48 protein-coding genes and 1 pseudogene (1 of these 49 running past the window's edge) are annotated in these 57,671 nt (G+C 41.0%); 19 read left to right on the forward strand and 30 right to left on the reverse strand.

Annotation, left to right across the window (positions count from 1 at the left end; all coding sequences use genetic code 11):
• Positions 1-126: 126 nt before the first annotated feature.
• Together H8706_RS08405 and H8706_RS08410 are read right to left on the reverse strand one after the other, a co-directional pair.
• Positions 127-891: a zinc ribbon domain-containing protein gene (locus H8706_RS08405; protein ID WP_262432253.1), complete on the reverse strand. Its 765-nt coding sequence runs from the start codon at positions 889-891 to the stop codon at positions 127-129.
• Between the two features lie 15 nt (positions 892-906).
• A complete protein-coding gene (locus H8706_RS08410) occupies positions 907-1,551 on the reverse strand; it encodes a hypothetical protein (RefSeq protein ID WP_262432254.1) in 645 nt (214 codons plus the stop codon).
• Between the two features lie 214 nt (positions 1,552-1,765).
• Here H8706_RS08410 and H8706_RS08415 point away from each other — a divergent pair, with 214 nt between their 5' ends.
• The 13 genes from H8706_RS08415 (at position 1,766) to H8706_RS08475 (ending at position 12,049) form a co-directional block, all read left to right on the forward strand.
• Complete coding sequence (locus tag H8706_RS08415; protein WP_262432255.1) at positions 1,766-2,683, forward strand: Fic family protein; 918 nt, start codon at positions 1,766-1,768, stop codon at positions 2,681-2,683.
• Between the two features lie 167 nt (positions 2,684-2,850).
• A complete protein-coding gene (locus H8706_RS08420) occupies positions 2,851-3,054 on the forward strand; it encodes a helix-turn-helix domain-containing protein (RefSeq protein ID WP_262432256.1) in 204 nt (67 codons plus the stop codon).
• A gap of 20 nt (positions 3,055-3,074) precedes the next feature.
• On the forward strand, positions 3,075-3,488 hold the full coding sequence (locus H8706_RS08425) for a very short patch repair endonuclease (protein ID WP_262432257.1): 414 nt from the start codon (positions 3,075-3,077) through the stop codon (positions 3,486-3,488).
• The gene (gene dcm / locus H8706_RS08430; RefSeq protein WP_262432258.1) at positions 3,485-4,501 is read left to right on the forward strand and encodes a DNA cytosine methyltransferase; all 1,017 of its coding nucleotides are present in this window, start codon (positions 3,485-3,487) and stop codon (positions 4,499-4,501) included. Before H8706_RS08425 ends, dcm begins: the two co-directional genes overlap by 4 nt.
• Positions 4,491-5,606, forward strand: a complete 1,116-nt coding sequence (locus H8706_RS08435; protein ID WP_262432259.1) for an HpaII family restriction endonuclease — start codon at positions 4,491-4,493, stop codon at positions 5,604-5,606. Before dcm ends, H8706_RS08435 begins: the two co-directional genes overlap by 11 nt.
• The gene (locus H8706_RS08440; protein ID WP_262432260.1) at positions 5,606-6,544 is read left to right on the forward strand and encodes a DNA cytosine methyltransferase; all 939 of its coding nucleotides are present in this window, start codon (positions 5,606-5,608) and stop codon (positions 6,542-6,544) included. The genes H8706_RS08435 and H8706_RS08440 overlap by 1 nt, the downstream gene beginning before the upstream one ends.
• 88 nt (positions 6,545-6,632) lie before the next feature.
• Positions 6,633-8,447, forward strand: coding sequence for a hypothetical protein (locus H8706_RS08445; protein WP_262432261.1), 1,815 nt, complete (start codon positions 6,633-6,635; stop codon positions 8,445-8,447).
• Positions 8,448-8,508: 61 nt separating this feature from the next.
• Positions 8,509-8,856: an arsenate reductase family protein gene (locus H8706_RS08450; protein ID WP_262432301.1), complete on the forward strand. Its 348-nt coding sequence runs from the start codon at positions 8,509-8,511 to the stop codon at positions 8,854-8,856.
• Positions 8,853-9,419, forward strand: a complete 567-nt coding sequence (locus H8706_RS08455; RefSeq protein WP_262432262.1) for a flavin reductase family protein — start codon at positions 8,853-8,855, stop codon at positions 9,417-9,419. The genes H8706_RS08450 and H8706_RS08455 overlap by 4 nt, the downstream gene beginning before the upstream one ends.
• A gap of 360 nt (positions 9,420-9,779) precedes the next feature.
• Entirely contained in the window at positions 9,780-10,055 is a 276-nt protein-coding gene (locus H8706_RS08460) for a DUF6602 domain-containing protein (protein WP_262432263.1), read from the forward strand.
• 109 nt (positions 10,056-10,164) lie between these two features.
• The gene (locus H8706_RS08465) at positions 10,165-10,728 is read left to right on the forward strand and encodes a hypothetical protein (RefSeq protein ID WP_262432264.1); all 564 of its coding nucleotides are present in this window, start codon (positions 10,165-10,167) and stop codon (positions 10,726-10,728) included.
• A gap of 65 nt (positions 10,729-10,793) precedes the next feature.
• Positions 10,794-11,189: a helix-turn-helix transcriptional regulator gene (locus H8706_RS08470; RefSeq protein WP_262432265.1), complete on the forward strand. Its 396-nt coding sequence runs from the start codon at positions 10,794-10,796 to the stop codon at positions 11,187-11,189.
• Entirely contained in the window at positions 11,186-12,049 is an 864-nt protein-coding gene (locus H8706_RS08475) for an AraC family transcriptional regulator (RefSeq protein WP_262432266.1), read from the forward strand. The genes H8706_RS08470 and H8706_RS08475 overlap by 4 nt, the downstream gene beginning before the upstream one ends.
• A 9-nt stretch (positions 12,050-12,058) precedes the next feature.
• Here H8706_RS08475 and H8706_RS08480 read toward each other — a convergent pair whose 3' ends face one another.
• The 6 genes from H8706_RS08480 to H8706_RS08505 all read right to left on the reverse strand — a co-directional run bounded on the left by H8706_RS08480 (position 12,059) and on the right by H8706_RS08505 (position 20,127).
• A complete protein-coding gene (locus tag H8706_RS08480; RefSeq protein WP_262432267.1) occupies positions 12,059-13,207 on the reverse strand; it encodes an FAD-dependent oxidoreductase in 1,149 nt (382 codons plus the stop codon).
• A gap of 61 nt (positions 13,208-13,268) precedes the next feature.
• Positions 13,269-14,312 carry a type I phosphomannose isomerase catalytic subunit gene (locus H8706_RS08485; protein WP_262432268.1) on the reverse strand — a complete coding sequence of 348 codons (1,044 nt, stop codon included), beginning with the start codon at positions 14,310-14,312 and terminating at the stop codon, positions 13,269-13,271.
• Between the two features lie 3 nt (positions 14,313-14,315).
• Complete coding sequence (locus H8706_RS08490; protein ID WP_262432269.1) at positions 14,316-15,089, reverse strand: hypothetical protein; 774 nt, start codon at positions 15,087-15,089, stop codon at positions 14,316-14,318.
• An 18-nt stretch (positions 15,090-15,107) separates the two neighbouring features.
• Positions 15,108-17,300, reverse strand: coding sequence for a pyruvate formate lyase family protein (locus H8706_RS08495; RefSeq protein WP_262432270.1), 2,193 nt, complete (start codon positions 17,298-17,300; stop codon positions 15,108-15,110).
• A gap of 10 nt (positions 17,301-17,310) precedes the next feature.
• Entirely contained in the window at positions 17,311-18,204 is an 894-nt protein-coding gene (locus H8706_RS08500) for a glycyl-radical enzyme activating protein (RefSeq protein ID WP_262432271.1), read from the reverse strand.
• A 9-nt stretch (positions 18,205-18,213) separates the two neighbouring features.
• Positions 18,214-20,127 (reverse strand): Gfo/Idh/MocA family oxidoreductase, encoded by a 1,914-nt coding sequence (locus H8706_RS08505; RefSeq protein WP_262432272.1) that lies wholly within the window; start codon positions 20,125-20,127, stop codon positions 18,214-18,216.
• Positions 20,128-20,625: 498 nt separating this feature from the next.
• On the opposite strand from H8706_RS08505, the gene H8706_RS08510 reads away from it, so the two are divergent.
• The 3 genes and pseudogenes from H8706_RS08510 (at position 20,626) to H8706_RS08520 (ending at position 22,919) form a co-directional block, all read left to right on the forward strand.
• Positions 20,626-21,141, forward strand: a complete 516-nt coding sequence (locus H8706_RS08510) for a Fic family protein (RefSeq protein ID WP_262432273.1) — start codon at positions 20,626-20,628, stop codon at positions 21,139-21,141.
• Positions 21,142-21,212: 71 nt separating this feature from the next.
• The gene (locus tag H8706_RS08515; RefSeq protein WP_262432274.1) at positions 21,213-22,082 is read left to right on the forward strand and encodes a DUF2075 domain-containing protein; all 870 of its coding nucleotides are present in this window, start codon (positions 21,213-21,215) and stop codon (positions 22,080-22,082) included.
• 107 nt (positions 22,083-22,189) lie between these two features.
• Positions 22,190-22,919: pseudogene (locus H8706_RS08520) on the forward strand (transposase).
• A gap of 214 nt (positions 22,920-23,133) precedes the next feature.
• On the opposite strand, the gene H8706_RS08525 reads toward H8706_RS08520, so the two are convergent.
• The 22 genes from H8706_RS08525 to H8706_RS08630 all read right to left on the reverse strand — a co-directional run bounded on the left by H8706_RS08525 (position 23,134) and on the right by H8706_RS08630 (position 56,196).
• Positions 23,134-24,621 (reverse strand): glycosyl hydrolase family 28 protein, encoded by a 1,488-nt coding sequence (locus H8706_RS08525; RefSeq protein ID WP_262432275.1) that lies wholly within the window; start codon positions 24,619-24,621, stop codon positions 23,134-23,136.
• A gap of 12 nt (positions 24,622-24,633) precedes the next feature.
• Positions 24,634-27,660: a stalk domain-containing protein gene (locus tag H8706_RS08530; protein ID WP_262432276.1), complete on the reverse strand. Its 3,027-nt coding sequence runs from the start codon at positions 27,658-27,660 to the stop codon at positions 24,634-24,636.
• A gap of 62 nt (positions 27,661-27,722) precedes the next feature.
• Complete coding sequence (locus tag H8706_RS08535) at positions 27,723-28,370, reverse strand: hypothetical protein (RefSeq protein WP_262432277.1); 648 nt, start codon at positions 28,368-28,370, stop codon at positions 27,723-27,725.
• Positions 28,371-28,374: 4 nt separating this feature from the next.
• Positions 28,375-32,682, reverse strand: a complete 4,308-nt coding sequence (locus H8706_RS08540; protein ID WP_262432278.1) for a discoidin domain-containing protein — start codon at positions 32,680-32,682, stop codon at positions 28,375-28,377.
• A 16-nt stretch (positions 32,683-32,698) separates the two neighbouring features.
• Positions 32,699-35,287, reverse strand: a complete 2,589-nt coding sequence (locus H8706_RS08545; RefSeq protein ID WP_262432279.1) for a hypothetical protein — start codon at positions 35,285-35,287, stop codon at positions 32,699-32,701.
• The gene (locus H8706_RS08550) at positions 35,284-38,412 is read right to left on the reverse strand and encodes an S-layer homology domain-containing protein (RefSeq protein WP_262432280.1); all 3,129 of its coding nucleotides are present in this window, start codon (positions 38,410-38,412) and stop codon (positions 35,284-35,286) included. The genes H8706_RS08545 and H8706_RS08550 overlap by 4 nt, the downstream gene beginning before the upstream one ends.
• Positions 38,413-38,441: 29 nt before the next feature.
• The gene (locus H8706_RS08555; protein WP_262432281.1) at positions 38,442-39,644 is read right to left on the reverse strand and encodes a hypothetical protein; all 1,203 of its coding nucleotides are present in this window, start codon (positions 39,642-39,644) and stop codon (positions 38,442-38,444) included.
• Between the two features lie 51 nt (positions 39,645-39,695).
• The gene (locus H8706_RS08560) at positions 39,696-41,501 is read right to left on the reverse strand and encodes a hypothetical protein (RefSeq protein ID WP_262432282.1); all 1,806 of its coding nucleotides are present in this window, start codon (positions 41,499-41,501) and stop codon (positions 39,696-39,698) included.
• Between the two features lie 3 nt (positions 41,502-41,504).
• Entirely contained in the window at positions 41,505-42,380 is an 876-nt protein-coding gene (locus H8706_RS08565; protein WP_394354549.1) for a carbohydrate ABC transporter permease, read from the reverse strand.
• 12 nt (positions 42,381-42,392) lie between these two features.
• Entirely contained in the window at positions 42,393-43,349 is a 957-nt protein-coding gene (locus H8706_RS08570; RefSeq protein WP_262432284.1) for an ABC transporter permease, read from the reverse strand.
• 14 nt (positions 43,350-43,363) lie between these two features.
• A complete protein-coding gene (locus H8706_RS08575; RefSeq protein WP_262432285.1) occupies positions 43,364-44,938 on the reverse strand; it encodes a type 2 periplasmic-binding domain-containing protein in 1,575 nt (524 codons plus the stop codon).
• Positions 44,939-44,992: 54 nt separating this feature from the next.
• Positions 44,993-45,949 carry a Gfo/Idh/MocA family protein gene (locus H8706_RS08580; RefSeq protein WP_262432286.1) on the reverse strand — a complete coding sequence of 319 codons (957 nt, stop codon included), beginning with the start codon at positions 45,947-45,949 and terminating at the stop codon, positions 44,993-44,995.
• The gene (locus tag H8706_RS08585; protein WP_262432287.1) at positions 45,937-47,016 is read right to left on the reverse strand and encodes a Gfo/Idh/MocA family protein; all 1,080 of its coding nucleotides are present in this window, start codon (positions 47,014-47,016) and stop codon (positions 45,937-45,939) included. Before H8706_RS08585 ends, H8706_RS08580 begins: the two co-directional genes overlap by 13 nt.
• 24 nt (positions 47,017-47,040) lie before the next feature.
• A complete protein-coding gene (locus tag H8706_RS08590; protein WP_262432288.1) occupies positions 47,041-48,978 on the reverse strand; it encodes an FAD-dependent oxidoreductase in 1,938 nt (645 codons plus the stop codon).
• Positions 48,965-49,702, reverse strand: coding sequence for a 3-ketoacyl-ACP reductase (locus tag H8706_RS08595; RefSeq protein ID WP_262432289.1), 738 nt, complete (start codon positions 49,700-49,702; stop codon positions 48,965-48,967). The genes H8706_RS08590 and H8706_RS08595 overlap by 14 nt, the downstream gene beginning before the upstream one ends.
• 14 nt (positions 49,703-49,716) lie before the next feature.
• Positions 49,717-51,021, reverse strand: coding sequence for an oxidoreductase (locus tag H8706_RS08600; RefSeq protein ID WP_262432290.1), 1,305 nt, complete (start codon positions 51,019-51,021; stop codon positions 49,717-49,719).
• Between the two features lie 26 nt (positions 51,022-51,047).
• Complete coding sequence (locus H8706_RS08605) at positions 51,048-52,142, reverse strand: hypothetical protein (RefSeq protein ID WP_262432291.1); 1,095 nt, start codon at positions 52,140-52,142, stop codon at positions 51,048-51,050.
• Positions 52,135-52,953, reverse strand: a complete 819-nt coding sequence (locus H8706_RS08610; protein ID WP_262432292.1) for a hypothetical protein — start codon at positions 52,951-52,953, stop codon at positions 52,135-52,137. Before H8706_RS08610 ends, H8706_RS08605 begins: the two co-directional genes overlap by 8 nt.
• Positions 52,950-53,801, reverse strand: a complete 852-nt coding sequence (locus H8706_RS08615; RefSeq protein WP_262432293.1) for a 4Fe-4S binding protein — start codon at positions 53,799-53,801, stop codon at positions 52,950-52,952. Before H8706_RS08615 ends, H8706_RS08610 begins: the two co-directional genes overlap by 4 nt.
• Positions 53,802-54,045: 244 nt before the next feature.
• Positions 54,046-54,876: an AraC family transcriptional regulator gene (locus H8706_RS08620; protein ID WP_262432294.1), complete on the reverse strand. Its 831-nt coding sequence runs from the start codon at positions 54,874-54,876 to the stop codon at positions 54,046-54,048.
• A gap of 387 nt (positions 54,877-55,263) precedes the next feature.
• Positions 55,264-55,449, reverse strand: coding sequence for a hypothetical protein (locus H8706_RS08625; protein ID WP_262432302.1), 186 nt, complete (start codon positions 55,447-55,449; stop codon positions 55,264-55,266).
• Positions 55,450-55,479: 30 nt separating this feature from the next.
• Positions 55,480-56,196: a DUF6076 domain-containing protein gene (locus H8706_RS08630; RefSeq protein WP_262432295.1), complete on the reverse strand. Its 717-nt coding sequence runs from the start codon at positions 56,194-56,196 to the stop codon at positions 55,480-55,482.
• Positions 56,197-56,388: 192 nt separating this feature from the next.
• On the opposite strand from H8706_RS08630, the gene H8706_RS08635 reads away from it, so the two are divergent.
• The 3 genes in view from H8706_RS08635 to H8706_RS08645 are tightly spaced (each overlapping or abutting the next) and all read left to right on the forward strand, a layout consistent with a single transcriptional unit that may run on beyond the window.
• Complete coding sequence (locus H8706_RS08635; protein ID WP_262432296.1) at positions 56,389-56,661, forward strand: AAA family ATPase; 273 nt, start codon at positions 56,389-56,391, stop codon at positions 56,659-56,661.
• Positions 56,658-56,966 carry a MobC family plasmid mobilization relaxosome protein gene (locus H8706_RS08640; RefSeq protein WP_262432297.1) on the forward strand — a complete coding sequence of 103 codons (309 nt, stop codon included), beginning with the start codon at positions 56,658-56,660 and terminating at the stop codon, positions 56,964-56,966. The genes H8706_RS08635 and H8706_RS08640 overlap by 4 nt, the downstream gene beginning before the upstream one ends.
• On the forward strand, positions 56,967-57,671 hold the 5' portion of the coding sequence (locus tag H8706_RS08645) for a relaxase/mobilization nuclease domain-containing protein (protein WP_262432298.1). Its footprint extends 564 nt past the window's final position; the window shows 705 of its 1,269 coding nt (coding positions 1-705); the start codon lies at positions 56,967-56,969; its stop codon lies off the right edge, out of view.

Consider the following 57,671-nt stretch of genomic DNA (forward strand, 5'->3'; position numbering starts at 1 on the left):
GCCCTTTCTTCGGGACTTAATTTGTACTTAGGCATAACTAAAACCTCCAAAATGATATTTTTATTATATATCATCTTGGAGGTCTTGTATAGACTTTACACAAAATTTGGGATAGTCTCTTATAAGTCAATCTAAATATATTTTCATGTTTTCAAATGCATTTACTGTATCCGTATCATATTGGTTAAACTCTTCAGAGAAGGTTTTAAGACTCCCTGTCGGATTTACCGCCGAATTTGTCAGTTTTACGTAATTGTCATAAAATGTTTTAATTACAGAATATGCTTCTTCATATTTTTTCGGCGGATTTTTTAAAGCCTTCATTAAATTCGCAACATTATTTTGATTATCACGAATTTCAGAAATGCTTTTGTTTAGCTCGTCATCCGCAAACAGATTTCCCAATGCATCATTAAAGTCACCAACGAACCTTCCGTTCTGCATTGTATATTTATCGGTTTTATCATCTCTTTTTTCATAAATGGCATTGCTCCAAACACTTTTGACAAGATTGCCGACATCTTCAGCCTTTGCGGCACCGTCAATCATTGTCTGCGCCGCCTTGGTCATGTTGGCGCTATACTCAGCAAGTGCAGCCTGTTTTACAAAATTGACCCCAATAGCGTATACAACAAGCAACACAATAGCTATAACCGAAATAACCATAATTTTACGTTTTTTCTTGTTTTCTTTCACTCCCGAAATTGATGCCGGGCAACCGCACACAGGGCACGACGCAAGATTATTTTCAAATTCATTGCCGCAGTCCTCACACTTAATTTTATTCTGTGCATCTGCGCTTTGTCCCATACCGGTATAACCGCAATTTGGGCAAACCGTTGCCTTATCGCTTACGGGATTTTTACAATTCGGACAACTGATCAGTGCCATTTTCACTCCCCCTTATTATCTTTTGTAATATCCGTTTTGCTGACATATTTCGTGAATAGTTTCAGCAAATATTGAGCGGGACTTTTTGTCAGTATCATTATTAAAATTCTTTTTGTCTAAATATAAATCCCGCACCTCATTCCATAAATAAGGATCGCTTTTGCAAAACTCAATTTTACTCGGAAGGTCATAAAAACCCTTTGGCTGTTCTTCCCAAGAATATGAGTTTTGCTTTTTATTAAATCTTATGTACTCCTGCCTGTTTTTTCCACAATTATTTACTATTGCAAAATCACAGCTGTGAAGGATTCTGAAATTATCTCTGTCTTTTACCTTAATAGTGAACACTCGTGTGCTATCCTCGCAATGATCATATCTATACCTATAAACATATTTATCAAAAGCCTTCATAAGAATATGCTTTATTTCTTTCGGTGTAAAGTTTACGTCATCATCATTTACTTCAATATTTACATCAAAATCAAAGCCAATGTTGCTTTTGAAATCACACGTTATCATATTTCTTTTTGCACTTCCGATAAAATCAAACCTGAAAGTAAAGTTGTCCCTAATCTCATTCTGAACATGCTTAATCAATTCAATAATATCGTTCTTGATTGGCAGAGCTATTTCTTTCGGTACGTACTCATAGTCATGCATAATTATCCTCCTTTTCACCCAAGCCGCCCATTCGGATTTCATTTCCAAATCATTATAGTATATACTAATTATAATCCAAAGTCAAGCATTTTTCAATGTTTTTTAAAACATTGAAGTTTTGGGAATAATAAATCTTTGTTTCCTTTTATATTTTTATTGATTTTATTCCCGAAATGTGATATACTATACACAACAACCCGAAAGAGGTATGATTATGGAATATATTAAGGTTTCACAAGCAGCAGAAAAGTGGGGACTCTCACCGCGCAGAGTCAGACTTTTATGCGCTCAAAACAGAATAGACGGCGTTGTTCAAAAGGGCAAATTATATATGATTCCCGAAAATGCACCAAAGCCCATTGACGCAAGAACGCTCAAAGGAATAAAAATGTCAAAGGAGCTATCTCCCCTGCTGCTGAAAATCGACGCATTAAAAGCAGAGCTTGACAAAAAGCGTCCGCTTACGCAAGGCGAGGCGGAAAGACTGCGTAACGAATTTATGGTGGACTTTACCTATAATTCAAACGCAATCGAGGGTAACACTCTTACATTAAAAGAAACGGCGTTGGTTTTGGAAGGTATGACAATCGACCAAAAGCCGCTGAAGGATCACCTTGAGGCAGTCGGTCACAGAGACGCATTTTTGTATATCGAGGATATTGCAAAAGATACGAAAATCAGCGAAACGGTTATAAAAAATATTCATTCGCTTGTACTGATGAACAGACCTGAGGATAAAGGCATGTTCCGCAAAATCCCCGTAACCATTATGGGTGCATATACCGAGCCCGTTCAGCCGTATATGATTGAACCTAAAATGACGGAGCTACTCGCCGAGAACGAAAAGCGCAAAAAGAAAATGCACCCTATAGAAAGAATCGCACGGTTCCACCTTGAATTTGAAGGCATTCACCCCTTTATCGACGGTAACGGCAGAACGGGAAGGTTACTGCTTAACCTTGACCTTATCCAAAACGGCTATCCGGCAATCAACGTGAAGTTTGCCGACAGAAAAACATATTACGCCGCATTTGATGAGTTTTACAAAAATAACAATGCCGAACCTATGATAGAACTCGTAGCAAAGTATGTAATCGAGCGAATGAAACAGTATTTGGAAATATTGAAATAATCCGATAATACACAAGCCAAGCAGTTACAAAACGAAACTGCTTGGCTGTTTTCATACTTATCATTTGATGTCGCTATTTCGGTTAAAATATTGACTTATCAACGTTTTTGTAGTATAATATAATTGTATTATTGCAAACAATTATGGCGTTTGAAAGGATGAAATAAATGGCGGTTACTTACACAAAATTATGGCATATTCTGATTGACAGAGATATGAAAAAGAAAGACCTGCAAGCAGCTGCAGGTCTGACAAATCATGTTATGTTGAAACTCCGAAACAATCAGAATATTACGACCGAAACAATCGGCAAGATTTGCAAAGCACTTAACTGTCAGGCAGATGATATTATGGAATTTGTAGAAGAATAAATACAGAGGTAATTAATAAAATGGACAGACATACACCGGAACAAAGAAGAAAGAATATGCAAGCTGTAAAAAACAAAGACAGCCAAATAGAATTACTCCTCAGAAAAGAGCTTTGGAAACGTGGACTGCGATATCAAAAAAACCGAACAGATATTTTCGGGAAGCCCGATATAGTATTTAAGGGTAAAAAGGTAGCCGTATTTTGCGACAGCGAATTTTGGCACGGTTATAATTGGGAGGAAAGAAAAAAGGACTTTAAATCCCATCAAGAATTCTGGATACCTAAAATTGAGAGAAATATGGAAAGAGATATCGAGGTAACCAATATACTTGAATCCGAAGGATGGACGGTGCTTCGATTTTGGGGCAAAGAAATAAAAAAGGAAACTGAAAAATGTGCAAATATAATAGAAAAGGCGGTACAGTCAAAATGAAAACTTATAAGTCCATTGACCTGTTTGCCGGAATTGGCGGAATCAGATTAGGATTTGAAAAAGCGTTCGGCAAACAAATAGAAACCGTATTTGTAAGTGAATGGGATGAATATGCTCAAAAAACTTACAGAGCAAATTTTAAGGACGATTTTGACATAGCCGGAGATATCACCAAGATAGATGAATCAGATGTGCCTGATTTTGACATATGCCTTGCCGGATTTCCGTGTCAAGCATTCAGCATGGCGGGCAAAAGACAGGGATTTAATGATGACTATAAAGGATTATGCAGAGGAACACTGTTCTTGGATGTGGCAAGAATTTGTGAGGAACACAAACCGGATGTTATCTTCTGCGAGAATGTAAAAGGGCTCGTAATTCACGACAGAGGAAGAACATTACAAATTATAAAAAAAACATTTGAAGACCTTGGCTACAAGGTGTTTACCAATAAAGACAAAACTCTTAACAGCAAAGATTTCGGTGTACCTCAAAACAGAGAAAGAATTTATATTGTGGCATTTCGAAACGGTATTGCACCAGAGAAGTTTGACTTCCCGCAGAAAACGGATGATACAAAGAGAATATCAGATATTATAGAGGAGAAACCTGTATCCCCTAAATATTATCTTAGTGATGTATACCTTGAAACTTTAAGACAGCATAAAGCGCGACACGAAGCTAAAGGTAACGGATTCGGATATGAAATAAGATCTTGGAACGATGTTGCCGGTGCAATAGTATGTGGCGGAATGGGTAGAGAAAGAAATCTGATAATTGATAAAAGACAGAAAAATTTAACTCCTGTTACACATATAAAAGGAGAAATCAATAGAGAAGGTGTCAGAAAGATGACTCCTCGTGAATGGGCAAGATTGCAGGGATTTCCCGATACATTCAAACTTGAACTTGCAGATACACACTTGTACAAGCAGTTTGGCAACAGTGTAACGGTTCCCGTAATAGAAGCTATTGCATTGAAGATTAAGGAGGTGCTGGATAATGGCAAATAAAGGTGAATGGAGCGAACCGTATGCGTCAATAAAGATTTTAGGAGATGGAAAATTATATATCGCTGATGAGAACGGGAACAGAAATCCCGGTGAATGGATGACTATCCTTGAATTAATAAGGCATGAAACACGAGAAAGAATAGTTTCATATAAATATCAAGAAAACAATATAGATATAGATATCTTCGTAAACGGCATGCTTATATTGTCAGTACCTGCTGTCGAGTTTTTGCATATGGCGGAACAGCTTGCGCATGAAATTCAAAGCGGACGAGGAAGTTCGTTTAATGTATCGAATACAATTACGGATTTTCTGCACAGAATAGAGATGCAACATATTAAGGCAGCGAGTGTTAATAAGAGTGATGCTTTCTTCACGATACGAGATCCACGAGCCGGTATCGTAAGAGAGCATATCGGCTTTTCTATTAAATCAGAGTTTGGTGAAAATCCAACCTTGTTTAATACTGCAAAAGCGTCCGGATTCATATATGAAGTAAGTAATATGGATGACATGCTGATGAATCAAATTAATTCTATGGTTGATGCGAAGGGGCATGCAGCTGTTTTGGATAGGTGTGACGAACTTATCAGAAACGGATGTGAATTAATATTTGCCGGTTTGCCTATAGCATACAGAGCTCGTTGTAAGGCTTTTGAAGAGAATTTAGATTTAATTGACCCAAGATTGGTTAATGTATTGGAAAAATTGTTGTGGAATCACTTTTTTGAACATGAAACACAAGTTAATTTGTCACCATTAATGGAACGGATTATTGTTGAAAATCCATGTAATATTACTCGGCCGGAAGTAAAATACCCACATATGATTAAGTCGTTTATTTATGCAGCTTATTGTGGAATGACGGCTTCGACATTGTGGGACGGAAAAGCTCAAGTTAACGGAGGATTTATTAAAGTAAATGCAGATGGAGAAGTTTTAGCTCACTATGCATTAGAATCAGATGCCTTTAAATCGTATCTATATAATAACTGTTATCTGGAGTTCCCTGCCACCGATGAAGGCCATGGATTTTACGCTAATGTGTATAAAGAAGATGATAAGTATTATTTTCGTTTGAACTTTCAAATTAGGTACAGATGATGAAAGTAGGAAGTCTGTTTGCAGGCATAGGTGGAATCGAACTCGGATTTGAACAGTCAGGATTTAAAACTATATGGGCAAACGAAATAGATAAAGGTGCATGTACTACATATAGATATAATTTTTCTGATGTAAAATTGTTTGAAGAAGATATTCGCAAATTAGATGTATTAAAGCTTAAATATGTTGATGTGTTAACAGCAGGTTTTCCTTGTCAGCCGTTCTCGGTTTGTGGAAACAAAAAAGGGTTTGCTGATGAGCGCGGTAATTTATTTTTTGAGATAATGCGTATCGTTGATGGAATACATCCTCCAATTATCTTTTTGGAGAATGTTGCTAATCTGACAGATCATGATAATGGAAGAACATTTAATACTATTCATAATGAATTGATTAGCAGAGATTATTTTATAAGATATTTGGTGGCCGATGCATGTGATTACGGAATGCCACAACACAGAACCAGGACATATATTGTCGCGTTTACATCACAAGATATGTGTGATAGATTCAATTTTCCTGAAAAGTGTGAACTTAAAGAGCAAATATTCGATATCATAGATAAATCAAAAAAATCTGATGAAAGATATTATCTAAGACATGGTACATATCAATACGAAAAAATGCTTTCTGCCATAAAAGACGAAAATCAAATATACAGATTTTCGGATTACGGAATACAGGCAAGTAAGAATGGAATTTCTTTTACACTAAAAGCGAATATGGGAACATGGAGAGACAGAATTCCTATCATAAAGGACGATTATGGCATAAGAAAAATAACGCCGTATGAGGCATTAGCTTTGCTGGGATTCCCGAAAGAATTTCGTTTCCCAGATATCCCACTCAATAGTGCATATAAACAGTGCGGTAATAGTGTCGTTGTTCCGGTTATAAGAAGAATTGCAGAAGAAATAAAAACCGTGATGCTAGATTAAAAAATTATCCTGTGGGTAATAACAAAAAATCTTTTGATTTTGAAAGAAAAAGATTAAAAAACAGTATAAGAATTATGAGGAACAATATATGATTAAAATGAATCTAGACCATTGGAATATTGAAGATAAACATAGAATAGGTGGAATTTTATTCGCACAAACTTTTATAGAAAGTGTATTTATGTATTCATTTGATTCTTATAAAGCTCCAGCTTTAAATGCTCATTATTTGTGTTATGATTTGTTGAATACAATTCATCTAACCGAAACAAAAGTAATGAACAAGGGCAACTTATTGCCATTATATGAAGAATTAAACTATACTTTAGAAAATGACATTTCAATGAAGGGATTTTTCATTGATAAAGATATTTTCTATACGTTCAAGGATAAAAATGGAGATTTTTATTCATTGAATTGCTTTGAGAACATCACAAGCAAAAAAATAAAAGATTCGATTTCTTTTTTAAAAACAACATTTGAATCTGATATGAATTACATGAATACTTTGTATATAATGCTAATTAAAAATATTGATTCAGCTGTTTATACATATGAAGTACTATCGAACATTGTGAAATTGTCCAGAAGCATAGTCACAGAACTGATTAATTCGGGATATAGCAAAGCATACTTATACACAGTGGCTAATAATCATTTTTTTGATAATTCTAACCAAATAGATGATGGCATAAGTCATGTGCAAAAATTCTTCGAATTCATAAATTTAAAGGCCAAGAATTATAAGGTTATGCTAGGAATAAATATTAAATCCTATGAGTTTTTCGGAAAATATATAAAAGGCGATTTTAGAAAGCCCAAGGAACAAGAAAAAAAGATATTTAACATTCAAAAGGGTTGTTTATGCGAGTTAGATGATGTGGAAGCATTAGATCCATATTCTGCGCAAGAAAACGCAATGCTAATTTTAAATCCAATAATATCGATACATAAATTAGCTAAACATTCGTACAGATATTCATTTTCTAAAAAAGCCCGTGTTATAGATAAACAAACAGGGGTTCAGCAAATGATGAATAAGCGCATTAGTCCGATGAATGTAAATACCGATGCTAATAATGAGTCTGCACTTTCTAATTTAACATCAGTAATAACGAACTATAATAAAATTCCATATTCATTTTTTAAAATGGTTGAATTACATACATGTGCTTTAAGCAATCAGGAAAAAAGCAATCAATTATTAAATCTTTGGACAATAATTGAGCTATTTGTAGAAACAGACATTAACGACAGTGATAAAATAAATCAAATATGCAATATATTATCAACAGTTATGTGTTCTGATTATATAAATCGAAAATTAATAATTCTTTATAATGAGATTAAACAATGTTGTCCAGAAGTACATAGCCAATATTTAGATGAATTAGATGTTGGTGCCACCGCATATGAAAAATTTTTAGCATTGCTTTCATTAAGGGAATATAATAGTGTTTTTGATGAAACGATTGAAAAACTTGCTAATTATCCACTTCCTAAATACAGAATGATGTATTTTCATGATGAAATCTTTGTAGATTCATTAGGGATATTGCAGTGTATTGAAAGTCATGCAAACAGATTAAGATGGCATATAATGAGAATTTATCGTAATCGTAACATGGTAGTACACGATGGCAATTATATGCCATATATAAATACCATTATCGAAAACTTGCACTTTTATGTCGATACAATTTTTGATAAATTAATTCATTATTATAAGAATGGTATTTTTTCAACTTCGGACATTTTAACTCATATGAAGAATATTGAATATAGATATCAAAAAACACTTGGAAGAGGTAAAAAAAAGAATACTTCTATTGCTTTGACGAAAGAAAACTATTTAGATATGATTTTAGGACATTCATATTATACTGAAAATATATGTGAATAATAAAGTTATGCAAAACGTTATAAAGTCTATTTTGTAATGATAATGTAGGAGAATTGTAATGATTGAATTTATATGTTACCCAAAATGCACAACTTGTCAGAAAGCAAAGAAATGGCTTGATGACAACGACATTGAATACAAACTACGTGACATAAAAGAGGACAACCCTACCTTCGAGGAATTGAGCAAATGGTACAAAATGAGTGGTCTGCCGTTAAAGAAATTCTTTAACACATCCGGACTTTTATATAAATCAATGGGACTAAAGGACAAGCTATCTGCTATGTCAGAAGAAGAACAGTTAAGGTTACTTGCAACAGACGGAATGTTAGTCAAGCGTCCGCTCTTAATCGGCAAAGATTTTGTTTTGGTTGGATTTAAGGAAAAGGAATGGAGTGAAAAATTATGAGAAAGAATTTTGGTGCGCAAGCGTACCTTTACCCTATGCCTGTGCTTATCATTGGTTCGTATGACGAAAACGGAAAACCTGATGCAATGAATGCGGCATGGGGCGGTATCAGCGAAGAAAAAGAAATTTCAATTTGCATAAGCGCAGGACATAAAACAACGAAAAATATCATTGCAAGAGGTGCATTTACGGTGAGCATCGCAGATGCGAAAAATGTTGTTGCCTGCGATTATGTCGGCATTGTTTCAGGCAATAAAGAGCCGGACAAAATAAAAAAAACAGGCTGGCACGCCGCAAAGAGTGAATTTGTAGACGCTCCACTTTTTGATGAGCTGCCTATGGCGCTTGAATGTAAGCTTATCAGCTATGACGAAGAAACTTGCAGACTTGTCGGCGAAATTGTAAATGTTTGTGCTGACGAGAGAATTCTTGGTGAAGATGGCAAAATTGATTTGAACAAATTCTCCCCTATCACCTATGACCCGGTACATTATACTTATCGTAAAATTGGCGATGTGGTGGGTAAGGCATTTAGCGATGGGATGAAATTAAAATGTATATAAATAAAAGGGTGTCTTATATGAAAAAATAACTGGAAAAAACTATATTGCATACTTGGATACAAATCTTTTTTAAGTTCAATATAGATATAACAAGAGATGTTTCGAAAATAAACGAAAATGGATGCTCATAGATTTTGTTGTTAAACTAAAGATGCTTTCAGACAATTATACATTTGGGGTTGAAGTTAATCAAGATACCAACAAGTACCAGATAGTAAACTCTTTGTCATATTTTTGGAGCTTATTACAATTATGTTTTTAGGAGAATACAAAAACATTGTTCGAGAAGTATTTACTAAAAGTGAAATTGAGGAATGAAAAATCTTAAAAATTTATAAAATGCCGAAGGGGTGAAAACAGATGGGCATTAAATCATTAATGAATACCAAACAGGATATATTGCGTAGTAATTTGCAAATATTAATTGATCATCCGGTAACAAAAGGAGATCAATGTGAAAGTGCTTGGATCGAATTTTTTAGAGGATTTTTACCCAATAAATATGCCATAGACAAAGGCTTTATATTTGATTCTAAAGGAAATATAAGTGAACAAATTGATATAATAATTTACGACGCACTATATACACCGCTAGTGTTTTGTACAAATTCTGGCGAAAAAATTTGTTACAGCTGAGAGTGTTTATGCTGTATTTGAATCAAAACCAACAATTGATAAAACAAAGTTGGAATATGCTGACAAGAAAATAAAATCGGTAACATCACTATATAGAACAAGTCGAGAAATGATTTCTAGGGGCAGTACCGACGAGGAAAACACGCTTTTTGACAAAATGTCGGGTGAAGAAATTGCAAGCCTTGCAAGAAAATTTCACTTTACGGCTTATTATTCGTCCAAAACGCGCACTTTGCTCCTTATTTCAAATCAAAATCCGCAAAATACCGCGAATATAAAGAGTTTTTTAAGTGAGTTTGCAAAAAATATGTCAAACAAAACGGATACATATGTTCAGGCAGGGGCAAGCTTTAATTCCGATGACGAAAAAATCGCGGGAAATCTCATATCGCAGTCCGAAACTGCGCTTGAACATTCAAAATTTTACGAACCGTTCGCAAAAATAATACTGTATCAAAATATGCCTCCGTACAATCCACTTTCACGCGAAAAACTTTCACACATAGAAAAACGCCTTTTAAATTCAGCTGAAATTCTGAACGCGGAGAAGACAAAAACCTTTGCGTTTGAGCTGTTCGACTATTTTGAAAACGGCTATATTTCTCCGAGCGATATAAAAAATACGGTGTCGGATTTTATGTACAAACTTGCGTTTTCGAGCGCCGATTTTTAAAATTTTTTGTAAAAAACTTTAAAAGCATTGACATATGCGCACGCGAAATAATCAAAACCGAACCTTTGCCGGCGCTGAAAATCAAATTCAAAAACACCGTTCTTAACGCGGTACGCAGTATTGTGACAATAAAACAGACCGGCAACAAAAAGGTTGTTGAAAAGGCGAAAAAATACATAAACGAAAACTTCCGCGAGAATGTAACTCTTAAAGATGTTGCCGATTTTGTTTCTATGAATTCGTCATATTTCAGCGAGCTTTTCAAAAGCGAAACAGGCACAAATTTTATTGATTTTTTGACCGAAATAAGAATAAATACCGCAAAAGACCTTTTGGAAAACAGCGAGATAAAAGTAAAAGAAATAGGATACCTTATCGGCTACGAAAACAACACATATTTTAACCGCGTATTTAAAAAGCGCGTCGGCGTAACGCCGTCCGAATACGGGAGAATAAAATGAAAAGCGAAACCGTTAACAAAAAAATATGCCTCACCCCCGGTATGCCCGCTATCACTTTTGCATACGCAAAAAATATTGACAAACCGTCAAACCACCATCTGCACATAAACAAATTTTTTGAAATTTACATTTACATCGGCGGTGACGCGGACTACATAGCAGGCGACAAATATTTTTCCTTAAATCACGGCGATATAATTGTGATAAATCAGTACGAACCTCACAATGTCGTGCTGAAAAGCGAGGGGCTTTACGAAAGATTTTACATTCTCGTTCCCACCGAAAGCTTTGATAATTTTTCGTATAACCCTTTTAAAAACATAAACGGAAAGCTTATTTCACTCCCCGAAAAAAGGCGGAAAAAGGCGATTGACATACTGTATGAAATCAAAAATTCGTTTGTAAAAGAACCTGGCGGAAGGACTTCTTTCAAGGCATGCGGGCTTATTTTGGAATTTCTTGCGGAAATAAGCGGAGAATATCCCGACTGTGCAAGCTTTGAAAGAAACACACCGTCCCGTCTACCCAAATATATTGCGGATATTTTGGTTTACATAAACAAAAACATCTCGGCGATAAAATCGGCGGACGAGATAGCGAAAAAATTCGGGCTTTCAATGCCGTATCTTTCCATAACTTTTAAAAACGCAATAGGAACTCCGCTTAAATCATATATTCAGGCAAAAAAAATTTCCTACGCAAAAGAACTTTTGGACAAAGATTTCAGCGTCACCGAGGCGTGCTACGAAAGCGGTTTTAACGATTGCTCTTATTTTATAAAAGTATTTAAACATCACATAGGAACAACGCCGTTTAAATATAAAAATTTAGATGAAAAAATTAGGAATATCTTGCGTTGAACGGCATATTTAACCGGAAAAGCTTTGATGTTTTATGTAATTTGCCGCAGCATTTCCCGCCGCCTCGCCCGTCAAAGCGCAGGTTGGAATTACCCTCGCAACCTCCCAGCCGTCATACATCGGAGCGGAAATGATTCGTCCTGCACAGATAAGGTTTTCAAACTTTTCATTATACATACTCGAAAGCGGAATTTCATAAATGTACCCGATTTTATCGGGACGGAAATCAACGCATTTTCCGATGCTGTCGGAAAAAGTTTTATCTTTCTCGGCGCAAAAATCACTTTTGCCCTTTATATGCCTTATCGTGCGGAACTGAGGCATTGACGGAATGCTCATTATATCAAAAAAATAACGGTCTTTATGCTTTATTTTCTCAAGCATCCTCCTTTTTCCCTCAATTACAAACTCGGTTATCTCATCGGCGCTTGTGCCGTGAAAAAGCTTCATTCCGTTCGGATGACCGTTGCCGTTTATATCACTGCCGGAATTTTGCCATTCGCGGAATTTCCACATATTTTTACTGTTTACAAATTCTTTTGCGGACTCAACATCAAACCCGTGAACGATATACGACATATAGTTTTCGCCCTCAACACACGGCACACCTGCACGGTGCATAATGACCGCGTCACCGCTTGCGTCGACGACGGTTTTGGCAGAGTAAAATGCACGCCCGTCCGCATTTTCTAAGATTACTCCGCGGCATATTTTTCCGTCCATAACGGGATATGTAACGTATGTATCAAACAGAATTTTTACATTGCTACTTAATACATATTCGTCCAGCGCAAGCGCAAAAACGGTCGGTGAATAGCGTGTACAGTACCGCGGTCGGCGCGGAAAACTCAAATCGGTGCCTCCCCACTTTTTTTCAAGACTGTCAAACGAATATTTGACCGAAAGTTTTATAAGCTCCTCCGCAATTCCGCACACGACGCGGTTTCCGTTGCCGTCGCAGAGCGGTTCATACCACGAGATAAGCCCTGTCGTTGCAAGTCCTCCCAAATTAATCTGTTTTTCCGCAATAAGCGTTTTAAGCCCGTTCCGAGCCGACTTAACCGCCGCCGATATGCCTGCAATTCCTCCGCCGACAACAATTACGTCAAACTCAGCGCGCGCATTTATATTTTTTACGTCTTTATAATCGACATACATTTAATTCACCTCTTAAAAAACGCATACGGGACGGCCGACCGTCCCGTACAATAATTTTGTTTTATGCTTTCGGACCGAAAAACCTTGCAATTTTAAGCTTTTTTTCAGCCATAAATTTAACCTCTGTTCCCGACGGCAGAAAATACTGCTCGCCGACGCAGATGTTTGCGCATTCGCCGTCCGACTCTGCTTTTCCCTCTCCGTCAAGCACATACAAACCGCAGAAAATGTCCGACTTTTGCATAACAAATTCGCCGTCAGTTTCAAGCATAACGAGCGCAAAATACGGTGTGTCGTCATAGCTTATAAGACTTGTGACATTGCCGTTCTTTTTCGGAACAAGCCTGTATTTTTCTATTGTTTTTTCCAATCCAAAACCGTCATAATCAAAACAGTCCATCATTTTTTCAAAGCCTATGCCCTGATGGCACATTTCGTCGGCAATTTTAAATCCAGATACCGTTATGCGCTCGGTTCTTATGGTGTAATCCGTCGGCTCCTGAACTTCAAGCAAAAAGCACCCTGCGCCGATTGCGTGAGGCACTCCGCCTTTGATAAGATATGTTTCACCGCTTTTTACATTTATTTTGTTAAGGCAGTCAAGCATTTTTTCTATATCCTGGCGGTCGAAAACCTCCTGCCACATTTTTTTCGTCACGCCCTCTTTAAATCCGAGGTAGATGCAGGGATTATCCTCTTTTCTCCCGCCGAGAATGTGCCAGCTTTCGGTTTTTCCGTAATCGGAATTGAAATATTTTCTCGCCTTTTCCCTGTTTGGGTGTACCTGAATTGAAAGTCTTTCGGCAGAGTCGATAAGCTTTATCAGCACACCTGTATTTGCGCCGTATTTTTCAAAGTGCGCACTGCCGAGCGTTTGCGGATTTTGCTTTATAAAATCCGCAAAAAACTCATCGGTTTTGCATATGCGCGTCATACCCTCGTTTTTTATATTCTCTCTGCCGGCGTTTCTGCATTCTGTAACCGACATTATCCATTCTTCGGGAAAATGCCCGTCCATGCCTTTTTTGCCGTGAAGCTCGTCTATCAGCGCACCGCCGATGTAGGTTCGCCACGCTCTTTCATTTGTAAGCTTTATTATTCCCATTTTTTATTTCTCCGTATCAAACGAACGCATTGTTCCCGTAACCTTGTGGCGCTCGTCCAGACGTTTTAAGCCAAGTTCATTGTCGGGCAGAAAATCAATCCACATATAGTGCATATGCTTGCCCTCAAACACCTCAACTCCATGGTCTGCGCCGAGCGGAATGTGAAGTATAATATTGCCTGCCATATGAATATGCTCGCCGTTTATGATAACGTCCATATCGTTTTCGGGAAAACTGAAAAAGAATTGGTCAAGCATAGGGTGCGCATGCGGTTTTACAATATCGTGACCGTACGACTCAACAGAACCCATTGAAAAACGCGGAATTATTCTTTGCGGAACCATCATTCGGCTGATGGTTTTTTCGCTCTTGTTGGGGTCTACATACTGAATTGACTCGGTGTATTTCTGCACAATGGGGAATTTCGTGCCGTACTCCTTAATAAGCGAAGTGTCGCCGTCAGCAATATCCCACTGTATTTCAAGAATTGCTGTATCGGTATTTGCCGAAACCGAAACGCTTTCGTCGGGCGACGGTATAAACACGGTGCGCTCGCTGAAAGTGTAATTTTTGCCGTTGTTTTCAAAAACCGCCTCACCGCACATAAGAATTAAAATATGATAATATCCTTCGTTTGCCTTAAATTCTGTTTTTCCGCCCTTTAAAACCGTATGGTAAAAAGGACGCGTGCCTGCAATTTCTCCTTTGCAAAGCTCAATTTTGCCGTCTTTTTTAATTTTCAAATCAACCGTTTCCATTATAACTTCAGTATTCATTTTTATTCCTCCAAAATTTTAATCTCCGTTTACGGCGGTAACTCTGTCTACAACAAGCTGACGGAATTCCTCCGAAAGCATTGCAAAATATGCCGTAAATCCAGTTACTCTGACCACCAAATCGGGGTATTTAAACGGATTCTTGTGCGCCTCGAGAATTTTATTTTTGTCTATGATGTTTATATTCAAAAGCGTATTTCCCGTTGACAGAATGCTCTTTATCATACTGCACATTTTGTCAACGCCCTCTTTATCGTTTGCAGTCTGCGGATCGAGTTCAAGCTGAACGGGCGCCGTGTTGCCGTATCCCGGCTGAATTGAGGCAATGCCGTTGCACATAGCCGACACCGCACCGTCGCCGCGGAAACCGCCGTTGGGGTTTGCGCCGTGATTTATCGGTTCCTTTGCCTTTCTGCCGTTCGGCGTTGCGCCTACCGCTTTTCCCAAAAGAATGGTGTTCGACCACGAGAAAAAGCCGGGTATAAAGTTTATTCCCACGTGCTGACGGCACAAATCGCGGACAAGCTCGGTATAAAGCCTGCTTATTTTTACCGCCCACGTATCGCCGAGAGTGTTTCCTCCGCAGTAGCGCTCACTGTGATACATTAGCTGACGTATATATTCGCCGTCTTCATCTTCATAATTGTTTTTGATATGCGTATAAAGTTCATCATAGCTTATGCGTTTTTCGCGCTCAACTCTCTGCTCCAGCGCCGAAAAACTGTCTGCCGCAACCGCAATTCCGCTTCCGTCAACGCACATATTGTAAAAACACGCACCGCCGTCGGTGATGTTTACACCTTTTTCGATAAGTCCGTGCTGGAACAAATTCAAAATAAGTTCGGGCTGTGACTTTGTCTGATATTTCAAATGGTGCATTATGCCGTTTCCCGTTGCGTCCACGGCAATTTTAAGATGTTCTTTGAATATTTTGAAAAGCTCGTCTGTGCTTTTTTCGCCGTTTGACGTCATCATCTGCTCATATGACACCTCAAACACCTTTGCAAGGTTTATCTTAACGGTGTCGTTCATAGTATATTCCATACCAGGTATGCACATCCAGTGACACCCTGCCGCAACGCGTCTGCGCGCAAGTTTTTTTGTATATCCGCACTTCATAAATCCGTTTACAAGCGCGTTGTCCGAAGAATATCTCGGCCAGCCCTGCTTGTTTTTAAAGAGGTATTCAACCGATTTTCTGAAAAAATCCTCGTTGGTTTTGTCGTGCAGACGCACCGTTAGGTTGCACGCAATATTTATCTTGTCCGCCGCCGCAAGCGCAAGATAAGAAAGGTGCGTTGTCATATCGTTTCCGTCCTCGTCGGGACCGCCGAGCTGAAAATATCTGCTGTCCTGCAAAAACATACACGCAAGATAAAACACTGCCTCATCATCAGTTAAAATGCCGTTTTTAACGTCTTTTTCGTAAAACGGATCAAGCATAGACTCAAGCTGACCTCCGGCACTTCCGCGGTTATACGTGCGCGAAAGCATACTGAACCAGCATAGCCACTGAACCGCCTCGCGGAATGTTTCGGGCGCAGAGGACGCAACCTTGTAATTCACCTTTGCCATATTCTTTAAATTTTCTTTAAGGCATATGTTGTTCTCCTTTTCCGCCAACTCTTCTATTATTTTTGCCGCGCGGTTTATAAACGCAATTACCGACTCAACAACCGCAATTTCACTGTCGTAAAACTCATAGTGTGAACTGTCGTGAAGCGCTCTTTGTTCCTTTAATTTTGCCAAAATTCCGCCCCAGCCGAGGTTTAAGCCAATCTGCACATCGGGCGTGAAATGGTGGCAGTTGTCAATACCCGAAATGATGGAATATTTTTCAAATATTTTCTTTAAATCATCATACGGGTAGTCGGGATTCCACTTATATTGGGGCGGTCTTTGACGCTCCAGAAACAAAAATCCCTTTCCGACAAAAGCGTCCAACGGGTCGCAGTATATCGGGTGTTCCGAAAGCAGACGGCAGTAGTTTTCCGTCCACGCTTTATATCCGTATATCGAGCCGTTCGGGTGATTGGGTTTAAGCTTAAACTTATATTCGTCCTGTTCGATTAGTCCGTAATCGTCCTCGTCCGCGCCGCCGTTTTTCGCCTTTTCCTCCGTTTGCCTTATTTTTCTTTCGCGTAAAAGCGCTATTCTTTTGTCATATGTAAATTTTTCATCATCGGAAAACTGATTTATAAACTGTATCATAAAAAATCACCTACCCTATTTTTACGTTATATCCAGAAAGCGCGTTTTTAATTTCGTCAAGCCTGTTTTGCGAAAACGGCTTTGCGGACGCAAAATCGTTGTTTTTATCCATTGCCTTATATTTTGAACCGCCGAGCGGATTGAAATTCAAAAGCTCGTAATATCTCGCATTTTTAAGCGTTTTTACAAACTCTGCAATGTTTTTAAGGTTTTCCGCGCCGTCCGTAACGTCCGGGATTAACGGCGTTCTCACGATAATCGGAATACCGAGCTTATCCGCCTTTTTCGCGTTTTCAAAAATTATTTTATTGTCCGCGTCGGTATATTTTTTGTGCGTTTCGCCGTCAAAAAGCTTTATGTCAAACATAATTAAATCAAGCTTTGCAAGTGTTTTTTCAATTTTGTCAAAATCGTGACAAAGGTTTGTTTCGACGGCGGTTTTTATTTTTCTCAAACGGCATTTTGATATAATTTCATCAGCAAATTCCGTCTGGCAAAACACCTCACCGCCAGAGAGCGTAACACCGCCGTCCGACTGCTCGTAATACGGAATATCCTGCACAATTTGCGCCAAAACCTCGTCGGACGTCATCTTTTTTGCTGAAAATTTCAGCGCCTCGGCATAGCATTTATCGACGCACTCACCGCAGGACACGCATTTTGAATAATCAATTTTGTGAACGCCGTTTTCTGTAATGTGCGCACCTTGGGCGCAAACTTTGAAACACCGTCCGCACCCTATGCAGTTATTCTGATACAAAAGAACGTTGTTTTTAAACTCAATGGTTTCCGGGTTATGACACCAGGTGCAGTGCATATTACAGCCTTTAAAAAACACCGTCGTTCTTATTCCGTCACCGTCGTTTAACGAAAATCTTTGTATATCGGTAATATATCCTTCCATAAATCCACCTTACATTTCAGGGCATTTTCCGCCGTTTTCTATTTCAACCCAGCCTTCGCCGTTTTTCGCGCTTTCATACATTTTGTCGAGAACATAACGCGAAATTCTGCCGTCCTCCGCCGTAACCTTAAGTTTATCGCCCGTGCGCAGACAATATGCAAAATTGTCGCTTCCCTGACGCCACTCTCTTTTGTACGGATAAGGTGCGTTTTCCGTCCATTTTCCGTCCGTCCACCAATATGTATGACCGCCCTCGGGTCCGCCCATACACTGAATGTACGCGCCTTTTTCGCCGATAATTTCAAATTTTGTATACCAGGTCGGCGCAATAAGCGACGTTGTTGACGAAACGCGTGCAACACAGCCGTTGTTGTAAATCCACTCCGACATTCCCATATCTTCAGCCTCAATGTCGAACGTCTGAGTTTTTATAACAGCGCGAACCTTGTCGGGAACGCCGAGAACCGTTATAAGACGGTTTATTTCGTGAATGCCCTGATTGCTCAAAGCACCGCCGCCGTCCAAAGCCCAAGTTCCTCTCCAGCCGCCGTTTTCGTTGTAATATTCCTGTGTTCTGTGCACGTTGAGCACCATATTTGCCGACAGAATTTTGCCGAAATATCCGTTGTCAACCGCCAGTTTCAATTCGGTAAGAGGTCCGCGAAAATGCAGGTCAAAGTCTACTCCGAGCATAAGATTTTTTTCTTTTGCAAGCTTTATTGCCTCGTCGCACGCCTGATATGTTGCGTCCATAGGCTTTGTTGTCAAAACGTGTTTTCCGGCATTAAGACACTGTTTTGCAATCTCGCAGTGCGTGCCTGTGGGTGTTACGATATACATAACCTCAACCTCAGGATTTTCCAAAAATACGTTTATATCCGCGCTGTAAGGAACGCTAAACTGCTCGCCCACTTCTTTTGCCTTCTGCTCGTTGATATCGCATACACCGACAAGCTTTAAGCCATTAGTTTCGGAAATCTGCTTGCACCTTTCTTTTCCCATTCCCAAGCCGACAACCACAAATTTCACGGGATTGTCCGCATACGGGCGCTCAAAGCTTATTTTCGGAGAAAGAGCGGTTGCCATATCCGCAGGAGCGGCAGACGGCCACACCTTTTTAAGATAATCGTAGCATCGTTTTGTAACCTCCTCGCCCGAAAGACCGGTAGACGAGGGAACGTGTGTTTCTATCGAAACGGGCATATTTTTGCCTGTAACCGCCGCACCGGCAAGAACCCTGTCCCACGGAACCTTTTTGCAGTCGATTTCGGGAATGTCGCTGACACCGCGCGATTTAACGTGAATCATATTTGCATATTTCAATGCTTTTGTGAAGTAACCAACGCAGTCGCCCTTTGCCTCGGGCAAAAGCTCGAACATATTCGATACGTCCCACGCCATACCCCAGTCGGGATTGTTCAAAGCGTTAAGCACGCATATTACCTCGTCGGGTGTTGCACCGCAGTTTTCAAATCCTAAAATAAGACCTGCCTCTTTCGCCTTTTTCGCGAACGGGTCAAACATTTCCAAAACCTTTGCAAGCGCGTCGGGACGCATAGCAAGCTCACCGCACGCGGGGTCGTTTTGATTGTGCTGCCAGAAAAAGAACGAGCGCACAAGATTGCAGTCAAGAATTTCGGACGCTCTGATTATTCCGTCAAGCTTTTCCATTTCAGCCTTAACACCGTCAGCATCGGGAAGATGCACTTTGCATAAGGACGACTGAATAACTCCCGTTTTGAGTCCGAGACTGTCCAGCGTCGATTTAAGCTTTTTTAACTCCTCAACGCTCTGTTTTTCAATAGGTTTGCCGTTAATCATAGCGCGGAAGTCAACATATTTCATTCCCCATGCTGCAACTTTCGGCAATACTTCATATACGTCCTGATAAAACTCGTCGGTAAACAGTGATAAATACATCATTAAAGCCTCCTGTTATTGGTTTGATAATGTAATTTTATCACATAAAAACAAACAATAATATCATATATTTATGCAAAAATAGTACTTTTTTAATGTAAATATGAGAAAATGCAGCAATAAAATTATAGAACATTTGCCAATAATCGCAGCAAATAAAATCTGCCGCCGTTTCAAATGGCAAAATAACAGACGAAAGAGCGTATAATCTTGCAAAAATGGTGAATACATCCTTTTATGAATTTTTGGAAATTTAATTTTAATTCATAATAATCGGTTTTGTCGAGAAGAAATCAAATAGAATTGTATATTTGAATTTTGATGAACTTAGTATGTAATATAAGTGAGATTCAAAATCCGACTTATCCGCTTTTTCCCGGCAAATCCCGTCTCCGGGCCGGAATTATTCCATATCCAATCGAAATATGCTCCACTACCTCACTATGCGGGCAGCGCGGAGATAAGATGTAACAGGATATTTTTTGCTTGTGATGAGCCGCCTTGTCAAATCAAATTCACAAAGAAACACTAACACAAACTTACGACCAGAAACCACTGAAAGACCACCTCGAAGCAGTTGGTCACAGAGACGCATTTTTGTATATCGAGGATATTGCAAAGGACACAAAAATCAGCGAGACAGTGATTAAAAACATTCACTCACTTGTGCTGATGAACAGACCGGAGGATAAAGGCGTGTTCCGCAAAAATCCCGTAACCATTATGGGTGCATATACCGAGCCTGTTCAGCCATATATGATTGAGCCGAAAATGACAGAGCTACTTGCCGAAAACGAAAAACGCAAAAAGAAAATGCACCCTATAGAAAGAATTGCACGGTTTCATCTTGAATTCGAGGGCATTCACCCCTTTATCGACGGTAACGGCAAAACGGGAAGATTGCTTTTGAACCTTGACCTTATCCAAAACGGCTATCCGGCAATCAATGTGAAATTTGCCGACATAAAAGCATATTACGCAGCATTTGATGAGTTTTATAGCCGAACCTATGATTGAACTTGTGGCAAAGTATGTGATCGAACGGATAAAACAGTATTTGGAAATATTGAAATAAATGAGTTTTTATTGTGAATGTAAGCCCACGTTGCCTATTTAATAGTGATTTTTCATCATTTTTATATAAAGATATTGATTCTGTTTTTGGAACACTGTGCAATAACTATCACGGTGACGCCTTACTACAAGAGAGTCGTGGAAATCAGAAAATTGTACCGATTTTGGTTGCTACAAATTTTCCAAGCAATTCTACGGATATTCGCATGTCAGTTTACGACGACAGGGTTGTTAATCCTCTCGTTACCGGAAAAAACGGCATACTTGATTTAATAACAAAAGTAATATACAGATTTCCAAATGAGTCACCTGTAAATAGTAACTGGGTTATTAGCCCTTATGCACCTACACCAACAATAATTGAGGCTGATAAAGTCTCCACTGATACAACAATTCAATATATTATAGATGTGATTCAAAAAAGTAAGGCAAATGGAGAGAAAAGCATTTGTTTTGTAACGGGGGTTCCCGGTGCAGGGAAAACACTGGTGGGGTTAGATGTCGCGGTTCGTCAAACGTATCAGGGTAACGATGAGCCGGTGGAAGATGAAGGCGCAGTTTATCTTTCCGGAAACGGGCCCTTGGTAGCAGTGTTAAATGAAGCGCTCGCACAAGATAATTATAAAAAATGCAGAGACAGAAATGAAAGAAAAAATCTATCAGATTCTCGCCGCGAGGTAGGAAAATTTATACAGATTATCCATAGATACCGCGATAACATGTTAGCAAAAATAAAGAATCCTGTTGAAAATGGCGTTTTAGAGATTGATACGGCGAAAGCTGTGGAGCAGGAAAAGGCAGGATACGGCGAAATTGAACATATTGCAATTTTTGAAAGTCAACCCCGAATTTTGTGTAAAGTCTTTACGAAGCCTCCAAGATGATATATAATAAAAATATCATTTTGGAGGTTTTACTTATGCCAAGGTACAAATTAAGTCCCGAGGAACGGGCAGCGGAAAAAGAACGCAAGAATAATTTGCGCAACATCATGAAAGGACTGGACGTAAAAAATTTTGATGACCTGAAAGAGGTATTCAAAATGATGGTCGGAGAAATGCTTGGAAACGGTCTTGACGGAGAGCTTGATGACGAATTAGGCTATACTAAGTACGATTATCGAAATAAAGAGGGCGAAAACAGCCGTAACGGCTATTCCAAAAAGACACTTAAAACAAGTTTCGGCGAAACAGAAATCAAGGTGCCGAGAGATAGAGATGGCGAATTTGAACCACAGCTTGTTAAGAAAAATCAAACTTCACTGACCGGAGATATTGAAGAAAAAATCATCTCTATGTATGCAAAGGGCATGACCACAAGCGATATAGAGGCTCACATCAAGGATATTTACGGTTTAGAATGTTCAGACACAACCATAAGCCGAATAACAGATAAAATACTGCCTGTTGTTCGTGAATGGCAGTCAAGACCGCTTGAAGAAATCTATGCGGCGGGCAAATTGGGCAAATTTATCGACGTATTTCAAGTATCCGGAGGCGGTCAGAACATTGATTTATACAACGAATACAATAGAGGGATTTAACCGTCAGCTTCGGAAGGTTACAAAAAATAAAAGCGTATTTCCGACCGATGACAGTCTTTTAAAAATGCTTTATCTTGCAATGATATACATTACGAAAAAGTGGACGGGAAAGCGCAAGGATTGGGGACAAATTCACTCACAGCTTGAAATATTCTTTGCCGACAGATTACCGCAGTAGCATAAAAAAGCCGCCAAATCAAGAGTGAAATAAACGCTCTCGCAAAAGAGCACCCTTGACATGCCGGCAATTTTACGCTATATTATAACTAAGGGCTGAAAGCCGAAATCCGGCTCTCAGCCCACAAAAAACTACTTAGATTATATTATCATTTTGGAGCTGATTTTGAGGTTTACACAAAATGAGGGATTGCCCTCATCTGTCGGAAAATCTGTTATCTTATGTTATCATACGTCACATTTTCAAACGAAATATTAACTATTTCCGCATTCTCGTCATCATCTATCGCACTTGATATAAGCGATTTCTGCACATTTTCGGGACAGTTTAAAAACGCGATATTATTAAACTTCACATTCTCAATTCTGTACCCTTTTTTCTCGGTATACGACGCGGTTTCGTCACTTCGTATTTCAATGTGGAACGCTTTGCCGTTATAGCCTTTCGTCCAGTTTACATTGATATTTTCAAAACTGATATTTTCAATATACTGCCCCGACTGCGACAAAATTCTGAAAATTCCCGACCAATAGCGCGAATGTTCCTTATCGTCAACAAAAAGATTGTTCGCAACCTCGATAATTTCAATATTGTGCGCGGTGATATTTTTAATCATATTATGCGGATTTTCGTCGCCCGTACCGTGACCGCCGATCATAAACGCACGGCAGTTTGTGGACATTATACAATCGGAAATCTCGATATTTTCACTCCTTTTTGACGGATTTTTGTAATCCGCGTCGGCAAGAAAATCAATATCGTCCTGCGAGGTGAACACCGCAAAGCAGTCATCACCGCATCGGATATAGCTGTTTTTTATGCTGACGTCCGCGATATTTACGGTGTTTATTGCGTCGGAATTTACACAGCTGGTGAATATTTTCACGCGGTCGATTTTGACATTTTTCGTATTACGCAAAACAATTCCGCGGAATTCGCAGTTTAATGTCACACCTGAAATTTCGATGTTCTCACAACCGCTTTTTACAAAAATGTTCGAAAGTGCGCATTTACGGCGTCCGCCGTAGAAAAATTCGCCGTCAAAGTTATTCTCTGCGCCGTCGCACCTTTCAACAAGACTTATTATTCCGTTTCCGCAAATTTTAACGTTTTTCGCTCCCGTCAATACAATCGACGCGCACACAACCGCGCCGTTCGGAATGTATATAAGTGTGTTGTCCGAAATATTGTCAATCACCGGCGCGCCGTGTTCGTTAAGATGTATAAATCCGCAGTTTTCCGCGGTGTGGTAACCCTCGTCAAACGCGATAATATTTTCAAAATTTTTGTCTTTTTCAATAGGCTTATTGCAGAAAATCTGCAATGTGCCGAAAATATCGCCGTTCTTTTCAACAGTCAGATATTCGTCGGGCGAGATGTCAAATTCAATACCATTTTCGGTTTTTCGCAAGGATTTTTTGTAACTTTCGGGCTTAATTTTGAACGCGGAAATGTTATCACCGCACAAAATTTCGATTTTAACATTTTCGTCTGCCTCGAACTGTACAAAATACGTTTTAACCGTGGTTGTACCGCCGTAATTGCAACCGTCAAATTCATCTGTGACGCGTTTGGGCGGAATGGAATACGGCTTGCCGTCAGGACAAAGCGCAACGAAAACGCCAAGCTTTTCACCGTTCGCAAAAACCTCCCATTTGTCCGACAATACCGCGCCGTTCGGCGCTTTTTTTATATTTATCATAAAATACGTCCCCTATTCTGTTTTCCAGTTATCCAAACTGTCGTTTTTAATATTTGTTATTTCAATCGGCGAAAGCTTTACTGTAAGCGTCATTTTTCCTTTTCCCATAAGCTTTACCGCAACTTTTGAATACTCCGTGTTTTTGTTTTGCACATCAATCTGCGGCGATGTCGGGAGCGGTTCCGCTTTCATTTTTGAAATCTCGGCGCTTGCGTTTTCACATTCAAAACGCAGATATATTTTTTTGCCGTTTTTGGTAAGATAAGCACCGCCGTTTTCGATATTTATATCCGCTTTTGTGTGCATAAACCAGTATATTTCGGTATTTTCACTGCACTCAATTTCATACCGCGCCGTAACGCTCTGCATATTGTCACCGATAAAATATCCCATTTTCACGCTTTGGCTATTTTCGTAAAGCTCAGATAAATCCGCGGTTACAAACGCCTCATTTTCGCTTGAACCGTAATTTTTTATCGGAACAAAACGCTTCGCTTTCTGCCCCGGTTCGGACGACGGATTTATTACAAGCACATTGTGTCCCTCGGCGCGCATACGGTAGATATCCGACGCGGAATAACCGTAGGTATTCTGCACTTTATAATCCTCCCAGCCCAAATCCTCCGCCCAGCGCTCGCCTAAAATGTCATAAACAAATGTGCCGGTGTCATTGTGCTGATGATATCCGCTCGACGTTCCGAAATGCGTTGAAAAATAAAGATTTTGCGAGTTTATATCATAATCTTTGCGCGCGGTAAAAATTTCACCGCACGAAATTTTTGTAACTTTTTCGTTTGGATAGCTTGCATCAGAATGTTTTTTATAAGAAAGAATATCAACAGGCAAAACCGTTTCGTTTTCGTTGCTTAAAAGAGAGTTTACCCTTACTGCGCCAAGGAAATCATTTCCCGTGCACTGCGAAATCAAGCCGAACGAAATGTATGACGACACTTTTTCAAATTCCGCGTCGCCGAAATTATTTATACCGCAAGGCCCGATAAGCGCCATTACCGCATACTGCGTCTTGTCAAATCCCTGTGCATTTTCCAGTCCGTATGTACTTGAAAAGACGGATTTAAGCGCGCAAAGACCGACACCCAGAAACGTTGCACAATAGTGCCAATACCACAAGCCTTCATTCCACGCACCGTCGGGAGCGTACATAACCATTGTGTATTCGAGGCTCTGCACAGCTTTGGAAATCACATCAAGGCAGTAATCGGGATATTTGTCAAAAAGCGCAGCAGACGCGCAGATTGCTCCCGTGTTTGCAACCGCGTTCATATTCGATGCCCATTTGAGAGTGCTCCAGTCGTCACCGCGCGCAAAAATTCTGCCGTAATATCCGTCCGCAAGCGGTTTTAACGCTTTATTAAAAAGTGCGTTTTCAATAAACTCGCGCCTTTGCTCGGAAAGTCCGTTATAAAGCCAGTCATAACCTATTGCCAAAAGTTCGTTTGCAATTCCGCTGAAAATTATCGACGCAAGATTATAGTCGGGAAATTCCGCGACCGATTTAAGCTCCAGCCAGCCTTTTTCCAAATAACGCTCGTCGCCCGTCAAATTCCACGCAAGCGCAAGATACATAATATTTACCGCCGAAAGCTTTGCCATACGGATATTGTCTGAAAATTCATATTCCGTAACATTTTCTTTGAGCTTTGCCTCGGCTTTTTGCATAAACCTGTCATAAAGCTTTTTAAATTCCGCGTCTGTTTGGATATTTTCTTTCATTTCGTCAATTTTTTGTGCATTTAAAATTATTCTCGGATGAACGTTAAGCGAGCCTGAATTTATTGCGTCGTCATAAAGCTTTTGCACCGTCGGACGCTCATACATAACAAAATTGTTAAGCAAGTCAAGATTGTTAAACTGCGTAATTCTTGCGGAACTGTCACGCATAGAAAAATAATCCCAGTTGTCGTTTGATATTGAAACGTCACTGTCCGCTATCACAATAAGTCCCGTTTTTTCGTCATATGCCGTTTTCTTTCCCAACACTTCGATGCAAAAAACATCAACCGGAAAATATACTTTATTTTCACGGATTACAAAGCTTTTTTCAAGTGTTTTTGTCACCTTTCCGTTTTGATACACTTTTCCGTCCGCGCCGATTTTTAAGTTTCCGAGCAACACTGTATCGGTTGTTTTGTCATACACCGCATTTGCATCAAAAGCCCGCTTAAAATCATCTGCCGAGGCATATATAGCGCCGTTTTCAAATAAAACTTTCTCTGAAAGCGGAAAATGCTCATTACCGCGCACAAAATAATTTCCGTACCGTGAAAATGCCGTTTTATCGTTTAAAAATTTCTTCTCATTTAAGTAATCTCCGAAAATACTGCTTTTTTGTTCCGTGCCGTTCTGATACTTAAAATCAAGCCCCGTTATGCGGTAGTTGTCAATATAAAAATTGCCGTTTCCCTGCACCATATTGGTTTTTACGCTCGTAAGTTCATCGGTTTTGAACGTAACAAGCGTAATGCTTATCGCAAGTGCGCCGTTGATATAAATATCGACCAGTTTATTCGGTATATCCACCGCGGCTTTCACGTTGGTCCACTCTGTACTGACGATACTTTTGTTTAGCTTTGTGCCTTTGCTGTATAAATATCCGTCGGTGTGAAGCTGTAAGACGGGCGTTGTGCCGTTGAGCATAAAAATGAACGTTTTTGCACCTTTTACCTCCGATTTTATATCTGCCTCAAGCAAAAAGTAATCATATTTTTTACTGCTCCGCGCACGGTAGTTTTTGTTTATATCAATGTTTATCCAACATTCGCCGTCGGTGCTTTTTTCCATATAAATATAATCGGTACGGTCTTTATTCTGATAATCGAGCCGCGAAAGTTCGATATAATTGTCATTGTCGGAACAAGTAAAGTTGTTGTATGTTCTTTTTAAGTTGTTAACCTCACTGCTGTCAAAATACAGATAATCTCCGTAATCGTTGCTAAACTTATTTTGCCATAAATTTTGGGCAAAGCATATATTGGGAAAAAACGAAATTATAAGTATCAAAGCCAAAACTCTTTTCACAGTCTGCTCCTTTTTAAAAGAGCCGAGTTTTACTCCTCGGCCCTTTTTATGATTTTTATAAATTATTGCTCAATTCTTCCGCACGTTATAATATTTCCGTCATTATCGGTAACATTTACAAAAGCGGTAACGGTGCTTCCGTCAGGTACATTTAAACATTCGAGCGAAAGTTCGTTCTGCGCGGAATATTCAAAGTTTTTAACGACGGTATCGGTGATTTGTCCGCCGTTTTGCACTGTGCACACAAATGCTATGGTTTTTATGTTTTCACCGCCCGAAAGCTTGGCAAAAAAAGTGTAGTTATTACCATCGTGCAAAACTTCAATTCCGTTTTCAAGGCGCACACCGTCCGACACCGCAAAAATTTCCGTTTGATTTTCCTCCGCACCGAAAACCTTTTTGTCAACGCAAAGCTCATATTCCTCCGTTGCCGAAAAACTTTCGCCGAGCGTGATATAAAGCGTTCGTTGTGAAAAATCGAAATATGTTTTAAGGATTTTTACCGAATTTCCGTTTCGGTCGGCAAGCTTTATATTTTGCGGATTAAGAAGCGAGTTTTTGTATTCGCCCGAAAATTTAACGCTTAAAACATTTTCGCCCGACACAAGAGCATCTTTTTTTTCAATCTCAAATCCGCCCTGCGCGAGCGCCGAAAACGGCATTACGGCAAGCATTGCAAGCAAAACAAATGCAAAAATATTTTTTCTCATATCATTATCCCTCCGCACGTTTTTCCATAGGTTTACACTCTGTGATGTTCATATTCTTGTTTGTACTGTTGCCTCGGCTTACAACCTTTATATAGCGCGCATTTACAGGCTCAAATTCAAACAGCGAATATTTCGTGTCCTCAGTCTGCTCCGACTCCGCATTTAAAACTGTTCGGTAGTTTACACCGTCGGGCGACGCCATAATGTCAAGATAGTAATTTCTTGAATTTGCATTCCAGAACGACATCATAACCGCTGAAATTTCTTTGCTTTTGCCAAGGTCAAACACCGCATAGTCGCCAGGTTCAAACGACGTCCAGCGCGTTGACATATCATTGTCAATCATATTATCCTTGCCGTTCTGCACCTGCGGTTCGGCGCTCGCCTCAACGCTCACCACATTAACGGGGTTATATTTTGCAATGTCTGCATTTTGCATAACATAGCTTAATGCGTAATAGATAAACTCCGATTTGTCACTGTTATAAACCTTAACAACCGCCTTTTCGTCCGATGATTGGTCGATTTCATAACTCATTTCGGGATTTGAGAGCGAAACCGAAATTTCGGGAATTTTGCCGTATACGTCTACATTGTCCGAAACCTCTTTACCGTCCGCAAAGAAGCTTACTTTAAGGTCTTTCGACCAGTTGACGCTTTTTTTCTGCACAGGCAATACCCATTCATCTATCGCCGTTTTATAAAATTCGTCCATAGATATACCCTCGCCAGACGGAGCGATTTTAACGGTAAAATTTACTTTTCCGTTTCCTTTAAAATGCGCCACAACTTTTTTGTAGTCAAGGTTTTTGTTCTGTTCGGGCACTGACGGCGATGATGCAAGCGGTACCGCGTCGGTCACGCTTACGTCCAAGCTTTCCGCATCGGTGTCAAACGTCATAAACATAGACTTTCCGTTCTTTGTCAAAAATACCTTGTTTCCGTCTGCCGATGCGCTCGCCTTTGTGTGCATAAACCAATACATTTCGCTTTCTTTGGGAAGGTCGATTTCGTATTTCACCGTTACACTGCGCATATTGTCGTCAACATAATATCCGACTTTTACGCTGTTTGCCTCCTCATAAAGCTTTGAAAGGTCTGCGGTTACAAATCCGCCGTAATCGTTTGCGTCATATTTTTCTATTTTTGTATATTCGCCTTTTGTCTGTCCGCCGTCCGCCGAAGGATTTATAACCAAAACGTTATGTCCCTCTGCGCGCATACGGTACAAATCCCACCATTTATATCCGAGAACCTGCTGGAGGTTGTAGTCATCTCTGCCAATATCCTCCGCCCAGCGCTCGCCGAGCATATCGAGAACAAACGTTCCCGTGTCAAGATGCGCGTGGTAGCCTGACGATTTTCCGAAATGCGTTGAGAAATAAAGCGTATCGGATTTCGGATTCGGGTTTTCTCTTATGGTTAGAATTTCATCGCCCGGCGCATATGCGATGTGACTGCCCTCTGTTTCGGTGTCAAACGGCGTATATGCGATAACGTCCATTGCTCTTACCGAAGTTGTTCCGCTCAAAATATCGTCAACCCTGACGCTCTGCAAAAGCGGATTGTTACAAATTCTCGATATAACGTTATATGCCTCGTACGAAATTTTTCCCGTCGCGTCCATATCGCCCACGGGGTTTGCACCGCCCGGTCCTATAACCGCCATAACGGCATACTGCATATTGTCAAAGCCCTTGGCGGTGTCAAGACCGTAATAGCTTCCGCACATTTCTTTCATTGCAAGCATTGCCGACGCCATATAAACAAAGGCGTAATCCCAGTAGCCCACACCCTCGGGCCAGCCTCCTCCCGGCGCTACAAGCGCAAGAGGATATTCATATGCGCGTATGCACTTTTCCATAATGTCAAAGCAATAGTCGGGGTCGTATTCCGCAAGCGCCGCCGCCTCGAAAAACGGTCCTGTCGAGCTTACGGCGCACATATTTGAAATCCATTTAAAGTTTGCGTCGTCCGCAATTCCCGCTCTGCCCGAAAGACGTCCGTAATATCCCTTTGCAAAGGGCTTTAACGAATGGTTCATCATTCTTTCGGAAAGATAATCTCTCTGCTCCGGTGTAAGTCCGTTGTAAAGCCAGTCAAAGCCTATACCAAGCGTAACCGCCCAGTCGGACGCAAAAAGCATACCCGATTCGTCATAGTCGGGGAATTTTGTAATTGCATAAAGCTCGTCATATCCGCGCTTTAAGTATTTTTCGTCACCCGTATAATTATAGGCAAAGCCGAGCGCCATAATAATACTTCTGTCGGTGGTCATTCTCGTTTTGTCACCGTATCGGTATGTAGCAACCTCCTTTGTCAAAAGATAGTCGGCATATTCGATATACTTTTCTATAACCTGCCTATACTTTTCGTCCTTTTCGGCAAGCGCTTTAATTTCTTTAATCTTGCTGTCGTTTATCATAATGCGCGGGTGAACGTCAAGACTGCCGATTGTTTTAATCATATCGTCTTTAAGCGTCTGCGCGCTCGGACGTTCGTAATTCAAAAACCAACTTATAAAGTCAAGGTCGTTTAAAATCGTGTATTTTGTCAAAACGCGCTCGGACGGATACAGCCAATCCTCCGCGCCTTTAAAGCTAACCTGTTTGTCGCTGATTATGATAACTCCCGTCTGCTCGTGATAAAAGCTTTCCTTTCCGAGCATATCTTTTGCAAAGCTCATAACGGGAATATATACCTCGCCGTCCTTTGAAACCGAAGTATAATTTTCAAGTTCCTTTTCGCCGTTGTATATTTTTCCGTCTTTATTCTCCAAACCGAACGCACGGCACAAAGAGTTTATTCCTATGTAAAAATCACCGTTTTCAAAATACGGCTCAACGTCCATTTTTGTTTTTTCGCCGTTTGCGTACATAAGAGAATTGTTTATGTTGAACGCAGCCTTATCGCTCAAAAATGCCCTCTCCTGCGACTCGTCCGAATATATGCTCGTAGGTGTGTCAACTCCGTTTTCGAACGGTTTTACAAGTCCCGTGACGGTAAAATTGTCTATATCCATTTTTCCCTTGTCCGAGCCTTGCGCAAGCTGAATACGCACCCTTGAGAGCGTTTCAAACTCGTCGGAAAGCGCAAGCGTTTTTACAAGTTTTCCGTCGATATAAACATCTGCGGTTTTCTTTTCAAGATTAAGCGCAACCTTAAGGTTAAACCACTTGCCCTTTTCAATAAGATTTGCCATAACGGTTGCGTCCAGAAACTTTATCGCACCGCCGTTCTGCACAATGGCTATCGACTGCGCAAGGTTTGCAAACGGCGACGCCATATCTATAATCATAGGCATATAAATCGTATTTGACCATTCGTCAATTTTAAAGTCGCCGTCAATAAGAAAATAGCTGTATTTTCTCGGACTGAGTTTTTCGTCGTTCTGCCTGAATGACGAAAATTTTGTGATTTTAACGTTAAACATAATCTGATTTGTATTTTTCTTTTCAATATGAATATAATTATTCTTCCTGTTCGGATTATACAAATCAAGACGTCCGCACTCAACTATGTTGCCGTTGTCGGTATATTCCGCATTCGCGTAAGTGCCTTTGCTGTAATCGGCATTTGTACTGTCAAAGAATGTGCGGTCACCCACGTCGTTATTGACATACACACCGTCGTACTTTTCCGGGTTGTATTCCTTTTTCGGAAAATTCTTTTTCGGTGCAGACGCAAAATATATGCGGAAATTATCCACCGTCAGTTCTTCTTTATATGATTTTTGCGCAAACACTACGTCGCCGTAGGTTATTTCGCCGGGCAGACGGCTATTTTGCAAAATCATATCACCGTTATAGTAAACGTCGTAGTATCCGCTTGTATGTACTGAAAATGCGAGCTTCACATTTTTATCTGCACCGATTGAAAACAGTTTTGAGCCGTAATAATTTTTTACTGTTCCCTTTTCTATCGAAATAAGCGGTAAAACATTTTTATCGTTCGGCGAAATACCGAATTCAACAAAAGTTGACGCGCTTAAATCTTTTATTTCAATCTCCGCAACATAGTCTTTTACAAAGTCGATTTTTCGCTCTTTCAAAAACTTCACGCTGTCGGACGGGAGCATACAAAGCGCTTTGTCATTTGTTGATATATCAACGATTTTACCGAGTCCGCCCCTTATAACAACCTGGTCGCCCGTGGGATAATCCTCGTATGTTTCATTTAAAATGATATCGCTTTCCGAAACCGCGTCACTTCTGCTTTGCAGAACCGAAAAACTTCCGCTTGCAAAAACAGTTGAATTTGCAAGAATTGATACCGCGGCAATAAAGGCAGTAAATCTTAATTTATTTGTCATAGCACTCTAACCTCCCTTATTCGTAGATAAACACATCGTAGCCGATATCGCTTGCGGTTCGTATTACCGCAAAATCAGCCGCCGCGCCCATACCTTTTGATGTATGAATACCGCCGATATCAGTCGGGGTAATCGTGTTGTCCTTTTTGCAGTAACGTAAGATTTTCACGCTCGTCGACAAAGGTATAATATTTGCCTCGGACGGGAGTGTATCGGTCGAATTTATGGGAGTATCCGAAACAATAAGCGTATTTACGCCCGTTGAATAAACATAACCGAAAATATACGAAAATCCCGTTGCGAAAACATTCTTCTGTCCGCTGCTTTTTGCGTCTATTATAATTTCACTGCCCGATGCGTCAACGTCGGGTGTGAGCATTTCTATAACATTGTCCTTGCCGAGTCTTACACGCATAACATCGCCTTTTGAAACGGTTTTTCCGCTGCTTTTTTCAAGGCTGATACCGTCGTCAACGTCGTAACACACAAGCGCTCCGCTCCTCCAGCAATAGAGCTTTTTAATCATATCGCCGTCAGCATTGAGTCCGTTTGTCACTCTGTCAACCATAACGCTGGCGTGCTGCGAACCCCATTTTGTTTTAACGTCCTCTGTTCTGAACACAACCGCGCCTGCCGTTCCGTCGTCGGCAATGTCATAAATCTCGGCGGTGTATTTTGTATTGTTTATCAAATCGCCTTTGAAGATAACACACAAATCTTCTTCGTTACCGCTGTAGGTTTTCGGTGCATAAAACATTGCCGCACCCGAAACGTTTGCCTTGGGAACAAGCACCTCGGGCGAAGAACGGTAGTAAAGCGTGTCGGAATAGACATATTTTACAAGCGTATCGTTTTCGTTTCGCGATATACCGTCCGCATAGGATACGGGAGTATCAATATACTTAATATTTCCCGCACTGTCCGTTTTGTATTTTATAAGAGAATACGGATATCCTGTTTCGTTAAGCTTCTCTTTAAGCTTGCCTTTTTTAGTTTTTACATTGTCAAGATATACATCGTCCGCAATGTCAAATGAAACAAAATCTCCGCTTGCCGTTAAAATTCTGGCATATACCGCGTCTTTTGACTTTCCGTCGTCAAAATCGGCATAAACAAGATAGCCGTATTTATATCCTTTCGGCGAATCTTTTAACATCACAATTTTTCCGTCAACTCCCACAGCAAATGTTGCGGTGTTTCCCAGCGAAACTTTTTTGCCTATGATATCCTCAAAGTTTTTTACAGTGCTGTATTCCGTGCCGTTTACAACAATCTTTTTGTCGCCCGGTGCATATTCTTCAACAACACCGCTTATCTCATCGGTGCAGATTATAAGCGTTACAAGCTCTTTATCGTCCGATATTTTAAATGCAGTAATGTCGCCCTCTTTTAAAACGGACGCATCAGCAAAATTTCCGTCCGCGTCAAAGCAGAAAAATTTTCCCTCGGGCAATATGTCAACCTTGCCGTATCCTTCAAGACCTATAACACCGCTTGAATAATCGGCGCTTGCAACCTTATAGTATTTGTAATTGTTCACAAACATAACGTCATATCTGCCGTTTGCGTTGTTGTCAACAAGCCTGATTTCGCAAAAATCGCCGTCGAATGCGTCTGCCGGCAAAAGGTTCACGCGTCTGCCGTTGTATATGTAAACAACCGTCTGTTCGAGCGTCGCTCTTTTTTCTTTGCCGTCCGCCTCATATTTAAAAACATTTCCCGAAATCTCGTCAAAATCCTCGGCATCAACCGTAAATTCCGTGTTATTATACGGCAAAACGGCAATAATCTTGTTTCGTCCGCCGTTGCTGTCCTTGTAGTATGCCTTAACATTAAGACCGAGAAAATCCTCGCTCATAAGGTCACTGTCGTACACCGTTCCGTTTACCGCGATTATGTTATCCTCACGGATTGAACCGTTCAAAACAAGCGAACTGTACGACGTTTCGGTAACAACGCCCTCAACCTCATAAACATCAAAAAACTTTTCAAGGTTTGTTTCTTTATTTCTTTTGTAGTTGTATTTTACCTTGTTTTCGTCGGTGATTTTTAAGGTGTCCTGCTCTATCGCTTTTCCGAAAAGATAGTTATACACAAGAGTTTTAACGTTTTCGGTTGTAAGTGTTCCGTCCTCGCGCGCATTGACGCCGTTTAACAATCCGTTGCCCGACGCGTATTTTAAAAATCCGCCGGGATAACCGCCGTTTTGCTCTGCAATTTTGTCATAACCGAACGCACAGGACAAAATTTTTACCGCCTCGGGCAAGGTTATGATGTTCTCGGCAAAGAATTTTTTGCCGTCCGAAACAAACCCATATGCCGCCGCGGTGTTTATGTACGGCGAATATACGTCGCCGTCCGACACGTCTTCAAACGAAATATACTTGTCGTTTATAATTTCGCACTCCATCATTTTTACGGTATCGCACACAAACTTTCCTCTTGTGACACCTGCACCGTCCTCGCCGTCAAAAATACCGTCCTCCAAAAAACTGCTTAAAAATTCCGACTTTTCAAGATAGTCATAATCGGTTGAGGCGATTGCCGAAAGTGTACCGAAACAAATTGCCAGCACCGTTAAAACCGAAATTATTTTCTTTATCATTCGCCTCTCACCTCCGTTTGCAGATAATTAAAACTTCTGTCAAATATTGCCGCCGCCTCGGCTCTTGTAAGATTGCCTTTAGGCGAGAACAAACCGTCATTACCGCCGAAAATACCCATTTTGCTCAAAAATTCCACCTTGTCTTTTGCGTAATCCGCAATGTCGGCATAATCGCTGTAATTTACTTCTTTGTCCGAATTTTCACTGATTTTTTTAAGCTCGAATGCTCGGCAGAGTATCACCGCCGCGTCCTCGCGCGATATTGCATTGTCGGGCATAAACATATCGCCGTTTCCCATAACAAGCCCAATCACCGACGCGGACGAAATGTAATTTCTGCACCAGTGCGTTTCGGGAACGTCCGAAAATTCTGCCGTTCCGTTTGTGTTTTCACCGAGAATACACATCATAATTTTCACAAACTCCGCACGCGTAACGTTGTTTTCGGGACGGAACGTGCCATCGTCATAACCCAAAATTATATTCTTTTCCGCGAGCGAATTTATGCTGTCTTTCGCCCAGTGCGACAAAACATCTTTAAATCTATCGTTTTCCACACTCGGAATAGGTTTGGACGGCGCAACGCTGATACCGCCTCTTCCGCCTCCCGACGACGAACCGCCTCCCGACGAACCGCCTTTTTTGCCGTCATCGGGCATTTCGCCCAAAACCTGTGTCACGCACCTGTCAAACGACTTGTTTATGTCGCTCAAGCCGTAGCAGTTTGTGCGCTCGGCAAACATTTTTTCAAAAACTTTTTCCTCATAATATTCATTGTTAATTTTTGCATAATCACCGCCCGATAAAGCCAACGGATTTATGCTTACAAACACAGCTTTAAGGTCGGGCGCGGTTTTTGCGTTTGCATATTCACATACCGAAAGCGCATTGTTAAATGCCTCGCCGAAGCTTTTAACCTCCGTACCGTGGGCAAAAATTCTTTGCAGAGCCGTCTTTTGAACGTCGGTGAGATTTGTATATTTTGTAATATAATCGTCATCGAGATACGACGAATATTCCGACAAAAATTCGGCAAATGTAAGCTTATTCTGCTTTACATATCCAAGTCCCTCACTAATCATATACGCGCTTTTAAACGTATCCGAATTATAAAGCGTTTCGGGGCGCATATCAAATATAATTTCGCCCATATATGCAAAATCTTTGTCTGCGTTTCCGTCGTCAAAACCGAATTCGTTTTTGTTGTTTTTTATGTAATTTTCAACCTCATTTGCCGATTTTGCCGTGTTGATTTTATTTTCCACAAAATCAACCAGCCTATCGGCATTTGTGGTGATAAGATATCCCGTTTCGCGTGCAAAATCGGTGCTTAACGTGTATACAAAACGTCTGTTTGAATATTTATCCGCAAGCTTTGCCGAATAATTAACATTTCCGTTTTCGTCACTTAAAATGTTAAGATAAAGCATATCCGCGTCGGAATAAATCTCCTGCGCGAAAAAGTTTATATTCTTCTTTTTGCCATCGGGAAGCTTGCCGTTTATGCCAAGCTCCTGCGTGTCCGCGTTGTACGAAACGGTCAGTCCCGAGGACGGATATGTTTTGTTTAAATCCGCCTTGTCAAGCAGACTGAAATATTTATATACACCGTCATTAGATGTGCAAAATGCAGTGTAGCCCGTTTTAACAGGCTCGCCGTCCGCAAGCAAGGTTTCAAACGTATCGTCGGTGTATATTTTCACCGTGCCGTTTTTAATTTTTATGCTGTTCGCAGTGTCACCGCCGTTAAACAAAACAACATCATACACCGCATTGCTTAATTCTGGAATGTTCACACTTTCGGGCGCGCTTTCGCAAAGATAAACCGAAAGATTGTCGAAATAAACATTTCCCGTATGTTTAAAGCAAACATCGCCGTCGGATACCGAAATTTCAGCCGATACACCGTCCGCAATTTTTCTGCCGTTAAGGTATACGGTCAAAAGGTTGTTTTCCGTATCATAAACGCACAAAATACTGTTCCATTCACCGTATGCAAAACCGTCGGTAATTTTCGCAGTATCGCCTATACTTATTTCCTCCAAAATCTCCTCGGGCGCAAAATCAACGCTTGCGATGAAATATTTCATACCGCTCTCAATGCCCGAAAAATGTGCTTTTGTTTCGGTCAAAATGCCAAGCGCGTCGGCATAAGACGAAATATTGTCCGCGTCAAAACCGAGAACACCGCCCGTTTTCGAAACGCCCGAAAAGCTTTCGCCGGTTTTGTCGGCGATTAAATTTACCCAGCTTGTGTTTATGTTGTAAACGCGCTTGCGCTTTTCGGCTGAACTTACAACCACAAGCGACTGACCGTTTTCAAGAATATCAGCGCTATCCGACGCGTCCTCTTTTTTAAGCTTGCCGGCGGGCATAACCAAAGCGGTTATGCCGTCGTCGGTACTGTTTATTCTTTCGAGAAGCTCCGAAACCGTAAACGGCAGACCTTTTGTGTAAAGCTCACAGCCATCTATGGTGAAACTGTCCTCTTCGCGCTCGTCTTTTACATATGAAGTGTCGGGCACGTCATTTGTTGCATATGTGTCTATCTGACCCCAAAAAAGCGTTCCTCCGCCCTCAATGCAGTCAAATATAAGCCTGATGTCAACATCGCCCGAACCGTTATCAACAAAATAGGAAGATGAAGAATCTGCCAAATTGCCGTTTACATATGCGTCAACGCTATAATATGCGCGTGCGCTTGTGCTTGTGTTTTCGTTATATTCGCATACAAATCTTATATCGTTCCAGTGCCCCGCCGTCCAGCCCGACTGCGCGTCAAGCTTTTTGGAAACAACGCCGTTTGAGCTTCTGCCGAGATACAGCGCGGTGATATTTTCGTCGGGTTTAACCTGCGCCTCAACAATAAGATATTTGTAGTCCTGCGCAAGCTTTCGTCCGCCGTCTGTAGTGCCGACAGAAAACCTTTTACTTGTAAAAACCGAAACATAGTCTGTTTTCTTTGTTGTTACTTTCATTGCGAGCGGTGCGGAGGTTGTAACCTGGTTATACGAATACACACCGATATAAACCTTATGCTCGTCTGCCGCATAAACTGTAGGAAACAAAGAAAGGCACAATGCGAATGTGATTATATAAGCAATGAATTTTTTTATGTTTTGCAAATTCATCTCTCCCTTATCATAGATTTGTGTTACTCTGCTGTTGAAGCACTGCTTACAGGTTTAAGAATTTGTGTGCTGCAGAGCGGTGCAAAACTCGTGTTGTTCCACAAAAATGTTTTAACAGTTGACATATTTTCAGCTTTTGTAAAATCAATACTTGCAAATGCTCCTGCCGTAACATCCTGTGCCTGTGCGCTTAAAAGAGCGCAGTCCGCGTCATACTGCGCAAGATATACTTTCCCGCCGTCTTTTGCATATGCGGTTACTTTTAAGGTTTTTGTATCGTCAATGTTTGTGTATCCGTCACTGTAATTCTGTTTTACGCTGCTGATTGCGTCACCGCTTAAAACAACCACAGGTTTGTCAAGATTTATTGTGTATTGTGTTTTGATACCTGTTTCAGTATTCTTAACAATCAAACTGTCGCCGTCTTTTATTTCAACTGTATCAACAGCAAGATCAGCTTGAGCAAACTTACCTTCCGGCATAACCTTTGCCGCGCCGTGAGTTATTGAATCACACAAATCTTTAACAGTTGAAACACCTTTTTTTACATATATATTTCCGCCGTCCATTGCATAGCTTTCGCCAATGACCTTTTCCGCGGATGCAAAACCGGGGCTGTCGTTAGTTGCATAAGTTTTTATTGTTCCCAAATACGCTACCGGCGCAACGTTTGAATTATCACTGTCTACAACAAATCTCATATCCATATTGTTAGAGTCGTTGTTCACAAAATACATTGTACCTTGTTTTGCGAGTTTTCCGTTTATGTAAACTGAAATATAATAATTTGCCTGTGCACTGTCATTTGTACTCTGATATGTCATAACATATTTTAAGTTATTCCATTCCTTTTCGTTCCAACCCATATCAGACGTAATCTTTAGATTAGAATTGTTTATATTACAACTTGATCTGCTGATGTAAATATACTTTACATTTTCATATGGCAATACACTTATTTCGGAAACTATATACTTATAATCTTTTTCTGTTTTTGCACCTGATTTAGCACCGTTGATAGAAATTGCTTTTGAAGTTGTATAAATTGTTGAATATCTCTTTGCACCCGAGGTATTACCTTTAATTTCCCACAAACCCGTATCAACATCGCCCGTTAATTTTCCGGTAGCATTTGTATACATATTATAATCCGCCGCAAAAACGGTAGAACCTACGCACAAAACAGCTATCATAACAAACGAAATCAACTTAATAAACTTTTTCATAATTTTCAAACTCCTTTAAAATATAATAACAAGATGTCTGAACAAAACTGATTACTGCCGTTTAAACTCACTCATTTCAGAGTACGGCATAAGATTATCGCTCCACAGCATTATTTTGGTTGTATCTCCTCCTTTTTTAACTGTAAAACAGTTTATTTTTCCTTGCTCCGTCTTTTGAATTTCTGCGTTCGTCATTCCGTTTTCACCATAGTCCGCTATATAAACCGCCGACTCATTTTCGCCATAAACAATGACGCACGCATTTTCATCTGTTTCATCAAGCCGTATAAGTTTGTCCTTATAAAGCTTTTTTATAATAAAACGTTTAAATCCATCGTTTTCACAAAGCGCGTAATCTCCCTCAAATACGCACTCGTCCGCGCCTTTGGTGTTTCCGAACCCGTCGGTCACGGTATAGGCACCGTCAAATATGCTTTCAAGTTCCGACACCTTTACATCTTCGGGCGCGTACAGTGTTAAATCCGAAAAATTTAATGCCGTTTTATCTGAAATTTTAAATCCATTTCCGTTTGACGTTTCGTTCAGAAACCAAAACATCTGCGCGTTTTTCAAATATCCGCTCGTCCCGGCTTTTCCGAACATCATAAGCCTTATTTTTGAATAGCTTTTGTCAATTCCGAGTTTATCGAAATATTTATCGGAAATAAGAACACCGTTAACATAAAACTCGACCGTGTGAGTGCGCTTGTTAAACGCAAGCCGAACGTCATTCCATTTGTTAAGGCTGACTTTTCCGTTTAAAACATACGCTCTGTCCGATATTTCCGCGCCAAGCTCCGACATAAACTGCAAGCCCGAAATGTTTTTGCTGTATACTTTCATTTTAAGCTCAATTCCATCGAAAAACTCTGCAAACGGAATTTCAAAATAATATTCGGCATTTGAATAATTATTTTTGTTTTCCAGCCTCAACGAGCTTGGAACGCCGTTGTTTTCCGCTATATCATACGACGCATTTTTGATGTTTTCAAATATTTTTTCATCTGTCAAATCCAGCGCTTTATTCAAAAACAAACCGTCGTCACGCATAAATTTTACGTCAAACGTGTAAACTCCGTTTTCGTTTTCAACAACCGCTATATTGCCGCCGCAAAGCAAATCACCACTGCTTTTAAGGCTTGCAAACGTGCCGTCCTCATATATCTTTACCGAGGAATTTTCAAATGTGACGTCGCCTGTCTTTGTGCCGTTTTCAACGTATATACCGCTCAAAAACATTTTGCCGCCGTTTTTGATAACGGGATATATATTTCCGTACGGATTTTGCTCCGACGAAAAGTATTTGTATCGGCTTATATACATTTGCAGAAGTTCCGCTTTATTTACGCCGTTGAACGCAACACGCAGGTTTGCAAAATCAACCGCATTTTTGCACGGCACTCTGTCGAGCATTTTAACGCCGTTGACATAAAATGTTGCATAGCCGTATCCGCAGTATTCATCGCCCTGCTCATAAATTGCGCGCAGACTGTTAAGTCTGTTTTCGCGCCAGCCGTCTTTAAGCTTTTCCGACACATTCGACGCTCCTTTTGTCTGGAGCGTTATCGACTCAAGACCGCCGAGCGGAACAAAGTATAAATCGGCAAAAATATATTTTTTCGACGTATGCTTTGTGACGTCACAGGTTATATAAAGCTTATTTCCTCTGTCTTTGTCCTGACCGTGAGCAAGCTGGCACTCGACATCGGTTCCGCAGATGTTTTGATGAAACACCGCGTCCGAGAATGTTGTGCCGAGTTTTCCCTCTTTAATAAGCGCTATGCCGTCTGCGCCGAGCGCGGTTGAAAACACCGAAAGTGCAATGAGAAAAATCAACACCGAAAGTTTTTTACGCATATCTTATCCCTTCACCGCGCCGAGCATAATGCCTTTTTCAAAATACTTCTGAATAAACGGATATACGCACAAAATCGGGATTGTCGCAACCATAATTATTGCATACTGCACCGTTTCGGCAATTCGCTCTCCGCGTGTGCTGTTCAAATCGTCCGCAACCTCGTTTCCTGAGTTTTCGAGAAGTATTTGCCTTAAAACAAGCTGGAGCGGAAATTTCTTCGGCGTCTGAAGATATATCTGAGCGTTAAACCAGTCGTTCCAGTGAGCAACCGCGTAATAAAGCGTTATAACCGCAAGGCTTGCTTTTGCAAGCGGAATAACAATCTGAAAAAGCGTTCTCCACGGACCTGCGCCGTCAAGCTCCGCCGATTCTATAAGGCTTTCGGGGATTGTTGCAAATCCCGCTTTCAGCACAATGAGGTTGTATGCGGAAATTGCCGTCGGAATTATAACCGCGAAAATTTTGTCATACAGACCCAAGTTGTTTACAAGAAGGAAACTCGGAACAAGTCCGCCGTTGAAATACATTGTAAACACTATCATCGGCATAAGAATTTTGTTAAGCACCATTTTGCGTGTGAGAAAATATGCCGCCATTGATGTGAGAAGCATATTTACCGCTGTGCCGACAACCACAATAAATATTGTGTTGAGGTATCCTGTGCCGATATTCGGGTTTGTTAAAACCGTTTTATATGCCGCAAGCGAAAAGCCGAGCGGTTTCCACACAAATCCCACATTTCCCATAACTTTATCCGACTCGCTTATTGAAATCAAAAAGCAGTAGATAATCGGATAAAGTGACAGAATTGCCACAAGTGCGAGCAAAACGGCGTTTATTACAACAAATATTTTTCTTGATACTGTATCTTTTTCCAATTTGCCCACCTCCTAAAACAATCCGTCCTGGCCAAGCTTTTTGGTAAGCCTGTTTGCGGACAAAAGCAATATAACATTTAAAATTGAGTTGAAAAGGTTGATTGCGGTACTGTAACTCCAGCTGAATTCCTGCAAACCTTTTCGGTATACGTAACTTGAAATTACATCAGCCGTTGAGTATATGTTCGGGTTATACAAAAGGATAACTTTCTGATAACCGACCGTCAAAAGCTGACCTACTTTCATAATGAAAAGTATCGAAATTGTCATTGCAATGCCGGGCAGTGTGACGTGCCAAACGCGTCTTAATCTGTTTGCGCCGTCGATTGACGCCGCCTCGTAGAGCTGACCGTCAATTCCGCTCATTGCCGCGATAAATATTATTGAGTTCCAGCCGAGATGCTGCCACGTTGCGGATAATACGTGTATTGCCGGATAATATTTTGCAGCCGACAAAAGCGATGTTTTTTCCATTCCGAAAAGCGAAAGAAACCAAGTGATTATTCCCGTGTCGCTTGTAAACTGCTTAATCATACCGCAAACAACAACAAGCGAAATAAAATGCGGAATATACGAAAGCGACTGAACTGTTCTTTTGAACGCTTTTCCGTTTACTTCGTTAAGCATAAGTGCTAAGATTATGCTCAGCGGGAAGTTTAACACGAGGTCGGATATGCTTAAGCGCAGTGTGTTTTTGATAAGGCGCCAAAAGTATATATCTTTAAAAAAGTTTTTAAAATGAGTAAATCCGACCCACGGACTGCCCAAAAATCCTTTTATCGGCATATAGTTTTTGAATGCTATAATCGCACCGTACATAGGATAATAGCAAAAAATCAAAAAGTATGCAACGACCGGGATAACCATAAGATACATTGAAGGTTTTTTTCGTATATCTTCCGCAAGGAGCGAAAAATAACCTTTCTCTCTGTATTTTCCGATGTCTGTATTTTTACTGAAAGGTTTCATCAAAATCCCCCTAACTATCTCTTTGTATATCGGTCATATGCCGACTGGTACGCATCAAGAATGTCCTGTGCGCCGTTTCCTTTCATATTTTCAATATATTTGTCAAAATTTGAAAGCGGTTCTTCGCCCGATATAAATTTATAAAGCATTTCTTCCTGATAGGTTTTAACGGTATTAACCTTTTCGCTGATAACCGCCTGCTCCGACGCGTCGAAGAACAAAGGCGGAAGCTCGTGACCATCTCCGTCGTAATCCGACCAGATTTTGAGCGCGGCTCTCTGCTGAGGATACTGCGCATACTGTTCGAGATAGCGGTAGTCTTTTATGAACGGACCCGATGTTGTTGCCGAACGGGTGTATCTGTCGAGCATAGATTTAACTGTTGCGCCGTCGGGATTTTTCATAACAAGGTCGGTATATGTGGGATAGCCGTCAATAATGTTGTACGACTCGCCCTCAATACCGAAAGCATATGTATATGCACCTTTTTGCGTGTAACCGTAGTTGAGCCATTTTGCCGCAAGTTCAACATCTTTGCACGCGGTTGTAATTGCCGCGCCCATCTGGGTTGACGATTGAGCATTTTTCTTTGCAACATTGCACTTTTCGCCTTTGTTCATTACAGGATAAGGCGCCGCAACAACGTCAAACTTCTTGTCGTCGTGTTCCATATTGAGATAGGTTCCCATTGTTGAACCCTGCGAGCCGAACTGCGCGCCCGACTTTCCGCTTAAAAAGTTGCTCGACGCTGTCTGTCCGTCAAGTGTGCTGAAGTTTTTATCCAAAAGTCCTTCATCGCGCCATTTAACCATAAGCTCAAGAAAATCTTTGTAGTTTTGCTCAAAATATCCGTTTTTAACCTTGCCGTTGTCAACATAATAGTTGAGCTTTATTCCGTATGCGCCCGTAAAGTTTCCGTCCTGGAAGGTCTGGAGAATAGGCGTGAGCGGAGCAGATGCACCTTTCTTTTCCTTAAACGCCGTAAGAACGGTGTACCACTCGTCAATCGTTTCGGGAACGTCAAGCTTTAATTCGTCCAGCCAGTCTTTGCGGAGTATCATTCCGGCGGTAAGCACCGAATCGGAATTCCAAAGTCCGGGGAAGTAATAGAGCGAGCCGTCATCGGTCGAGTAATACTTTTTGGCATTGTATTTATCAAGCGCGGCTTTAAAATCGGGGCAGTATTCGTCAACAATTTCGTTAAGTTTATAAATATAACCGTCGTTTATCGCCTTATCCGCACCGCCTGCAAATGTGGGCCAGCGGTACATTATAATATCGGGAAGTTTGCCCGATGCAAGCATAAGGTTAAAGCTTTCGTCCGATGTGGGGTGCATATATTCAATATGAACGCCCGTCCGTTTTTCAAGCTCCTTGCCGAGAGGCAGGTCGTTTAAATTCTGCGCGTTTTCCATAGCGTTTTTCGGAAATTCGCACCAAACGGTGAGTGTTTTGCCGGTTTTTAACGGATATTCCGTTCCGAGGTTATGGGTAATCTCATAACCCTTGCCTACTTCACTGCTTTTGCAGCCCGCAAAAGATGCGAGAATAACAGAAACGCATAGAAGCAATACAACAATCTTTTTCATAGTCAATCTCCTTTTTATCATAAAAATTTTATAACTTTGACAGCCTTAATAATTTTAACGGCAGTTTTCCGCCGCGCGGATAACCATTCTTGTCGGGTGAAGTTCGTCATCGAGAGAAACCGGCATCTCGCCTGTTCCCAAAAGTGAGTCTATGTAACATTCAAAATATGTTTTCGGGTTTTCCGATGTATCAAGCTCACCCATATTTTTGTCACCGATAATAACTCTGCTCTTTCGTCCTGCGTCCATTATTTCGGCATATCCTTTTGTGCCGAAAATTCTCACACATTCGTTGCCGTACTTGCCTATTCCCTCAACGCTGTTCATATAATTTGCAACCGCCGACGCAACTGCGCCGTTTTCCATTTTCATCATATACGACACCGCCGTGTGCAGATTTCCGTATTGCGCACCGTTGCCGAGTTTTGTCTGAACGGCGTATATTTCTTTGATTTTAAGTCCCGTGATATGCTCGGTGAAACGCATATTGTGAATACCGACCTGACGGATAAGTCCGCCGTCGATATCCTCGTTTTGCGGACGGTGTGTTCCGAGCGGATACGATTTTTGCGAATATATTTGAACGATGTCGCCTATTTTATCGCTTAAAACAAATTTTCTCAAAGCGTAATACGGCTGTTTAAATGCCGTACCTGCCATTTCGTGAAACTGTTTTCCCGTCTTTTTCGACGTTTTAAGAATACGTTCCAAATCCTCCTCGCTCATAGCGCACGGCTTTTCCGCGTAAACGTGTTTTCCGGCAAGCATACATTTCACCGCGTCGTTTGCCTGCTCGCGCCTGTTGGGCGAACAAAGCGACACAAGCTCAATTCTTTCGTCTTTAAGCATTTCTTCAAGTGTATCGTAATACGTGACGTTTTCAAGTTTTTCGGAATTGGGACAGTGACACGACGCAACAATTTCTGCGTTTATATTCGGATTTGCCAAAACTTCGCGCGTTATCTGGTGACAGCCGTTGTCATAGTACACTCCGACTTTTATTTTCCGCATTTATATTCCTCCAGCGCTTTTTTTGTAAATTCTTCTATATTAACAAAGCTTTTCGTCCTTGCAGACTCATATGCTGCCTTGACAACTATAAGTCCTTCAACGCCTTTCCATACCGAAATCGGCGCTTTTTCGCCTTTTATTACCGCCTCGGTAAATTTAACGTGTTGTTCATACGGGTTGTCAATTCTGTAAAGATTTTTGCCGGCATCGGATACGGGATAACTTTTTTCGTCACCGCTTCCGTCGTAGTCGGCAATAATTCCCTTGTACGCGTTGTCACCCGACATATAAAACTTCCCTCCGCGGTAGATTACCGTGCCCTCGTTTCCGTAAACGCAAAAACTGTTTACCTTACTGCAGTACGAACTTTCAACACAGCCGACAACGCCGTTTTCAAATTTTATAATCGTCTGCGAAGAATCGTCGCCGCCGATATGCGGGCTCATAATGTTTTCGCAGTACGCGCCGATTTCGGAAATCTTGCTTCCGAGCACCCACGACAGAATGTCGTAATCGTGAACCCCGAGCTGAATAAGCGAACCGCCTCCGGTTTTTTCAACCGAACAGCGCCAGTTTTCCGCGCTGTTTGCCGATGCGCGTCTTACAAGAGATGTTCTTGCGTGCACTGACGAAATTTTTCCGATTGCACCGCTTTCGATTATGTTTTTAATCTCAATATATGCCGACGCGGAATGTCTGCTCATATACATTCCCACCGTTTTATCGGTCTTTTTCGACTCCTCGTAAATTTCAAACGCGTCGTCAAGCGTTGATGCTATCGGCTTTTGCAAAAGTACGTTTTTGCCTGCGCGCACCGCCTTTATAAACTGCTCTTTGTGCAGATGGTTGGGTGTGCTTATGTCCACAATATCAACGTCGGAATTTATTAAATCCTCATAGTTTGTCGAATAGCGCGATGCGCCAAGCATTTGTGCAACCTCGCGCGGATTGTCCGAGTCAAGCCCGACGACAAAATCAAGACGCGCACCTTTGATTTTTGTATAAATTTCGCGGTAGTTTTTCGCCATACCTCCGCACCCTATAAGACCTATTTTAAGCTCCTTCATAGCATTTCTCCTTGTTAAAAATGTCTATTTTCCGCACCGTTTGAGATATTCATTCCAAACGTTTTCAAACCAAAGCTCCGATTTTGGAATTTCTCTTACGTCCTCGCCGAAAGCGGAAAATTCGCCGTCTTTATAGCAAACGCTCACCGTTTTGCCGTCATATTCCGCATTTGACGAAATTTCAATGTCAAACACTTCTTTTCCTTTCGGAATGTTTTCGCACACCAGCGAACCACCGCGCGTGCCGATTTTATCCGCCGAATAAAGCATTGCACAGAGCACCGCCGACGATGTCAAATACGAATCCCGAAGCTTGAACAGTGCGGTTATATCACGCACACCGCCGTTTTTGTAGTCATCAAAAAAACTACCGTAACTTTTCAAAAACTCATTTTTCAGTTCCGCCATTTTGCGCGGTATTCTTATGTACGACGCAAAATTGCTCATTTTTTCACGGCAGGTGCGCTGACGGTCGTAAATTTCGCCGTTTATCTCACCGTTGTCGGACAAACAGAATATAAAATCAAAAATATCGCTATGCCTTAAAATTATATCTTCAATATTTTTCGGCTTTTCACCGTTTTTCTTTTTATATGCTATATGCTCCGCCGCGCGCATTGAGCCGACCTGTGTTGAGTTGAGCGCCGAACCGCCCGGACGGTATACACCGAATGTTCCTGCCGCCTCGCCTGCAGCATACAATCCGTCAATGTTTGTCTGCCAGTTTTTGTCAACCGCAATACCGCCGTTGTTGTGCTGTGCGCAAACCTCAACGCGCAAATATGAATTATACAAATCTATTCCGTTTTGCGCATAAAGGTCAATCGCCTTTTTATTCATCTTTTCAAGACGTTTAATCGGCGTTTTTATAAGTGCGCCCGAATTTTTAAGATAGTTATACGCCTCGTCCGACAGACTTTCAAAACCGTTTTCAAGCGCTTTCGGCTCTTTTGTAAAGTCCATATAAACCTTGTTTTTCTTGTTTACGGTTTCGTTAAAAATGATCATATCAATTATCGACGAACCTTTTATTTTTGCACTGTCAAACGGCCACTGATAGCCCTTTTGAAAAACAAAATTCACGGTGTCGGAAGGATTTTTAAAGTAATCGTTTAAAAATTCTCTTTCGTTTCCGTCTTTGTCAACCGAAACATACCGCGGAATAACCTGCTGATATGTTCCCGAAACGTTCCAGCGGAAATCCACCGACGCCAACCCATACTGCCATTCCTGTAAATTCGACGTTTTTGCGCCTGCCTCAACCGCAAGCGATGTCATACCCGTGTGACAGCAGGGATAAACGCTATTTTGATAAATTCCGGCAGATCCGCCCGTTGCGAGAATTATATTTTCACATTCAAAAATCAAAGGACGCATATTTTTTGAATTTTTGTCAATTCCGATCGCGCCGATAATTTTGTTTTCGTCACAGATTAAGCGCACAATCAGCACATTGTCGAAAATTCTTATATCTTTGCACCGAACGCTTTTTTCGAGTGCCTCGGTCATATATTTTGACGTTAAAGGCCCTGCCGACGTTGCCCTTTTGCAAACATCGTGGTCGGTCATATATCCTGCATATTCGCCGTATTCGTTTGTGGGAAACGGCACACCCAAAATTGCAAGCTTCATAAAGCTTTTTGCCGACCCTGCCGCCTCGCAGAGCGCCGTGTCGCCGTTTACCGATTTTCCGTCAAAAAGCGTTTTCGCCATTTTGCCTATGCCGTCCTCCTCACCCGACGACATAGAAAGTTTGTAATACGTTTGCTTGTCGCTTCCCGTATTGCGCGACGTGCCCATATTAAAACCCTCGGTTGCAAGTGCAATATCGCAAACACCCAAATCGCAAAGCCAGTCGGCGGCATTAAGACCCGCACAGCCGCTGCCTATAACGAGGGTATTAAGCTTGTAAATCGGAATTTCAAAGTTTTTATACTTATACAAACAATTATAATCTTGCAATATGAAATCCTCCGTCCACATCTATTGACTGCCCGATAACATATGGCAAATCGCCCGAACAAAGCGTGTATACCGCCTTTGCTATATCCTCCGGCATACCCCATCTTTTTTGTGGGAGCAGTCCGCCGTCTATCAAAGCGTCGTATTTATCTTTAACCTTGTCGGTCATAGATGTTGAAATTATGCCCGGACGGACTTCGTTTACTATAATTCCGTCGTTTGCAAGTCTGTCCGCAAAGAGCCTTGTAATCATTGAAACACCAGCCTTTGATATGCAGTATTCCCCGCGGTTTACAGAACTTGTGTATGCCGACATAGACGAAATATTTACAATATATCCTCTTACGCCGTCTTTTAATTCCTGTTTAAGCATTGCGTTTGCCGTAAGCTGGGTTAAAAAGAGTGTTCCTTTTGTGTTGATGTTCATAACAAAATCGTAGCTTTCCTCGCTCATTTCAAGAAGGTCGGCACGCACTCTCGGCGCAACGCCCGCAACATTTACAAGAACATCTATCCGTCCGCACTTTTGAATTGCGGTGTTTATAAGATTTTCTCTGTCTGCCTTTTTAGACAAATCGCCTTTTACATAACTGAAAATTTCATTGCAGATATTAGTTTTATCGCAAATATCCATACCGACAACAAAATAGCCCTCACTCAAAAATTTTTCAGCCGCCGCGCCGCCTATTCCGCCGCAGCATCCTGTTATAATTGCTGATTTCATATTTTAATCTCCCTTTAGTTATTTATACAAAACTCTTTATAATACGGCATATATACCTCACTGTCACGGATTACGCACCCTGTAACGGTTCCTGCGCGCATAAGCTCGGTGCATTTTCCGCAGGCTATACAGCATTTTTTGTCGTCGATTTTTCCGTTTTGCACCGCGTCTTTGTAAATATTGGGATACGCAAATGCCATTCTGCCGAAGCCCTGAATTTTGCAGTAATTTTCTTTAACCGCGCCTGCCGCAAGATTAAGACTTTCTTTTCCGAAATACGAAACACCAGAGCCGATAACCGTAAGGGACGGAAATGCCGACTGAATTTCTTTAATGCAGTGATACATTCTGTCAACGCCGATAAGCGGATTCTCGGTTGCAAGATTGACTTTTGAATTGCTCGGACGGTTGACAAATGCATTAACATACGGATTTCCGATTGTTATGTCTATAAGCTTTACGCCAAGACGGTTATGCAGAATATCAATAAGCTTTTTCGGCTCGTCGAGAACGATGTTTTTTGTGCCGTCGTCCTTTACACCGAAGCCGTAGGGATATTCAAATCCGTCGTATACATTAAGGCGCGTGGTGACTATAAAATCTTTTCCCACAGCGCTTTTTGCGTTTTTAATACCGTTTACAAGGAGCCTTGTTCTGTTTTCAAAACTTCCGCCGAACTCGCCGTCACGCGTATAAGCCGAAAGCATTTCGGAGGCAAGATAGCGGTGACAGCATTTTATGTCAACACCGTCGAAACCCGCCTTTTGCGCCTCATATGCCGCCGTGCCGTAGCGTTCTTCAAGCTCTTTTAACTTATCGTCGGTTATAATTCTTGATTTATCTATCGGATTATCTTTTTCAAAAATCGGGTTGTTGTAGCCGATAATCGGTTCGGGAAATCCGTTCGGTTTTGAATATCTGCCCGAATGGGTCGCCTGCATAATCACTATCGGCGCAAACCCGTTTTCCCTCACCGCAGTATTTTTTATGTTTTCTATCATTCTTTTAAATGCGTCAATGTTGTTTTCGTTCATAAAGAGCTGACGCGGATTTGCCCTGCCCTCGCCGACTACCGCGGTTGCCTCCAGCCAGATTATTCCGGCACCGCTTTTTGCAAAACGCAGATACCGTCTTTCGGTAAGCTCGCTCGGAACTCCGCCTTTTTCTGCGTCACACCCCTCCATCGGCTGAATTGCAATTCTGTTTTTCGCAATTCCGTCACCGAAGTCTATCTCTTTTGTCAAAACACTAATATCATCGGAATACGGGATATTTTCAAGTCCCATATTTTTAGCTTTATCAAATAAATTTTCTGTCATAAACACACCCGTTTTCTGTTATAATATCAATACCAGCGCGGCGCTTCTTTGCCGTCTGTTTTTTCCGCGCCGTTTCTGTCGCGCAGATATACTTCTTTTTCAGCATCATATACCAAACCGTTATTTTCGTCGTGAGCAGGCCGTTCATTAAGACGCCACGGTTTATCGGAAGAGAACGGCGAGTCTTTCACAAACTCTTTTATTCTGCCTCTCTTTTCAAGATGCTTTAAACATTCAAAAACGCACCCTCTGCCGCCGCACTGTGCAATTACCGTGTTCGGATAATGCCCGTTCATAGCATTAAAAATCGGCACGGCTTTGAAAAATCCGTTTAAACCAAGCTCCAGCGCCTCAACCCACGACGGCTCCTGCTCGTCAATGGGAATATAAAGTCCCGGAAACTGCTTTTGCAAAAACGGTGACGATTTTTTGTTAAGTCCGTTATGGCACATCTTGCATCTTCCGAGGATAAGTTTCGCCCATTCGAGATTATTTCCGAAAAATTCCATTTCTACCTTTTCGTCTTTTGAAAGTGCGTCGGCAGGACAACCGCGCACGCACGATTTGCATTTGTCGCAGATTTTTCCGACCGATATGGGATCGGACTCAATTTCGGCGTCGGTTAAAACAATGCCTATTCTCTGACGAGGTCCGAATTCGGGACTTAAAAATACTTTTGAATATCCAAGTTCTCCCAATCCTGCCGCCATTGCCGCAATTCGAACGCTTATGCTTATTTCTCTCGGCGGTTTGTCGGGCGACGCTTTCGGCCCGCGCGGACCTTTTTCCGGAAGCGTTGCGCTTGACGGAAGGTGCATTGCCTCATAACCGCTTTTTTCTATGTAATTTGCAAGTTTATATCCCTCTGCCTGGATGGCGGTGTTAAGCCCGAGATAAGAATACGCGTTGTATGAAAGATAATTTGTTCCCTCATCAATGCCGTGATACGGTCCGCGCAGTATTCTTTTTAAAAACACGATAACCGTTTTTGCGTTTGGCATTACCGTTAACGGATGCATAAATTTCGGCGCTTTTTCAAAACGGTCAACAGAGGCAAATCCAACCTTGTCTATATTGAGGTTTTCTTTTACGTAATCTCTTATTGTCTGTGCGTCAAGCATCGTTTTCACCCCTGTACTTATTTTTGAATTTGTATTTCAAAAGACCTTTATCTTCAAGATGTGCCATACACGCTCTTCCGCACAAGGCAAGCGTTCTGTCGCCCTCTGCGCTCGCCCAAAACGAGTTGGGCAAAACTCCGCTTTTGCAGTTTTTGCAAAACGCCTTATCGCGCTTGTATATTTCAACATCAAATCCCTCACGGTCAATCTTTTCTGTTTCGCTTGCCGTCAGAGCGCCGGTGTAGCATTTTTTTGCACACTCTCCGCAATCGTCGCAAATACTTTTTTCAAGTATCTTATCGCCCTCAAATTCAGCATTCGTCAAAATCATTGTAAACTGCTGACGCGTTCCGAATTCGGGTGTAAGAAAAATTCCGCATTTACCGAACTGTCCGAGCCCTGCAAGATGTGCCGCAAGATATCCGTCGGGAACAACGTCGGGCGCAGGCGCTCCCTCTTTAACCCGAACGCCCTGAGAACGCATTTCGAGAGGATAATTGTAAAGCGGAACAACGTCGTATCCTCTGTTTTCAAGCTGTGTGCAGATGTTATATGTAATTTCTATGGTCAGCGACGAATCCAAAAATCCGCCCCGTGTATAAGCCGTCGCCCAGTCGGAATGGCTCTCCGCACCGCGCGTCCAGCCTCTCGGAATACTGTGCATAAGCACAAGAACGCTCTTTATGCTCGGCAAAATATGCTTAGGATTGCCCTCTTCTTTAATATTTTCAAATCTTTCAATCGGTGCAACGCCAACTTTGTCTGCGCCGTATTTTTCACAAATTTCGTTTAATTCTTCTCTGCTTATCATTGAGATTTCTCCATTCGGAATTTATTGACAAATCTGTCTTTCATCACGGTGTTTTCAAGATGTGCAACGCACGCCCTTCCGCACGCCGACGAAATTCTCGACGGTTCGATATCGGCATTCATAGCCTTTGCTCCGCGATTTAAAATATTAAAATCACCGTCATCAAGATATTGATTGCTTAATGCGCCGTATGTGCACACAAAACATTTTTCCACGCAAAGCTTGTTCCAGCTCACTGTTTTTCCGCCTATTTTCTGCACTGCGGTTTCGGTTGTGCTTATCGCACCGTACGGACAAGCCTTTGCACATTCTCCGCAGTTGTCGCAAATGCTTTTTTCGCTTATTTCGTCCGGCTCAATTTCGGCATCGGTCAAAATAACCGCAAAATACTGTCTTACGCCGTAGCGTTCGGTTAAGAAAAACTTGCCTGCGCCTATTTCGCCGAGACCTGCGGCGTACGCGGCATATTCAAAAAACAAAACCGTATTCTCCACAGCTTTTTCGACATCCCCTTTAAAAAGCGAAGGAGGAATTTTTGTAAGACAAACCGCCTCATATCCGTACTTTTGCTCAAAAAGTCTGCTGAATTTATATGTAACCGCCGGTATTACCATAGGATTTACGGGACTGCCGGCATTAACCGCGCCCCAGTTTGTGCCCTCTTCAACTCCGCGAAGTGCACCGCGGTTTACCGAGAAACCCATAACTATCACCGATTTTACGTCATTTTTCAGTTCTTTAAGTTTAAATTTGTCGCCGTCCTCCAAAAATCTTTCAATCGGCGCCGCTCCGAAAAGCTCCGCTCCGCATTTTACGGCAAGCTCCTTTATTTCGCTGTTGGAAATCAATGTATTTTCCCCCGTTTCGCAATACTATCCTAATTTAATTTTATTTTACAATATTTCGCCTTTTTCTTCTCGTACTTTTTTTGGTATGTTAATATGTAAAATTTAAGATGAATAATTTGGAAATAAAAACAAAGGAATTGGTTTTTACATATCATAAAAACCAATTCCCTTGATAAATACAAATATTTTCATAAATTTGCATAAAATTTTACATATAAAAATTTAAAACCGCAGACGGTTTAAGTTATTCGCCGTCTGCGGTATATATCTTTCTGAACTGCGACGGTGTAAGACCGAATGTTTCCTTAAACCGTCTTATAAAATTGTTAACGTCGGCAAACCCTGCCGAATACGCAATGTCGATTATCGACTCACTGCTGTGAGTGAGCTTGCGCGACGCGGCATTGAGCCTCAACTGCATAAGACATTTTTTCGGGCTTTGCCCCACGTACTGCTTAAAACACGACGAAAAATACGGCGCCGAAATGTGGAACTGCTGTGAAATATCGCGTATGCGCAGATTTTCGCTGAAATGGTCGTCGAGAAAACTCTGAACCTTGAAAATCAGCCTTACGATATTTATGTCGTCATCGCTGTTGTAAAGCAAATCGCCCTTTTGCTTGCGCAGTGCGAGAATTAAGATATGCTCCACGAGCATAAGCTGAACTCTTTCGGAATATTCGTCATTATTTCCGGCCTGTACCTCTTTTATAATCATTTCGATAAAGTTTTTTATAATTCCCTGCTCATTAAAATGCAGACAAAACCTGAAATCGGAGGTGCGTTTTTTGAAAATACCGAGAAGATTAAGGTCAGTGATTTTCTTTTCCAAAACGTCGGGCGAAAGCATCAGAACATACCGTTTATACGGCGTTTTCAGCACTTTGGTGTAGTGCGACTCGTATGTATTTAAGAAAATAACATCGCCCTTTTGCGCAATAATCGCCTTGTTGTTTACAGTAATTTCAATCATTCCGTCGGTAACAAACAGTATTTCGTATTCCTCGTGAAAATGAAGCGACAGATTATCGCTTTTAACCTTGTATTGCACAAGCGGTATAAGATTTTCCGGCATACATTTCACCCCCGCACAGCACCTTTTTCGCCGTTTAGTTTATGTAATTAAACAATATCACACCGCCGTTTATTTGTCAACAGACGCGTAAATATTTTTGTGTTTTCGGGCATTTCATCAAAATATTAGATGAAAACAAGTATTCTATATTGTATGATATATTATTTAAAAAATATATATCAAAATAATATTTGTTTTTTGCCATATAATACTTAAAATGAGTTTTTCGATACAGATTGTTTCAGTTCCTGACAAATTCCCTTAAAAAATATTGTTCGCCGATTTAAACAACTCTTCTTCGGAATCTCTCTTATAAAACACATTTAAAATCAAGTAAAATGCAGCAAATCAAGCAGAATTGCCGAGCGCAGAGATTTGCAATAATATTTAATATGCGTGCGACAGCACAATAACAGCGCCCTCCATACAAACACCGACATATGATTTTATAAACGATTTTTCCATAAATGATGTAGTTTTTCCGGCAAAGGACGCAAGCGACACAGGAGCTATTTCGGTGTAAATAAAGAGCTTAAAAAATCTGCCGTACTCTCCCTGCCTGCGTATTTTCACGCCTTATAAAAAAATCCGGCACGGTGTGTGCTATTCTTCCAGCACAGAAATAAACTCGTCGGAAAAAATCTCCCCTTTTTTATACTTCGAGCGTGCATCTTGATAAACGGCGATTTTTTCCTTAATCGCCGTTAGGGCTTTTTCGTCAGTTGTTTTTTTACGTTTATAATAGAGTGCCTGATACTTTTTTTCATACAAAGAAAGCGCACTGTCCGATTTGACTTTTTCTTTGAACTGTTTTTTTGCTCCTATTTGTCTGCATGTTTTTCCGTCCTTATAAATATTGTCGCAATATTGAATACCGTGGTTATCCGCAATAAAAAATCTTTTGCATACCGGGCATTTTAAAATCGGAATGTTATGAAGAATTGAGTGCATCATTTCAACCAAAAGCAGTCCCGAAAGCTTTGTAAGCCAATAAGTTTCAACCATATCAATATTATCGTCAGTATTGACAATAGCTTTTTTCTCAGACAAAATGCAGCCGCCGCACAAACTAAATTCTTCCTCACATTTATAATAGGCGGATAGCTTGTCTTCGCCTTTCTTGCTCGAAAAGCAAAGCTCCAAAAGCGAATTGGCCTTATCTCTTAATGTATCTAACTCTTGAACAGGAAACAAAATTGAAAGCGCTCCGTAATTGCCTGTCGCTATTCCAAAAGTTATCCTTCCCAATCCAAAAATCCGATTACATTCTTTAGTTGAAATATTTATATGATTTTCTAAAAATGACGCTTGAAACTTCATAAATTAACCTCCGAAATATTACAAAAATATTTCAAGTGATATTTATTTTAAATAATCACTTGACAAAGCCTCTTGCACGCGCTATTATATTTACAGAATATTTATTCTTGGTAATCGCTTGAAACTATTGTACCACTATTTTTTATTTTTTGCAATAGTTTTAATAATTTTAATGGAGGAGGTGAAATAAATATGAGCAAGGTTTTAAAAACCGTAAATGGTGAAATGCTGATGAATACCTTTTTACCGCCGATAGAATTTGCGGTGGAAAATTTAATTCCGCAGGGACTGCATATTTTATCGGGAAGTCCGAAAATCGGTAAATCGTGGCTGGTGCTTATGCTATGCTTAAAGGTTGCAAGCATCGCGCGTGGCTTTACCGCACGCGCATTCGCACCGAAAACGGCGCGGACTTTCGGGCAGCAGCCCGTACCCACTTTTCAAAGCAAAGGAGGAACAAAATGAGACACAGAAATAATGTTATATCCATAAGAGCATCAGATGTTGAGTACAATGTAATTAAAAATTTAGCAGGAGATGCAAAGGAAACTGTGACGGATTACATCATCAAATGTGCGATGCAAAAGAAAATCAATGTGATAGATGTTAAGCCTTTGATAACCGAAGTGAAAAGAATCGGCGGCAACATAAACAGACTTACATTGCTTGCGAATATGGGTAAAATAAACTCTGTATATTTGCAAGATGTCAGTGCGGAACTTAAAAACATATATGACGAGCTTCAAAAAATTTGCAAGAGGTGTTCGTAAATGGCAATCGTGGTTGCACTGAACAATAAACGCCAAAGCCGAGCCGGACTGTCAGGTGTTATAAATTATGTTGCAAACGACAGAAAAACACTTTTGCAAAGCGGTGAGAAATTAGTTTCGGGAATAAACTGCTCTTTCCACTCCGCCTACGATGAATTTATACTGACAAAACACTTGCACTCAAAGACGAACGGCAGATACTTTTATCACTACTGTCAGTCGTTCAGTCAGGAAGAAAAAGTCACACCGAAAACCGTACACGAAATCGGCGCCAGACTCGCAAAAGAATGTTTTGAGGGCTACGAAGTAATCGTCGGAACGCACATTGAAAAAAATCATTTGCACAATCACATCATCGTAAACAGCGTCAGTTTTGAAAGCGGAAAGAAACTTCATCAGGATAAAAAATCGCTTGAAAATATCCGAACCGTCTCCGATAAAATATGCTCCGAATACGGACTTTCGGTTATAAAACGAAAGGATCAGAAAACATCAGAAACAATGACACACGGCGAATATACGGCGGCAACTCTCGGCAACAGTTGGAAGTTCAGGCTTATAAATACCGTTGAAGCTGCAATGAATATCTGCAAAAACAAGGCGGAATTTATATCCTATATGGAAAGCGAGGGATATAAAGTAAACTGGACAGACGAGAGAAAATCTATTTGCTACACCACTCCCGGCGGCAAAAAATGCAGAGAT

It is taken from the genome of Qingrenia yutianensis (genome assembly GCF_014385105.1).
Classification (GTDB): domain Bacteria; phylum Bacillota; class Clostridia; order UMGS1810; family UMGS1810; genus Qingrenia; species Qingrenia yutianensis.

Bases quoted from the DNA above. Each gene is read 5' to 3' on its own strand.
- H8706_RS08600 (WP_262432290.1), bottom strand. From the start codon at position 51,021: ATGACAGAAAATTTATTTGATAAAGCTAAAAATATGGGACTTGAAAAT.
- H8706_RS08595 (WP_262432289.1), bottom strand. From the start codon at position 49,702: ATGAAATCAGCAATTATAACAGGATGCTGCGGCGGAATAGGCGGCGCG.
- H8706_RS08585 (WP_262432287.1), bottom strand. From the start codon at position 47,016: ATGAAGGAGCTTAAAATAGGTCTTATAGGGTGCGGAGGTATGGCGAAA.
- H8706_RS08415 (WP_262432255.1), top strand. From the start codon at position 1,766: ATGGAATATATTAAGGTTTCACAAGCAGCAGAAAAGTGGGGACTCTCA.
- H8706_RS08545 (WP_262432279.1), bottom strand. From the start codon at position 35,287: ATGATAAAGAAAATAATTTCGGTTTTAACGGTGCTGGCAATTTGTTTC.
- H8706_RS08580 (WP_262432286.1), bottom strand. From the start codon at position 45,949: ATGCGGAAAATAAAAGTCGGAGTGTACTATGACAACGGCTGTCACCAG.
- H8706_RS08495 (WP_262432270.1), bottom strand. From the start codon at position 17,300: ATGATACAGTTTATAAATCAGTTTTCCGATGATGAAAAATTTACATAT.
- dcm (WP_262432258.1), top strand. From the start codon at position 3,485: ATGAAAACTTATAAGTCCATTGACCTGTTTGCCGGAATTGGCGGAATC.
- H8706_RS08560 (WP_262432282.1), bottom strand. From the start codon at position 41,501: ATGCGTAAAAAACTTTCGGTGTTGATTTTTCTCATTGCACTTTCGGTG.
- H8706_RS08640 (WP_262432297.1), top strand. From the start codon at position 56,658: ATGAGACACAGAAATAATGTTATATCCATAAGAGCATCAGATGTTGAG.
- H8706_RS08575 (WP_262432285.1), bottom strand. From the start codon at position 44,938: ATGAAAAAGATTGTTGTATTGCTTCTATGCGTTTCTGTTATTCTCGCA.
- H8706_RS08620 (WP_262432294.1), bottom strand. From the start codon at position 54,876: ATGCCGGAAAATCTTATACCGCTTGTGCAATACAAGGTTAAAAGCGAT.
- H8706_RS08490 (WP_262432269.1), bottom strand. From the start codon at position 15,089: ATGAATACTGAAGTTATAATGGAAACGGTTGATTTGAAAATTAAAAAA.
- H8706_RS08525 (WP_262432275.1), bottom strand. From the start codon at position 24,621: ATGATAAATATAAAAAAAGCGCCGAACGGCGCGGTATTGTCGGACAAA.
- H8706_RS08420 (WP_262432256.1), top strand. From the start codon at position 2,851: ATGGCGGTTACTTACACAAAATTATGGCATATTCTGATTGACAGAGAT.
- H8706_RS08440 (WP_262432260.1), top strand. From the start codon at position 5,606: ATGAAAGTAGGAAGTCTGTTTGCAGGCATAGGTGGAATCGAACTCGGA.
- H8706_RS08460 (WP_262432263.1), top strand. From the start codon at position 9,780: ATGGGCATTAAATCATTAATGAATACCAAACAGGATATATTGCGTAGT.
- H8706_RS08570 (WP_262432284.1), bottom strand. From the start codon at position 43,349: ATGAAACCTTTCAGTAAAAATACAGACATCGGAAAATACAGAGAGAAA.
- H8706_RS08610 (WP_262432292.1), bottom strand. From the start codon at position 52,953: ATGATAAGCAGAGAAGAATTAAACGAAATTTGTGAAAAATACGGCGCA.
- H8706_RS08505 (WP_262432272.1), bottom strand. From the start codon at position 20,127: ATGATGTATTTATCACTGTTTACCGACGAGTTTTATCAGGACGTATAT.
- H8706_RS08465 (WP_262432264.1), top strand. From the start codon at position 10,165: ATGATTTCTAGGGGCAGTACCGACGAGGAAAACACGCTTTTTGACAAA.
- H8706_RS08425 (WP_262432257.1), top strand. From the start codon at position 3,075: ATGGACAGACATACACCGGAACAAAGAAGAAAGAATATGCAAGCTGTA.
- H8706_RS08630 (WP_262432295.1), bottom strand. From the start codon at position 56,196: ATGAAGTTTCAAGCGTCATTTTTAGAAAATCATATAAATATTTCAACT.
- H8706_RS08410 (WP_262432254.1), bottom strand. From the start codon at position 1,551: ATGCATGACTATGAGTACGTACCGAAAGAAATAGCTCTGCCAATCAAG.
- H8706_RS08475 (WP_262432266.1), top strand. From the start codon at position 11,186: ATGAAAAGCGAAACCGTTAACAAAAAAATATGCCTCACCCCCGGTATG.
- H8706_RS08500 (WP_262432271.1), bottom strand. From the start codon at position 18,204: ATGGAAGGATATATTACCGATATACAAAGATTTTCGTTAAACGACGGT.
- H8706_RS08540 (WP_262432278.1), bottom strand. From the start codon at position 32,682: ATGACAAATAAATTAAGATTTACTGCCTTTATTGCCGCGGTATCAATT.
- H8706_RS08435 (WP_262432259.1), top strand. From the start codon at position 4,491: ATGGCAAATAAAGGTGAATGGAGCGAACCGTATGCGTCAATAAAGATT.
- H8706_RS08480 (WP_262432267.1), bottom strand. From the start codon at position 13,207: ATGTATGTCGATTATAAAGACGTAAAAAATATAAATGCGCGCGCTGAG.
- H8706_RS08485 (WP_262432268.1), bottom strand. From the start codon at position 14,312: ATGGGAATAATAAAGCTTACAAATGAAAGAGCGTGGCGAACCTACATC.
- H8706_RS08555 (WP_262432281.1), bottom strand. From the start codon at position 39,644: ATGAAAAAGTTTATTAAGTTGATTTCGTTTGTTATGATAGCTGTTTTG.
- H8706_RS08445 (WP_262432261.1), top strand. From the start codon at position 6,633: ATGATTAAAATGAATCTAGACCATTGGAATATTGAAGATAAACATAGA.
- H8706_RS08635 (WP_262432296.1), top strand. From the start codon at position 56,389: ATGAGCAAGGTTTTAAAAACCGTAAATGGTGAAATGCTGATGAATACC.
- H8706_RS08605 (WP_262432291.1), bottom strand. From the start codon at position 52,142: ATGCTTGACGCACAGACAATAAGAGATTACGTAAAAGAAAACCTCAAT.
- H8706_RS08455 (WP_262432262.1), top strand. From the start codon at position 8,853: ATGAGAAAGAATTTTGGTGCGCAAGCGTACCTTTACCCTATGCCTGTG.
- H8706_RS08535 (WP_262432277.1), bottom strand. From the start codon at position 28,370: ATGAGAAAAAATATTTTTGCATTTGTTTTGCTTGCAATGCTTGCCGTA.
- H8706_RS08405 (WP_262432253.1), bottom strand. From the start codon at position 891: ATGGCACTGATCAGTTGTCCGAATTGTAAAAATCCCGTAAGCGATAAG.